Origin of the sequence: Ruminococcus sp. zg-924 (assembly GCF_024433635.1) — a bacterium.
Classification (GTDB): domain Bacteria; phylum Bacillota; class Clostridia; order Oscillospirales; family Acutalibacteraceae; genus UBA7067.
In genome coordinates this window covers 115,343-169,764 of the sequence record NZ_WNJZ01000002.1, presented here as the reverse complement: position 1 = coordinate 169,764, position 54,422 = coordinate 115,343, and the positions used below count along the sequence as shown (strand labels likewise).

The following is a 54,422-nucleotide window of genomic DNA, read 5'->3' as shown; positions in this document are numbered from 1 at the left end:
TTGCTTCTTGTGTTAATATATTCATGAGAAGTACTTCTTTCTTGGTTAATGTTTTGTAGCTAATCCATTATACCATATTTTGAAGTTACTTCTCTTTTTATTGGTTCATATCATTTTAACACATACAACAATGTAAATTCGTGATGTGTACTTAAAAGGAAACAGGAAGAAATCTTGTTAAAGATTCCCTCCTGTTTAATTATACGTAAATCATATCCTTTTTTACGAGTTCTGTTGCTTTGCTTCGGATGTTATTCATTCGAGCAACCCATTCCATTTGATTGTTAGCTTTGAGTTGTTCGGTTACACCCTCACGCTCTGCTATCTGTTCTACAATACAAAGAAACATATCCTCAGCCTGCTTGTAGAGTTCAGCAAGGTAGCTGTTTAGTTTACCGCTTGTTAGAAGGTTAGTGTATAATACTTTTTTATGTCGCTTGATATAACATAAATGGCAATGTTCCCACAAACCGATAGGCTTGTCTTCTTGTTTGGAAAGTTCAAGATTGGGCAAATAATAATCGCCTTGTAATGTAAAGCTGATGCATGTTGCTCATTGTAAATACGCTTTTCCATAATCAAGCCTCCTTGTAAATTACTTTGAAATTCTTTTGTTTTGCGTTAAGGATTTTGAGTAACACTTCATCAATCACATTGGTGTATTTGCCGTCTACAATAAGTTTGTTTCGCTTTTCATTGAGGCAGTTGATAATTATTCCTCGCTCATAACCATCAAGAGCTATGTAATACTTCTTTGACATATTTTTTACTCCTTCAACAAATCCTTAAACGGTGCCTCAGTTGATACGAAAGTATCGTATGTAAAGTTGGCTCCCAATCGAAATCCCATAATAAAGCTGTCAAGACTCGATTCTCCGTTGATAATACTCCAAGCATTAACGAAATCAAGAAACTTCTTTTTATTTTCATCCGTGAGTGCTTCGGTTAGAAATTCCTCATTGAGCATCAGAACTTCCATCTGCTTTTGAACTGTTTTGTTCTGCTTTGTGCTTCGTGCTTTGGGATCGATGTTATCGTAATAGAATTCTTCCATAATTTTTGACATAATCTTGTTTCCTCGTTTCTGTAATTTTATTTTACGCAGAAACCTTGAAATACACAAATGTGTGGATGAAAAATATGTGTGTTTCTGCTGGATATTTCAATACTTTTTAATCAAGTCCGTTATGAACACCTGCACCACAAAAAGCTCGATTTTATTGGGCTTTTTTCATTTTTATTTGTTTAAATTCTTGGCAGACGCATAACCTTTGGGTTGAGTTTTCTTGTATATTTACTACAAATTTGCTTCTGATAAATTATGAAATTATCATAACTCCAAAATCATCAAGGTCGTGCGTCTGCCAATCATTTTTACCCTTGCAATTTGAGATTATGCTCCACACCACTTTCTCCGTAAATCTCATAATGTTTTGTGAATTTGGCTTTGAGATTAATTTCTATCCTCAGTTTTTTATCGTTCTCGTATATTTTGATTTCATCAACCAGCAACCGTAAATTTGCGTCGCTTATTGCTCCGTCTTTGATAATTTCTTCTATCAGGTCAACCGTTTTCTTCAACTCCGACTTACGCTTTTTAATCGTTGTATTGTAGTCCTTGATAGACTCAATTTCTTCGTTTATCTTTTGAATATCTCTTTCGCAGGCTTCAAGCATTTCGGTATAGATTTCAGCGTGTTCTTTGTCCCTAATGCGTTCAAGGAGAATCTCTTTTTGGTCGCTCCTGCGCTGTTCAAGTTTACCTTCCAGCTTTTTCAGCTTGTTATTGACCGTGTTTTTCTTCTTCATCCATTTCTTAACATCGGTTTCAATGGACTTGTAATTTTCAATTGCAGAGTCCTTAACCGCAAGAATTTCCTTGTATATCAGCTCATCAAGATTTCTTTCGTTCACCCTATGCGGACTGCAATTCTCCTTGCCATATCGGTGATAGCCGTTGCAGACATATTCAATCCTATCAGGATGTTCACGCCATTTCCTCGTCTTGCATACAAAGCACGAGCCGCAGTCGCCGCATTTGAGAAGTCCTGCATATCTGTGACAGGGTTTGTTACTTCCTGCTCTTATATTTCTTTTAACTTTATCTGAGATTAAAAATTGTACCTGCTTCCACTTATCATCATCGATAATGGCAGGTACAATATTTTCATGTCTGTATTGTTCCTCTTCGGGAATATCCTTTCTGATGTGATTGATTTTATTGTTGTAGGTCTTGTGATTAACCACAGTGCCTATGTAAAATTCATTTTCCAGAATTCTCTTGACACCTTTGTCATCCCACAGGTACCTTCTACCTATTTCGGGTTTGTTGTAGCCGAGATTTTTACCGAATAGCTTTTTCTGATAGTAAGCAGGGGATTTCACACCTTCATCGTTCAAAATTTTCGCTATAGCATTGAAGCCGTAACCGCTTAGATACATATCAAAAATTTTACGGACAATTTCTGCGTGTTCCTCAACTATAACTATTTCATTTGTATTCTTGTCCTTAAAATATCCCATCGGTGGTGTCAGGACAAGACCGTCCTTTAGTTTTTGATTCATTCCTGCTCGCACCTTTTTAGAAATATCTCGTGCATACATATCATTGAACAAGCCTTTGAAGCCGATTATCAAATCGTCCGATTCGTTTCCTGTGTCAAGATTTTCAGTGACGGAAACTACATTGATTCCGTTTTCCCTTAGGTAGTCTATAAATATTGCTGTCTGAGTTTTGTGCCTGCCGAGCCGTGACATATCCTTTACAAGTATAGTTTCAAAGCTTTTCTTCTCAACCTCTTCATAGATTTTATTAATGCCTTCACGATTGAAGTGCATACCCGAAACATTATCATCATAGGACTCGCCTACGATTTCGTGATTGTTCGCTTTCGCATATTCGATTAATATATTCCTCTGATTTGTCAATGAGTTAAGCTCGGTATCTTCATCTTTTGACAGTCTGTAATATAGCCACACTTTCATTTTGATTCTCCTCTCCGTTTTATTATCTGAATGTTGCGGTCACACCACCTCGGTGCAACCACAACATATCACAACTCGTTCCTAATATCCAGCTATCAAGCTGACTTTTTATCAATAATATTTTCATCATCGGGCAACAGATTATTTTCCGAAATATAATCTTTGATTACGCTTTTCAGAAATGTATTGAATTGTTCGTCTGTTCCTGTGTAGTTGTAAAAAACAGATTCGATTATTACAGGTTCTGATTTTCTGCTCATAGTCCTCCTTTCTCCGACTACATTTGAATAGTAGGAATGTTATCAAGTTCTTCATCATAATTATTGTCCTCTTTTGATATTGCTTCTGCAAACACACCTATAGCAAGTCCAAGCAAAGTACCAATATCACTACCGTTTTGCTCGGCTTCAATCCGCTTTCTGCGTTCTTCTTCATCTTCTATTATCCGAGAAAGTGATTCAGCAAGAGAGTTGATACTGCCGAGGACAGTATTGTTATTGCTATCCATTTTAAGGTTGTCAACAGAGTTGACCTTTTCACTTGTGACGCTATTGCTGATTCGAGTTCCTGACCTTTTTGCAAGGTATTGTTCAAAAATTCTTCTTGATTCTTCCCAGCCTGTTGGATTGATTCGGTCATCTGCGTTTGCACCGACCTGATTTCTTTCAAAGTCTGTTCCGAAACTTTCTTTAGCTCCGCCTGACAATTCTTTGAGATTAACTCCATATTGTCTTTGTTGATTTCCAGAATTCTCTCCAGATACTCCACCATCTGGTCGTCCGTTGAGATTTTTGAAATCAGGTTGTACAGCTCCGGCTGAAAGGTTATAGCCGTTCTCAACAGATTGAGTTCTTCCTCTCTGACCTGTGACGGAATCGAAATCACTTTCGTTTCTCCCGATAGTAGCTCTATCGCCGTCAGTGAATTGCTGTTCCTCTGCTTGAGGTTGTCTAAAATATTGCTTTTGCCTGTATCTGAATTCATTTTCCATACTTCCTTTCAAATATTTTTCGTTGTGCAGTTTAATATCTCTGCATTTCATTTTGTTCGGGCATTGATAGGTGATGTATTTCCTATCGTCCGTCCAGATTACCGAGTAACCCATAATTAACATTGCCTTTATAAAATCTTCCTTGCTGCCGCTTATGTTCATAGCTTTGTCTATGTCGTTCATCAGTTTGAATTTCCAGCTCTGACCTTTTACTGCCGTGCGGTATTCTCTTGTTGAGATTTTTATGCCATCTTTACTGTAGGGTTCAAGAGTTGAAAGATTATATTGTCTGCAAATCTCATCACTCAAGGCTCGTAACGATTTGAGCGTGTTTGGATTCTGACGAAGCTTTTTACCGTTTTCAAAGCCGACCGAGTTGATTACAAAGTGAGAATGAATATGCTGTGCATCACAATGAGTTGCGACCAGAACTTCATATCCTTGCCAAGCTTTTTCGGCAAACTCTAATGCAACCTCATGAGCTTGTTGCGGAGTAATATTTTCTTCGGGCGAGAAGGACTGAACATATTGATAGAAATTCATACCGTCAGTCTTTTTATATAATTTCTTTGTTGCAAGAAATTCTGAAAAAGCATTTTTACCGTCGCAGTTAACTCCGCTGACAAGCCTTAGATTTGAAGTTTCATCGTAGACTTTTTTATCCTGACAGCAGTAATCAATAACACCTTTCATCGCACTTATTGATTGCTTCGACTCACGAATATATGTCACGGTAGCCATTACTTATCCCCCGACAGTTTTATGATTGCATCATAGGTTTTTCTTTGCATAGCGATTACTTCTGCAAAATTATACGAGCAAAAAGCACCGCTGTTTATCTTTCTTGCTATCTGATTCAGATTGTTACCAATCCTTTTCATTTCAATAAGCAATGGTTGCAAATCAACAACCTTGATTTCGGTTTGTAATGAAGATTTCAAAATGTAATCGGTCAATGTTAATTTGGATTTTTGGGCTTTTGATAATAACGCCGTTTTTTCAGATTGAGTTAATCTGATACTCAATGTCTGATTTCGTTTACGCTTTTCTATGTTTTTATACACCTCCGTATTAAAAGTGGGTTCGGGCTTCTGCCCGATTTTAAGCGTTCGGCGGACAGCCGGGCGCTCTGCTTGCCCCGGACAAGTCCGGGAAATGTAGCCCAAACCTTCGCTTCTAAAAATAAATTTTTAATTCTGCCGAAAATTCGCCCAGATTTTGTTTTTTACTTGCAGCCGGGTACTTTCTCGCCCTCGGCAGAAAAATCGTACAAATCGGCTCACGTTGCTTGACACGGCTCTTCAGGGTCGCAAGTGACGAAAGGAACGCAAGTTTTGGCACTATTAATATTTCCGTCACTTACGGCACTTGAGTCACTATTAGGAATATAGTGAACATTTACAAACCTTTTGCCGTTACTTCTGTATGAGCTAAAGAAAATATCATTATCCTCCAATTCGTAACGCCATTTATTCATCATCTGCTTTAACGCTTTTGCAGAGATTTCATTACGGCAGAAAGAATTAAATTCTTCTGCGAATTCGGTATTCGTACCTTTGAAGATTTTTAACTTTTTCATAAACTCAATAAGCTGAATCATCTCATCCGGCAAAAGTATTTCAGGACTTTCGACACTGTCTGAAACTAATTCCCATATATGATTGTCTTTTGAAAAGTTCAGTTCCAACTCTCTGTATTCAATATCCCTGCCCGTGCAAATCATTGTTGCGTTGTTCTGACTGCGCTTGCTCTTATCAAGAATAAATGTAGTATCAACCGCACCGCTGATTCCTGTCGTTCCTGAGATTTTATTCAGAGGATCATTGTCACCCTGCTTGCGCAGATGATGTACAAGCAGAAGAGAAATTTTTAGCTTGTCTGCTAATTTTTTCAGCTCCTCAATTTCCTGATAATCATTTGCGTAAGTAGTATCCTTATTTTTACTTCGTATCATTTGAAAAGTGTCAATCACAACAAGAACCGTATCTTTATGCTCTGCGACAAAACTTTCAATCTGTTCTGCAAGTCCGTCCGACATCGGACACGATGATGTTGCAAAGAAAACATTACAAGATACTTCGTCTGTAATTTCATTCAGTCTTTGTTGAATTCTGCTCAGGTTATCCTCAAGACAAAGATACAAGGTAGTTCCTTTCGCAGTCTTAAAATTCCACACCTCCTCTCCTTTGGCTATGCGAACACACCAATCAAGCACTAACCACGACTTACCTATTTTCGGAGCCCCGCAGAGCAGAGATACACCCTGCGGAAGCAACGAGTCAATGCAAAAGCTTATTGGCTTGATTCGCATATCCATTAATGTTTCACCGTCAATGACAGTTAGTTTTTTGTTGTTACGCACTATAACAACTCCTTCCGTAAAATATTGAAAGCTTTTTGCTCCCAATATATAAATGTCAGAAATTTTTAAAAATCCGTAAAAGTCCGTGACAGTATAATTTGCTTTCCTATGTACTTGTGATTTTATTGGCAAAGTGATATAATATAAACGGAGTTGATACTATGGACTTAAAAGAAAATGTATTAAATAAGCTGAATACAAGTAATCTTTTCAATGTCACATATAGGGAAGATAAGTTTGCACTCAGCGAAAAAGAATATCCTATCGGTTACACAAGTTTTCTTGTAATGGACACTGACAGTAGATTTATTGATGAAAGTATTTTTGAAGATTTAAGAGATTTCACAGAAGAATTATTAAACAAGGATTTTATCAGAACTGAATTTTTAGATTATTATGCAAAAATAATTTCAGCTATTGATGTTTTGAGTAAATATGAAATCTTTAAAATATTTGATATCAAGAAATGTAAAGAGGAAATCAATAAGCTTTTCACAGAAGAAAAAATCAAGTTTTATGAAGAATATGACCGATTCACAAAGAATGAATATAGAATAAAGATTTCAAAAAAATTAGACGAGTTAATCAAAGCATCTATTGATTTGGAAACGGCTTTCTCAATCGGATTTTATATTTCATCGGCTGTAAAGGAAGTCAAGTATTACTCATCGGTCGTGTTTCAGATTACAAATAAAATAGTAAAAAACAACGCACGAACAAAAACTGAACTCGCAGAAGCTTTCAACACTTTTATTAACGATCCGTATATGAATTTTATATTTGAAGTTAACAGACACCCTTTCGGCACAAGAGCCACAATAATCCCAGTGATAGAATCTGCAAACGGCACAAGTAAGATTTTTCGAAAGGTTTATTATAATAATCTCAAAGACTTTCTGATGACGGATTTATTTGAAGGCTATATTCACGGTCACTATCTTTGGAGATGCGATATTTGCAACAGATATTTCTTTATGACCACAGCACGTAATCAACTTTATTGCAGTACGGTAAATAAGAAGTACGGTGTGCCTTGTTCGTACATTGCAAAGCACCCGGAAGTCACAAAAAGAAAAATGAAAAAGCAGAGAAAATCCAACAGTCCATATTATGTTCTATGGAAGAATCGTTACGATTCTATCCGCAAAAATAAAAGCCTCAGCAAATACAGTACGAATGTATCTGCCAAGGCAAAGAAGCTTATTGATTATTATTTTAATTTAGCTAATGTTGATTTTGACTATGCTGAAAATCAATATAAAAAAGATATGGAACTTTCAAAAATATATGAGGAGGCTATGAAAGATTAAGGAAAATAAAATGTATCAGCTTGATTATGTTCCAATCAGGCTTGATAACTTGAATGATTATTTTATACGCTACAGAGAAACAAAAGACGAAAAATACTTTATTGAACTTCTTTATTATTATGAGCCTGTACTCAACAGAAACGCTCAACTGTTTATAAAGAAATACGGTTTGGATAGTAATAGAATTGACGACTTGAAACAAATCTTTTCATCTCTGCTGTGGAGCGAACTGCAAAGCTATGATTCGGATATACCTTTACTGCAACTCATAAAATACAAATTACTCAAGGCGTGGCACGAATATGTCCGTACTGTCTGCGGTAATATACATATTGATAATGATAATCTGTATCAGAATTTACGGAAAGTAGCATTGCTGTACTCACAACAACCGAAAAGCAAACCACTTGAAAAAGTGATTGCAGATATTGCAAAGGAACTAAATATTTCAGAAAATACAGTGCAGAACTGCATCATTACTTCGACTCGGTTTAAGCAGAACAGCAATCTTGATATTCAAAATCAAGATAATGAAAACTATTTCAATTCTTCAATCACTGATGTTGAAATTGATACACTATCCCCCGAAGATATATATTTCAAAAACGAACAGCGAAAAAAATTAAAAACAGCTTTGAGTAAACTCAAGCCACAAGATTTAAGACTGATTGAATTAGTATTTGGTATCTGCCCCGACTGTCTGAAAAGCAAGGAAAAAATGACAATACGCGAAGCATCATTAAGAGTCGGTCTGACAACCGAGGGTGCAGAAAAGAAGATAAAGAAAATTCTAAAACAATTAAAGGAAGAATTGCAAAAATAACAAGGATATGGTCTGAGTTTAAAACCATATCATTGCTTCGCTGTCAATTGAATATATTCGGAATATATTTAACATTTTTATTCTCAAAATAATTGCTATATTATTGTTTTGGTGATAGAATTTAGATAATAAACTAAGGTGGTAATAATATGACATACAGTGAAGTGCAGGCAATTGCAAAGAACACAATAGAATATATAAAAACTGTAATCAAACCAAATATGAATTTGCAAGAAGTTCGTAAAATATGCGAGGATAAAATGTTTGAATTGGGTGCAGATTCATTTTGGTATTGGAATATAGGCGCGTTCGTATTTAGCGGTAACGAAACCACGGTTTCTGTTTCGGGCAGAGATTACGTTACCTCTGATAAGGTGATTGCGGAAAACGATATCATCACGATTGATTTAAGCCCGCAGAACAATAATATCTGGGGTGATTATGCACGAACCATCATTATTGAAGACGGCAAAGCAGTGAGCGGTAATGAAAGTATACAAAATACCGAGTGGCACAACGGTCTGCTTATGGAAGAAGCTCTCCACAGCGAGCTGAAAGCCTTTGCGACACCCGACACATCATTTGAGGAACTTTACTATCATATTAATGAATTAATCAAAACCAAAGGTTACATAAATTTAGATTTTCTCGGTAATTTAGGTCATTCAATCGTTAAAAACAAAAACGAAAGAATTTATATTGAAAAAGAAAACACTAAAAAATTAAGAGAAGTAAAGTATTTTACATTTGAGCCTCACATATGCACTGAAGGCTCGATATATGGATTTAAGAAAGAAAATATTTATTATTTTAAGGATAGTAAGTTGGTTGAATTATAAGTCTATGATTTAGAAAAATAGATTTTTGATTCAGTATTAAAATTATAATGAAGGGCAGAGTAAAAATGTGTCTCCAATACAGAAAAGCAACGCTTGATGAAGCCGAGATAGTATACTGTATTGTTCAGCATACAATAGCAGAAATTTATCCCGATTACTACACAACGGCGGTTATTGGCTTTTTCAGTAGACTCCACAGTATTGATAATATAATCAAAGATATTGAGCAAAGCAGAATCAGCGTTTTGGAAAAGGACGGCGAGATTATCGGCACAGGCAGTCATACAGGTAATCACCTCACAAGAATCTATGTCCTGCCCGAATTCCAAGGTCAGGGCTTTGGCAGTTATATTATGAATGAGCTTGAAAAAGAGATTATCTCCGAAAATGATTACTGTGAGCTTGACGCGTCCTTGCCTGCCTGCATATTTTATGAAAATCGAGGTTTCAGAACTGTAAAGCACGTTAAGTATGATATTGGCAACGGTACTTTTATGATTTATGAAATTATGCGGAAGTATAAGGGGTAATTCATTATGGATATTTTAACGCTTTGTAATGAAATAAATCTGCAACCCGAAATTAAAATCCGTGTGCTTAATTTCGCCGACAACTTCAACTTTGACACAGTTGATAAACAGTTAAAAGATTTTCTGACCTATGAAAAAATGAGTGAAGCTCTAATTGAACTGCAAACTATTCTCAATCCTGATGAGGATAATATCAAAATACTGGCTTGTATGCTGGAAGCTTCGGTTGACATTTATGATATTTACAATGAAAAAGGAATAGGCGACGAGATATATTTTGCCACTATGAAATGTTACACACGCTTTATTGATGAAACCTACAAAATGACAGGCAGAGTTTATTTTGACAGATATTGGTGGACAACTCGGCAAGCAAGTTGTCACCTGTTCAGAATCGGGGCGCTTGAATATGAAATGAAGCATACTGATGAAAAAGTAGTTATCGGACTTCATATTCCCTCTGACGCTGATTTTTCTCCGTCTGCTATAGATAAATCATTGACGAGCGCAAAGAAATTTTTTTCGGAGCATTATCCTGAGTTAGCAGATTGCGAATACCGCTGTCACTCTTGGCTTTTTGACAGTCAGCTTAAAGGTATGCTAAGTGAAAATTCTAATATCATAAGTTTCCAAAACAGATTTGAAATTTTCGATGAAGGAGAGGCCGATACTGGGTTTATTGAATGGCTATATAACACAAAATCAACCGATTACCACTCCTTGCCTGAAAACACATCTCTGCAAAGAAATATGAAAAATCATATCCTTTCAGGCGGAGCTATCCGAAACGCTTATGGCAGATTAAAACAATGACGAGGTAAAAATGGATTACACCATAAGAGAAATGAGAACAGATGAATATCACCTGCTTAATGATTTTTTGTATCAGGCAATTTATCAGCCTGACAAAACAAACTTAGCACCGAAATCAATTATCAATAAGCCTGAACTTCAGGTTTACATAAAGGACTTTGGAAAACAAAAGGACGATTATTGCTTTTGTGCTGAGGCTAACGGCAAGATTGTTGGTGCAGTATGGGTGCGTAATATCAACGGCTACGGCAGTATTGACAATGTTACAGTTGAATTTGCCATCTCGGTTTTTGACAAATATCAAAAAATGGGGATAGGCACTGCACTGATGAACAGAATGCTTGAACATTTGAAAGAACTGGATTATCCAAAAGCCTCTCTTGCCGTTCAAAAGAAAAACTATGCTGTCCGAATGTACCAAAAGGTCGGTTTTGATATCATTGACGAAAACCGGCAGGAGTATATTATGATACATAGGTTAGGTAATGAAAATGACAAATAAAGATATATTAGAAATCGCATTACAGCAGTCGGCATATGACTGCAACTGCGAAACAGAAGATTTTTTAGCTGAACACAACATTGTGTCGATATCCAGAGTAAACCCAAAAGCAAGGAAATACATACCTTTGCCTTTGGAGTGCGACCTCGTTTCATACGGCAATAATATAGTTGCTCAAACAAGCGAAAGAACGAAAGCTGTTGTTACAAAATATATTAACAAATACCTTGAGTACCGTTGCTTTGAAACACCGAATATCAATGTGCTGAATGAACTGCTTGCACCATTCGATTTAAAGGTCTGCTTTATGGCGGAGTATTTCCTGCCTGATGTCACCAAACTGAAAGAGCTTGATTGCGGATATGAGCTACGTGTTTTGAAGAAACAGGATTTTGCAGATTTGTATTTGGATCAGTGGAACAATTGTCTGACATTTGACGATAGAGAAAGAGATGTTCTGGCGGTTGGTGCATATGATGACAACAAACTTATAGGGCTTGTAGGCTGTTCCGCCGATTGCGAAACGATGTATCAAATTGGTGTTGATGTACTCCCCGAATACAGACGAAAAGGCGTTGCTTCTGCCTTGACAAGCAAATTACCCCTTGAAATCTTAAAGCTCGGCAAGGTGCCTTTCTATTGCGCCGCTTGGTCTAACATCAAATCGGTACGCAATGCAATCAAAAGCGGCTTTCGCCCTGCGTGGGTGGAATTAACTGCCAGAAATACGGAACTTGTTAATAAAATGATAAAATAAACAAACAAGGAACAATTATTATGATTACATATTTAAATTCATTGACAGTTGAAGAGTATCTTAATTTGCGAGATGTTGTAGGTTGGTGTAAGTTAAGTTTTGAGCAGTCAAAAAGAGGGCTTGAACATTCAAACTATATCACGGTTGCACGTGACAATGAGAAAGCAATTGGTATGGCGAGAGTATTATTTGACTTTGGTTATACAGCATATATTACAGATGTGATTGTTCACCCTGATTATCAAGGAAAAGGAATCGGAACTCAACTTGTAAATAACATTCTTGATTTTCTGAAAGAAAACTCAGATGAAAATGAATTTATGTCCTATGTTCTGATAGCCAACAAAGGAAAAGAAGATTTTTACAAAAAGTTTGGATTTGTTACCCGTCCTACAGATAGCTTAGGAGCAGGTATGACGTTGAGGTTAAACGGATAGGAGTAAATGTTATGCGATACGGCTCAATTTATTTAGTAGTTAAGGATTTTAATAAATCTCTTAATTTTTATGAAAAGCTCCTTGATATGAAGGTAAGTGCAAGAAACGGAGAACGCTTTGCAGTTTTCAATAACGACGGCTTGAATATTTGCCTTTTTAACGGCTATTATGATGCCGAACATCCCGAACAAAAGGAAACAAAGGGCGAATCATATCCGATATATGATGATTCGGTAGCTATCGTAAACAGCGAAAATAACAGAAAAGTATTTATCAATTTAGGTGTTCGTGATTTACAGAAAGAATATAATAGGATTGTTAGTTTAGGTATTGCGACCGAATTAACGCCTATAAGGTATCTCAATGTGTTTTCCCCTTATTGGTATTTTACGTTTATGGATCCCGATGGAAATCCTATTGAGATAACAGGAGGGTATGGAGAGGATTGATTGAATGGAAAATATAAAAGAAGTTTATGATTTTTACAATAACGGCGCAGAAATTGATCGTCTTGAACATGGCTTGGGTATAGTAGAGTTTTATCGTTCAAAGGAGATTATTTCAAAGTACATAACCGAGAAAAGTACAATTTACGATATAGGCGGAGGTATCGGTAAATACTCCGAGTGGCTCGCGGAACTTGGTCACGATGTTACACTAATCGAGCTTGCGCCTACGGCTGTTGCATACGCAAAGGATAATATGACAACGCCTTACATTGCAGAAGTCGGCGATGCAAGAGAAATAAACAAGCCTGCTGAAAGCGCAGATGTTGTTTTGCTTATGGGACCGCTGTATCATTTACAGAACAGAAATGACCGTGAAAAGGCACTGAATGAAGCATACCGTGTGCTGAAAAAAGGCGGTTTGCTGATTACGGCAGGCATATCAAAATTCAGCTCTACTACTTGGGCACTCTCTGTTTACGGCAACGGCTGTGACTTTATCGATGATGATATTTATATAAATATGCTTAAACACGAGCTTTCAACAGGTGAACACAACCGACCAAAGGAATATCCTTTTATTATCGCAAATGCTTATTTTCATACGATTGACGAATTAAGAAATGAAGTCAGAAAAAGCGGATTTGATGTTGTTGATAATCACGCCGTCGAAGGTTGCATATGGATAACACCAAAGCTCGATGAGAAATGGAAGGATACAGATAGTAGAAATAGACTGCTAGATATTATCCACACAACCGAACACGAAGAAACTCTAATGGGCTTAAGCCCGCATTTCTTGGTAATTGGAAGAAAATAGATGATTTTATAATAAGTATTTAAGGACGAGTGACTATAAAATGAGTAATCTGGGAATGTCAAAACATGATATAACAGCGTTCAATGAATCAGATGCTATTAATTTGCTTTCTAAAACCTTGGAATCAAATCATACTATAAAAACCTTCTTTAGCGCAAATGACAAAACTCCAAATCACGATGGTTTTTTTGAGCTTGTAGATGAAGAACATACACCAAAAAAGCAATTCATTGTTCAAATTAAAAAAGTTGAAAACCTAACTCCAAATAAGCAAGGCGAAAACAAAGGAAAGTATGTATATAATCTAAAAACAAACTTTTTATATTACGTCAAAGAGAAAGTAACGGAAAGTCCAGCTATTTATTTTGTTGTAGATATTTCTGCGAACAGAATTTTCTGGATTTATCTTTCAGACGAATTCCTTATGGATTTAAATTTTGAAGGACACGAAACTGTTTCATACCCTTTTGGGGACGAGAATATTTTAAATGATATAAATCAGTTCACAGCTGAATTAAACCGGATTTCAGCTAAAAGGAATGCGCTCTTTTGTTACAAAAGTCGAGAAGAAATAATTGAACTACAGGATGCTTTGGATTATATAAATCATTTATTTGACTATGATTTTTGCAACATAAAGAAATCTATGTTTCCTAAGTTATGGAGATTTGGAATAAAATCATCCGATTCACCAATCTCCATTGGGACAAAAGAAAAGATGGGCAATCCTGTGAATTCTTCAATACTTGCTTTGTATCCGCAGATAAAAGGTGTTGCAGATACTGGGATTCAAGAATATAGCCTTGATAATACAAATATATTTAATCACATTTCTCTTGGTGGCAAAATTAATCCAATGAAATATGCTAAGGAATCTGTTCACAAGGCATTAAAATGCTTTTTTGAAGAAGGAATACCTAATATGTACCTGCCGGATATTGTATTACAAGAGAAAATATGTCCTTTTATAGAAAGAACAAATAAATATTTTTTAGACGAGGTTATAGAAACAATTACAACTGAAGAGATTGATTTGAGGTATAAATTAATCTTAATGTATATTGACACCATTCTAACTTCTGAGAGTTTATCAAAGTCAGAACTTAAATTCAAATCAATCCTAATTAATCAATTCTTACACACAAGGCATTCCATTGACATATCATCCATTCTTTCTTATGGGGATATAAATACATTTAAGAAATTCTATCAAAGTGAAAAGAATAAGCCATTCTCAATACACAGGTTTATTTCAAAAATCTTAGATAAAAACAGTATCGAAACAATAGATTTAATAGACGAGATAAAAAAGCGCAATATAAAAGAAATTGCTCCTGTTTGGAAATACGAATGGTACACACTTCGCCAAATGGAAAAAGATCAATTCCTTTCTTGCATAAATAAGATCACATCAGAATGGTTAACTAATCTGCCTGACTTATATAGTGAAACTTACGAAAAGCTTATAGAAACTTCAAAATACAGATTTAATAATAAAATTGTATATAAACACTCTTGTCCGGATTTTGTATTTGGAATGAATAGATTTTCAACTCTCATTCACAAATATGATAATAAACCTTTTTCAATTCAATATGACGAAAAAATAAGAAATGAGTTTACTGTAGAATTAAAGCAAGATGGTTTATCTCATATTATTGATGGTTACACGTTAGATAGTTTTATTGATCATAAATTACTTTATTTTGAATCTTTGAACTGCTTAATATATAAAGGCATTTGTGAAAAGTTGGAGTTTGAACCAAAAGATCTTAACATAGGTTCAAAATCTCTTTCAAGCGGTCTAAGTTTGTTCTAAAGTTCAATATTATAAACAGTCTCTTTATAATGGATAATCGGGTGAAGGTGTTTTTATATCTTCACTAAGTATATTTATTATAGCTTATGGATTTGTAAAAAATATGGTATTATTATAGTAAAAAATAAGAACCAGTATTGCAGACTTTGTCTACAGTCTGAGCAGATGTACTATTTTCGGTGCATCTGCTTTGTTATTATATGAATGTAAAGATAAGCTTTACATTATTTCAAAAATTAATTAAAACAAAAAAGGAGAGTGAATTTATGGAAACAAGGGGTTTTCACATTGAACCAAAACCATACAAAATTTCGTCAATATTAAATGATGTACTTCAAAACAATGGAATCTATAATAATCCTAAAAAGTATCTGCCTATCAAATCGGGTTTTGATGAATTGGATAAAATCACAAAGGGATTTCACCGCTCAGATTTGATACTTTTGGGAGCGAGACCCGGTATGGGCAAGACAAGCTTTGCTTTGAATATTGCCGCAAATGTTGCGGCTGACAATAATACTGTTGTTTTCTTTTCACTTGAAAACACAAAAGAAACCATTGCATCCCACCTGCTCTCTTCTCAAACACTTATCCCAATGAGAAACTTCCGCGCAGGTAAATTCTCAGAAGAAGAACGCATGAAAATTCTTATTGCGAATAATACGCTTTCAGAATATAATCTCTATATTTATGATACTCCGAGTATGACAGTTTCGGAAATGGAAATGGTGTTGCGAAACATATATAATAATATTGACCTTATTGTTATTGACTATCTTCAGCTTATTCAACGTGATGAAACAATTGAAAACCGTTCACTGCAAACGACTGAAATTATAACAAATCTCAAATGTCTTGCCCAAGATTTAAATGTACCGATTATTCTTCTGTCACAGCTTCCAAGATCTGTCGAAAATCGAGAGAACCGCAGGCCACAGCTTCCCGACCTGGATAACATCGGTAGTGTAGGACAAGATTCTAATGTTGTGCTATTCCTTTACAGAGATGATTATTATTCGGAAAATCATTCTAATATAAGTCCATGTGAGTGTATTGTAGCGAAAAACCGTCACGGAGAAAGAGAAACAGCCAATTTGTATTGGCTGGCAAAGTATCAGAGGTTTACATCCCAATAATACAACAGACGCATTGATAGGTTGTTAAAACTTAAACAATGCGTCTGTTATTTTACACTCCCTCACTCGTGTACCGAAAAAAGCCCACGAGATTTGATATACTCATATTGCAAAGGAAATCTGATGATTTCAAATTTAATGCAAGGGAGAAATGAATATGTCAAAATTAATTACAATCATAGTGGGAGTGCTCGTGTTTATACTGGGACTGAATCTGGAAAACGAATTGATTATGATAATCGGCGCTTCTATCGTGTCAGCAGGCATTTTATTTGTGTTTAGTGCAATGGCAGGCTATGGAAAATCGCATAAAGAAAAGGAAGAAATCGAAAAGGAAATATTCGATCAGTTCTGCGAGGGTATGTCAAGACGTTCAAGATATGATATGAACAAGATTATAATGAACGACCAAATCAACAAGGATATTCAAAATGACATAGCTGAGGGTATCAACCGTTCAACAAGGAGAAAATAAAATATTTTGCTGTCAAATTTAATTATGTATTGTAAATTTTATATGTAAATGATAAAATTATTGCGAAGGTGATTATATGTATGCTGCACAGCCTAAAAAGCTCATAATTATGAATATACTCGATATTTTAAAGCGATATACCGACGAGGACCACAGGCTAAGCCAAAAGGAAATCGTTGAAATTCTTGATAAAGAATACAATATGAAAACAGACCGCAAGGCTGTTAAGCGCAATCTTATGAACCTTGTTGAGTTTGGATATGATATTGAGTACAGCGAATCCGTTAGAATGATTAAGGATAAAGAAGGTGAGCTTGTAGAAAGCTACACACTTTCTAACTTCTATCTCAATCGTGACTTTACAAGCGGAGAATTGAGGCTTCTTATCGACAGTCTGCTGTTTTCAAAGCATATCCCCTATTCTCAATGCAAGGAGCTTATTGAAAAGCTTGAGGGATTGTCGAATATCTACTTTACATCAAAGGTTAAGCACATACGCAATCTTCCCGAAAATCAGCCTTCAAACAGCCAGCTGTTTTACATAATTGAAACGCTCGACGAGGCAATCAGCAAAGGTTTGCAGGTGCAATTCACCTATAATAATTATGATATTGACAAAAAGCTCCACCCGCGCAAAAACAGCGAAGGCAAGGTGCGCGAATACATAATCAATCCATATCAGATTGTTGCAACGAACGGCAGATATTATCTTGTGTGCAACTACGATAAATATGACAATGCGGCGCATTACAGGATAGACAGAATTACAGATATTAAATTGCTCGACACGCCTGCAAAGCCAAAGTCAAAAGTCAAAGGACTTGAACACGGACTCGACTTACCAAAGCATATGGCAGAGCATATTTATATGTTTTCGGGCGAGAGCGTAACGGTTAAATTCATAGCAAAGCGTTACATAGTAAGTGAAATAATCGATTGGTTCGGCAAGGACGTAAAATTTTCCGACGCAACAGACGACGAGGTAACCGTTACAGTAAAAGTAAACGAAACTGCTATGCAGTTGTGGGCATTGCAGTACGCAAAGCATATCAAGGTCATCTCACCGCAAAGCCTTGTGGATAAGATAAAAAATGACATTGCTATTGCAATGAAAAGTTATGAGGAGTAGATTATGAACAAATTAAAATTTCCTAATGATTATCGTTGTATAGGTATATTTGAAAGGAATACTCAAAACATCATAACCAAGAACATAAATAAACAGCTAAAAGAAATGTACTCAAATTGGCATAATACAATAATAAATAAAGCAGATAAAAGAAATCTTACTTTTGATGAACATAACGGTATACATTATCTGACATGTTTTGATTCATATATAAACAGCAATGTCAAATTAATGATAATTGGTAAAGAAGCTAATGACAAAGATTATAAGCTAGAAAACTATATAGAAGACTTTGAAAATGATTATCAGCATGACATTAATTATTCTTATGAATATGCAATTTCACATCCAAAAGAAACCTATGCTAAAGACAGAAAAAACACTTGTTATTTAAAAACCAGAAAATTAGTTAGTAATTTTGATAATAATTTAAAATCTTGCAGTGAGGATTTAGAAAAAGCAATATTATCTGTTTTGGTTAATAATCTTAACAAAACATCTATAAACGGAAAACTTACTCCTTATAATGATAATGAATTTCTATATCAGGAATTCAAATACAACCAGCTTACACATTCTGTTTATGTCCACGAACTTAATATACTTAAACCAACTCACATTATTTTCTTAAGCGGCAAAGGTTATGATAAACATATAATACGAGATTTTGGAAAGGATTTTTATGAGGAATTAAGAGATAAGATTCAGTCTGTGAATACAAATAATAAACCAATATCAACAACCCTTAAATTAAATAATGATTCAATTGAAAAACTATTAGGCATAGAAAATTATTTTACTAATATTAATGATGAATTAAAAATCATATATGCAATACACCCCTCTGCTCATATGACAGTTCTTACTCGTAATAAATATGAGGAATCATTAAAAGAGTTCATAAAAGATCGGAACTAATAATAATATATTATTCCTTGTTGGAGATAAACTGATTGATAAAGATGTGTTTCAAAAGAATTAAAGCAACACAGAAAACATTTTCCAATCAATAGTTGATACACTTTCAAAATAAAAGAGCAAAAACGCAAAAAATATAAAGTGATAAATTATAATTTAGGAGTATTAAAATATGGAGCTTAATGAAAAAAATTGTGATGAATTAGATAATTTGGAAGAAAAATGGTATGTCTGTTTGCAGGAATTGGATGAACGAAACTTTGATTTTAACAAATTTAAACTGGTTGCTAAAGAGACTTACCACTGGTTAGAAAGATTTTTTTATGAGGACTCTTTACCAATAGAGATAGTTTCTTTGTTATTGTGCATCAATAGTTTTTCGCAAGGACCAATTTTCAGCAAAGAGAGCGAAGCAGCCTGCAGAGTAGCTGACACATTTTGTGATGTAAAGTATTATTGCGGCATCTCAGGTGTCGATTATGAAATTAACCCTTTTGGAGAAAGATATTTTAAAGTACCGGGCGCAAAAGACTATCATACTATTAACACAGACACATTTGATTTAACAGAATTGATGAATGATTTACCCCATAACCAATAATCGACAAACCTATTTTAAACACTGTAAATATTTTCAAAAGGTCAAAACAGCCACAGATTTCGGTCTGTGGCTGTTGCTTTATTTGTATAAACAATTATCAATATTCTTTATCACGCACTACTTACTTTGAGTGTCTGCAAAGCATATTATCTATCCTTTCGTCAATGATAATAGCACTTTTATTCTGCTACAAATTCTATGTTGTAACTCTTTGCGTATTCTTCAGCAAAAGAGCCTGATTTCCCGTGGATTATAGTATTTTGGGGAATCGCATATATTCCAATACTTGTTACGCTATCAGGGATTGTTATGCTTTTAAGTGAACCGCATCCCCAAAAAGCAGTATCTCCAATACTTGTCACGCTATCGGAGATGGTTATACTTTTTAATGATTTGCAAAACGAAAAAGCACCATCTGTAATACTTGTTACGCTATCTGGGATTGTTACATTACCAGAGCAATATTTTCCATCATTTAGTATATTATTTATTATAACAAGAGGATTTTCAAGTTGCTTGTTTTTTAACCATGGTGTATCAGAAAAAGCAGACTCACCAATATTTGTTACACTGTTGGGGATTGTTATGCTTTGTAATGATTTGCACTTTAAAAAAGCATAATTTCCAATACTTGTAATTGAATAAGCGAAGACAATTAAATAATTGATTTATGTTCTGAAAGAATCAATCCCAAAAAGGATTGGTTCTTTTTTGTTTTCAGCCAATTTTTCAAACACAGGAAACTAAAAAAATAAAAAACAATGAACAGGCAAACAGGCATTTAATTGAAATTTCTTTAAAGGAATGTATGAAAATGGACGAATATTATTTCTTACCAAAAGAATTACTCACTCCCGAATACTCAGGTTACTCGCTTCAAACAAAATTATTGTTTTCAATAATCATTACCGAAGCTGAAACTGTAAAATCAATCACGGATATATCAAAGCTTATCAACGATATTGGAATGAGAAAGCTCTCAGCAATTTATCAAAATGCCCATCGTGAACTTAGTGAAAGTGAGGGCGCATAATATGTTTGAATATTTCTCCTCAGTTGGTATTGAAAAATTTACATTTTATCGTCTGCCAAAGGCTCTTTTTACAAATTCTGTTTTTAAAGATTTGTCTTGTGAAAGCAAAATCCTCTACGGATTATTGCTTGACAGAGCAAGCGTATCAAAAAAGAATCGTTGGATAGACGAGAATAATCGTGTTTATGTCCATATGCAGCAGGTTGAAGTACAGGAGATGCTTTCAATTGGAAAAGGAAAAGCTGTAACAATTTTCAAAGAACTTGAGAGCATCGGTCTTATCATCCGTAAGAAGCTTGGGCAAGGAAATCCTACACGAATTTATGTGATGAATTTTTCAAGTGTTGTACCCGATGAAGTTGACCACGATTTGATTGACGATAATTTTGAGACTTCCACCCAAAATAGTGAAACGGAAGTCTTGACTTCCGAAAATCGGAAGTCTGAAACTTCTGACGATTTTGAGACTTCTCCTCAAAATGGTGAAATGGAAGTCTTGACTTCCGAAAATCGGAAGTCTGAAATTCCTGACAATTCTGAGACTTTCACTCAAAACAGTGAAACGGAAGTCTTGACTTCCAAAAATCGGAAGTCTGCACTTCCGAAAAGCGAAAGTCACGCTTCTTATTATAAGAGTAAGACTAATATGAGTAAGAATAATCTTTCATTCTATCCTTCTGCTGATGATACAAAACGGAAGTCTGACTTACGATTGCAGAAATCAGCTCAAAACGGAATGAAAGAAAGACAGGACGAGTACAACTCCAAGCTTCTTGAAAGCGAAGAAGCAATCAAAGAACAAATCAATTATGCCTATTTGCAGAAACGTGGAATCAGTGTAAACACGCTTGACCTAATAGTTGACATACTGGCAAATGCTTATATACGCACCGATGGTGATGTCACAATTAACGGAAACACTGTGCCCATCTCAATTATCAAGCGTGAATATAAAAAATTAACCCCGGAGCATATTGAGTACGTTCTCGACTGCATAGATGAGCAGTCAAAGTCTAACAGTATCAGAAATTTACGCTGCTATTTGCAGTCAACACTTTATAATGCTCCTCATAATATCGACTTGCATTATGATACTATGGTTAATTTTGATATTAACAACAAATAATGTACTTCTGCCCCACTGGGGCAAAAGTTTAAGTTAAGGAGGCAAAGTTGAATTGGTAATTATTACACAGGACAGGGATGTTATTAATTTTAACTCTCTGAAAAGAATAACGCCCTTTGAGGGTACTATTAACGGGTTGACTGTCTATGCCGTCTTAGGATTCGATACATTAGGCACTGACGACGAAAAGATTGACGATATTGACGGTATCAGCTCTGTTCAGCTCGGCATTTACAACACAGAAGATGAGTGTGTAGATGTGTTTGAAAAACTTGTAGCTGCTATTAGAGCGGACAACAAGGTATTTGTTATGCCTGAACCAAGCTATGAAGAAGGCTGATGTGTTATGGGCGATACAACAGCGAAAAAAACTTTAAGCTTCGTTGTCGAAGCGTCCAATATGACAACGGAGTTGCTGAAAAGCGTACTCAGAGCATATCTTGCAGGAGACACAAAATATAAGGGCAAAACAAGTTTTAGAAAGCTGTCTTCTCAAGGAAAATTAGATTCGATTGAAATTACTGAAAATAACATCAAAGATTTCTTATCAACTGCACGAAAGTATGATATTGACTATGCGCTTAAGCGTGATAAGTCAACTAACCCGCCTACATACTATGTGTTTTTTACTGCCGGCAGTTCTGATACTTTCAAGCAAGCGTTTAAAGAATATGCAGTCGCTGCAAGCAAAAAGTTTTCAGATAAATCTGTTTCTCAGGTTATTAACAGAGAGCAGATTAAGCAGAATGCGAAAACAATAAGCGCAAAACAAAATCTGAACGACAGGACGAAGCATCGTTCAAAGTCACATATTACTCGTTAGTGTTATGAATACAGACAAATTCAAAAAGGCGGTTAAAAATATCTCAAGGGATATTTTGATGAATTTCAAAGAACTCAAATCGAATTCAAAACAACTGATTTTGTTTTCCATTCCGCTGATTCTTCTTTTTTGGTTTGGCGATAAGCTGAGTTATTCGTTCAGGATAATTGATACGCCTGATATTTCGGAGAAAATAATACCGGGATTCTCTGTTTTTGCAAAAGAAATCGCAAATCCGATTCCAAGCTTTCATCCTACTGATTTGCTGTGGGGTTTGGTGCTTGCCGGAGTTGTTTCTCTGGTTATGCTATACAAGAAAAAAACTGCGAAAAAATTCCGTCACGGTCAGGAATACGGTCAAGCTCGTTGGGGTACTCGCAAGGATATTCTTCCATACCTTGACTCTGAGCATTTTGAAAATAACATTTTGTTATCCGAATCAGAGCGTCTCACCCTCGGAAAACCGAGTCACCCGAAATACGCACGAAACAAAAATGTACTCATCGAGGGCAGCTCCGGCAGTGGTAAGACACGGTTCTATGTAAAACCAAATCTTATGCAAATGCATAGCAGCTATGTTGTTACAGACCCAAAAGGCACTGTTCTTGTAGAGTGCGGTGCAATGCTTCAGCGAGGAAAACCCGTTGAAAGTGCCAACGGTCGAGTAAGCTATCAGCCGTACAAAATTCTTGTTTTCAACACAATCGACTTCAATAAATCAATGCATTATAACCCGTTTGCGTATATCCGTCCGGAAACCCGTGAGCAGGATATTCTCAAATTTGTTGAAGTGCTTATTCAAAACACTACATCACAGCAGCATCAAAGTGGAGATGATTTTTGGGTTAAGGCTGAAAAGCTTCTTTACACCTCCTACATAGCTTTGATTATATGTACTTGTCCTCCGGAAGAGTGGAATTTTGAAACACTTCTTGAATTTGTGAACGCATCAGAATGCCGTGAGGATGACGAAACATTCAAAAATGCTGTTGATTGGGCGTTTTTCTATCTTGAAAAATGGCTTGACGAAAACTGGGACGAGAATGAGGATTTCACGGAAGAGAATCTGAATTACAAAGACTTAAAATACTTTCAGCCTACAAAAGAGCAGATGAGCTTAGGGCGCTTCGCTATCAGACAATACAAGGCGTACAAGCTTGCTGCCGGAAAGACTGCAAAGTCAATACTCATTTCCTGCTCAACACGTCTCGGACCGTTTGCTATCGATAAGGTGTTGGAGCTTACAAGCTACGATGAACTGCACCTTGATACAATCGGTGATGAATTAACGGCATTGTTTGTCATCATCTCAGATACAGACACAACCTTTAATTTTCTTGTTGCGATTATGTATTCACAGCTTTTCAATCTGCTCTGCACAAAGGCAGATAATAATCCTGACGGTAGCGGTAAGCTCAAGCATCACGTTAGCTTGCTTTTAGATGAGTTTGCAAACATCGGGCAAATTCCGAATTTTGATAAGCTGATTGCTACAATTCGTTCCCGTGAAATTTCAGCTAACATAATTCTGCAAACAAAATCGCAACTCAAAGCTAATTACAAGGATAATGCCGAAACAATAGAGGGCAACTGTGATACAAAGATATTTCTTGGTGGAAGTGAAAAAACAACGCTTAAAGATATATCTGAATCGCTCGGTAAGGAAACTATTGATATGTTCACTGAGTCCCGTACTCGGGGTATGCAGGAATCTTACGGTCAGAATTATCAAAAGCTTGGTAAAGAGCTTAAATCGCAGGATGAGCTTCAGGTTATGGACAATTCACAGTGCATAGTGCAAATTAGAGGTTTGCGACCGTTTTTGTCTAAGAAATTTGACATAACAAAGCATAAGCAGTACCAACAACTGCTCGACTATGACAAAGAGAATTTTTTTGATATTGAAAAATATGTCTCAAGCAGAAAAAACCACAAGGCGGAAATTAAAGGAAACACCACAGTAGAAACATACAAATATTAAGAATTGAGGAGATAAAAATGATAACTAAGATTACAAAAACTAATCCCGATAAAAAGCAGCAGCATGCATCAACTGTTCGTGCTAAAAAGGTAATTGCTGTAGTTTTTTCGGCGTTGACAATGGTCGCAATGGGTATTACTTCTGTATTTGCCGCAGATATTGACCCGAGTGGATTTATTAAAACATCAATGACAGTACTTAAAGCCGTTATCTGTCTCATCGGCGCTGGATTGGGAGTTTGGGGCGTTGTCAATCTCATTGAGGGCTACGGCAGTGATAACGCGGGCGCAAAATCACAGGGAATGAAGCAAGCCTGTGCAGGAATCGGACTTATAGTTCTTGCATTTTTGATAATTCCTGTACTGGAAGGTATGTTTACCCAAGCAATCGCTTAAAAAATCTACTTAAATAAAGAAAAATCATTTTAATACCGGTGATTTTATTAAGAAAGAGGGTGTTTAAACGTGGGTATAATCGAAGACGCAGTAGCTGCTATTGAAAATTGGTTCAAAGGTATCTTAGCCGGTGGAATTGAGGGTTCTCTTAAAACGACTAACGATATGCTGTCAAATAGCCTTAACGGTTCAGACGGTTCGGGAATGAATCCCTTGTTCGGTCAGTTTCTTGAATCTCCGGAGAAGTTTACAGGCTCAGCAAACGGTTCAGGGACTCCTGTGTGGAACATAATACACACATTGTCGGATAATGTTATAGTGCCGATAGCCGGTTTTGTTCTCTGCGTGGTCGTGCTTTATGAATTGATACAGATGGTCATCAGCGGAAATAATTTTCGTGATTTTGACACCTCAATATTTTTCCGGTGGACTATTAAAACATTTTGTGGAATTCTGCTGATAGCAAATGTGTTTGATATAACAACTGCGATATTCAGTTTTGGAACAAGTGCCGTAACAAACGGCTTGAATTCATTGTTCCCATCTGGGTCAAAGTTCATTGATGATAATCTGCTTAACAGCAGTAGTTTTCACGATGTTTTAATGCAACAAGACATTGGCACACTAATTGTAACCCTGATTATATCTTTCGTTATCATTATCGTTACATTCATATTGCTTGGAGCGATAATAGTTGTTCTTGCCTCAAGAATTATAGAGGTATTTATGTATTTGTCAGTTGCACCGTTACCGTTTGCAACACTTATGAATAACGATATCGGGCAAATCGGTAAAAACTGGCTCAGAAATGTTCTTGCATTGGCATTTCAAGGCTTCTTTATTGTCGTTGCCTTAGCAATCTTTAAAGTTCTGTTTGCAAATGCATTAGCAACGATGATGAGTGGTAATGGCGGAGATGTGATTTTGACAATGGCTATACTTCTCGGCTTTATTGTTGCGTTTATTTTTACAATGTTCAGGACAAGTGCAATTTCAAAGTCTGTATTTGCTGCACATTAATTTTTAAAACTCACTTGTGTCCCACTGGGGCACAAGTGGCAATAAATGGGTGATAAAAATTGAATAACATACACTACGTTAAGATTCCGCAGGATATACGAGCAATAAAGCAAAAATTTATGTTTGGTCTTACCAAACGACAGCTTTTATGCTTTGGGTTAGGTATTCTGTTAGGTTTTCCTGTGTTCTTTCTGCTTAAGTTTACAATCGGAGACCTTGCAATATCAATCATTGGAATGGGTCTTGTTGCAATGCCGTTTATACTATGTGCATTCCCCTACAAGGGCGGTACTTTTGACGAGTATTTTAAAAATATGTTCCACTTTTTGCGAAGTCCTAAAAAAAGAATATATCAATCCGAGGATATGTTCTGTGCAATTGAACGCCAAATTGAATACAACAGGCTATATAAACTTGTAGACCCGGAAAATAATCGGAATCTTATTGATTGGCTAAATATAGTCAAAAATAATTTTGCAAATTTCAGAAAGAAGGTGAAACGAAATGGAAACAAGAAATAGCTCCTCTTCTTCAAAATCAGCAAAGGTAACAACTCCAAGTACGCTAAACAAAGAGGAACGAAACCAACTGCGCCGCAGGATGAAAGAGCTGCGAAAGCGTAATACAGATAATCGCTCTGCTACTCAGTCGGTAATACCGTATGTCAATATTTTTAAAGACGGCACTTGCCAATTACCCGATAACCGTTTTTCTCAAACTATTGAATTTTACGATTGCAATTACAGGCTTGCGAATTTTGATGATAAAAACAGCATTTTTACTGCGTGGTGCAATCTTCATAATTATTTTGACGATTCCCTATCATTTCAGTTTACATATGAAAACCAGAATACAGATAAGAGGGCATTGATTGCTGAGCTGAAAATTCCCGAAAAAAAAGATAAGGTCAACGATGTAAGAAAAGAATATTCCGATATGCTCTGTCAAAGATTGACTGAATCAACAGGCGGAAAAAGCGTAAAGAAATATCTTACATTTACAACCGATGCCTCAAATTTGAAAATGGCACGAATAAAACTGAATGCCGTTGCTGATGAAATTATCAAGCTCTTTTCTGATTTTCGTGTCTTTTCAGTAAAGCTTGACGGAAAAGAACGCCTTGAGACCCTTTACCGTTCATTAAATCCATTTGACCCTGATCCTTTTATTTTTGACTGGTCAGGAACAAAATACGGACTAACCACAAAAGATTTTATTGCACCTGCGTCAATGGCTTTTACAAAAAATGATTTTAACATCAATAATGCGTATGGAAGCGTTGCAACGCTTAATCTGCTTGCAGGCGAGATGAGCGATAAAATTGTTTCAGAGTTTTTTGAGCAAAAAAATGACAGCAGTAGCGACAATCTTGTATCAATGAACATAAGTGTTGAGCCATATGACCAAATTAAGGCACTCAAGCTCATTCGCTCAAAGCTGACAGACGTTGACAAGATGAAGATTGATGAGCAGAAGAAAGCCAGTATATCAGGTTATGACCCTGATATACTGCCTCCGCAGATTAAGACTTATCTTGAAGAGCTTAACGAGCTGCTGACCGACCTGAACAGCAAAAATGAGCGACTTTTCAAAGTTGCGATTACGATAAGAACATATTCTAAAAGCAAAAAGTCTCTCAAATTGCAACTTGAAAAGCTTAAGAGAATCAGTCAGAAAAACAACTGTAAGTTGATGTCGCTTGATTATCAGCAAGAAGAGGCATTTGCCTCAAGCTTGCCGTTGGGAATTAACAAGCTGAATATTGTCCGTGAGCTGCCAACATCCGCACTCGCCGTCTTTGTACCTTTTGAAACACAAGAGTTGTTTATGCCGAAAGGTTGTTATTACGGTGTAAACGCTGTAACAAACAATATGCTTATGGGCGACCGTACAAAGCTTAAGAACCCAAACGGCTTATATCTCGGCGTTCCCGGCGGCGGTAAGTCTTTTGCGGTTAAGCGTGAAATTTTGGATGTTTATCTCCGTCTGCTTGATTACATCATTATAACTGACCCAGAGGGCGAATATTATCCGCTTATTGAGCATCTCGGCGGTCAGGTTGTCAAAATTTCTAACAGCAGCCGTCAGTATATTAACCCGATGGATATATCCCTTATTGACAACGACGAGGACGACAACCGTATATCAACTAAGTCAGACTTCCTTATTTCTCTGTGTGAGATTATCGTTGGCGGCAAGTATGGGTTATCATCGGAAGAAAGGTCGTGCATTGACCGTGCGACGCGAAATGTGTATAACAGATTTTTTGCCAATAACCCGAATGCAGCAAATATGCCGATTTTACAAGACTTGCTCACTGAGATGCGCAAGCCAGAGCTTACAGAAATACTAATGAGAGTTGCAAACTCTCTTGAAATGTATGTGAGCGGTTCGCAGAACCTTTTTAACCACAGAACGAATATTGATGTCGATAACAGGCTTCTGTGCTATGACATTAAGAATTTAGGCTCTCAGCTCAAGAAGGTTGCAATGCTTATCATACAAGACCAAGTATGGAACAGAGTCTCTCAAAACAGAGACGATGACTTCAAGACGAGATACTATATTGATGAATTTCATCTGCTTCTGCGTGATGAGCAAACAGCAAAATACTCAGTGGAAATTTGGAAACGTTTCCGTAAATGGGGTGGTATTCCAACGGGAATCACACAGAATGTCAAAGACCTGCTTTCTTCTCCTGAAATTGAGAATATTCTTGATAACTCAGATTTCATTTATATGCTAAGTCAGGCTTCCGGCGACAGAGAGATTCTTGCCGAAAAGCTCAATCTTTCCGATGCTCAGAGCGAGTATGTAAAGAATGTTCCGGCAGGCAACGGATTAATCATTTTCGGCAATACAATATTGCCGTTTAAAGATGAGTTCCCGGAGAACACTCTGACCTTCCAGCTCCTCAATACTGACCCCGACAAGAAGAAAAAGAAAGAAAAAGCCGAAGAGAAGCTTAATGCCGGTTAGGAAGTGTGTAAGCTATGAGCATTGAATACAAGGACAGAGGAGCGCTTCACAAGCTCTTCAGTTCCGCAAAGCTTAAAAAACACAGTTCAAAACCCTTGTTCAAAATAGCCGCTAAACCGTTTTTAGCACTTGAAACAACAGCTTTGTTTTCAAAAGACCTGATAACCAACCATTTTGTCGGCAAAGAAACACACGTAAAGTTTGAACGCAAGAAAAGCTCATCAGGCAAATTTCACACAACGGTCAAGTTTGTCAGATCGGACAAGCCTGTTTACCGTGAACCCGGACTGCTTCACCGTGCAAGAGATTTCCGGAGAAGATTTGAAGGTGCTCCATCCTTTTCGATTGAAAAAAAGCTGAGTAATATGCAACCGAAAACCGTAAAGGGAAAGGTAATTCATTCGGCTTCAAAATTTACTGTTCGTTCAGCGAAAATGCCGCTAAAGTTCGCAGGAAAAGCCTTGCTCTCAGCTGAAACAGCCGCATATACGGCTTCATCGGCAGGCTTGCGCAAGCTCACGAATAATACAAGAGCTGAGTTTAATCAGGCGGATACCGGTAAGGCTGTCTTATCTGCTGCTACTGCTGTCAGGACATTCAGTAGAGCGAGAAAAGCAATTGTCAGAAAGCGACTGAGAAAAGTTTCTCAGAAAATCAAAAAACAAACTTATGCGGCAGAAAAGGCTAAAACAAAAAAGGAAAAAACTACTTTTAAAAAAGAAAAACAGCTTGTTAAAGCAGAAAAGAAGAAAAACAAGGCTAAAATTAAGACGATTAAGCAAAAGAAAAACTTCAATGTCAACCGTGTTGCAGTACTTCAAGGCAGGACTGCTTTTGAAAAAGAGAAGCTTAAGCTCGAAAAAAAGAAATATAAAAATCAAAAAGCTTTTAAACGGCACGCACTAAAGCAAAAGCATCTTGATATGGCTGTTCCGTTGTCATTAACTGCGACTGCGTTTCTTGGAGGTCAGCTACTTGGTAAATTCAGTCAATATGTCGTTTCTGCTGACCCTGACAATGACTTTGTTAAGGCTATTGATAAAAGTGCAAGGGCAATTAACAGCACCCGTAGGCAAGCTTCTAATGTTTCAAAACGGGCACGTCATAAAAACGCAGAAAAACGCCAAAGCAAACTAAACAAAAAGCATAACAAGCTTCAGAATAAGAGCAGCAAGCTTCAGAAGAATAAGAGAAAGAAGGTTAAGCGTAAACAAAAGATATCAAAGGCTAAAAATAAGTCTACTAAGGCAGTTTCAAATGCACTAATGAAATTTGGCAAATTTGCGGTTAAACTGGTTTTTTCAATGCTTGCGCCAATTCTGTTTGTTCTTATGCTTTTTTCACTTGCTATGATGCTATTTGGTGGAGGCAGCTCTAACAGCACATATATCTTAGGCACATATAACTGCCGTGATTATGACATTGCTTGTGCTGTAGAGCATTACACCTCGCTTGCCAACAATATGAATAATAATGTCATTAAGACACAAAATTCCTCAAAGTGGAAAACGGGACTAAGAGGTCTTGGTGTGAGTCAATCTACATTAAACACATACGAAGACACGCCTGACGATTTTATTTTCGGGCAATCTGATGTTTTTCCAAGTGTACCTGTATATGATTTTGAAGCGGATAAATTAATAGCCTTTATGTGTGCGTATACCTATCCGTTCACTGATGACAATGCAGGTGCAGGTTCAACCGATAACGGTGACATTGTTCCTTGGACATATAACAGTTCAGAGCACGATGGTATTATAAATGAGCTTTTTGAGCTTGAATACGAGTTCAAGCACAGATATATCAACACATCACATTGGGTTAATTTACCAAACTTTGAAAGCTCGGGTTATCTTTATGCGGACTCAACAGGGATTACAACAGCTTCAAATGGCGTAAAATATGGGTTTGTTACCTTTACTGATTTAGTACCGGCAGAGTTAAAAAGCTTTGCTGTTGGAAATACAGTATATTTTGAGCTGCAATATGGCGAGGTCATAAATCGTAATAGGAGCTTTGGAAAAACAGGCTACTATATGCAAAATCTAAATTATGAGTATACAGCTCCAAACGGAAGTGTTCTTAATAGCTTCTATTCAATATTTCACGACCCGAATACAGGTGAAAATTTCTTTGGATATATGGGACCAAACAATGTACCTCAACGAAAAACACAACTTTATATCGGAAGCTATGAGTTTAATTACGCAATTGCTCCGAGAGATACAAAAATTTGGACAGGCGACCAGACTACCGGAAATAAGCAACTTGTCAGGTACTATCGTGCTGAGGAATATATCAAGGAATGTAAACTCTACACTACCGTACGCAGAAAAAGGACTATTGACCAAGCGATAGAGTATATGCTCAGGCACAAGGACGGTGACAATCGGGCAGCCGTTAGCAGTAGAATACAGTTTTATAACACGTTGATGGCATTAGATAAAGAACCTGATGAAAGAACCTATGGCAACCATATGATGTTTTTATCTCCGCTTACAACTGATTTTGCACAACTACAAAGCCAAGGAAAGGTTTTTAACAGTCACGGCTATGATGTGCAAGGATGGGCACTGAAACATTGTGGTATTAACGGTATTCACAACGGTATAGATTTTGAGGCGGCATCCGGTTCAGAGGTCAAGGCAATTATTTCCGGCAAGGTTGAAAGCATAGACACTTCTAAGCATTTGCTTGTATTGCAATCAACAAGCGACCTTGATTATTGGTACGAGGATAAAAGCCACGCAACAAAAGTTTATTACGAAAATATAAATCCATCTGTATCAGTCGGAGACGAGGTGAAAGCCGGAGATATAATCGGTGTTGTTGACAGTTATAAGCATTGTTTTGACAACCAAGATAACACTGCTGCAAGCAAAAACTATTTACACGTTGGCGTAGAAATACAGTATGACTGGTGGGTATGGGAAACCGTTGACCCACAATTTCTGTTCTATCGAAGTGATGCGGATGTGGTTGCCAAATCAGAGTAAAAAGGAAGGAGCGAATATGGCTGCAAATAATAATGCTAAAATTGATAGCTTAAAACGAAAAATTAAAGCAATTGACGAGAAGATGAAATCGTTGTTGGTACAAAAAAAAGATTGTGAACGACAGCTTAAGGAGATTGAACAGGAAGAATTTATGTCAATTATAAACGAAAACGGATACACAATCTCTACACTGAGGGACGATTTAAAGCTCGCAAAGCTACTTAAAGAAAATGACATTACTCAAGATGATGTTCTTGAGCTTGTAGGAGGCATAAAAAATGAGTCAAATAATCAACCGTAAATCTATTATTTCTGTAATTATATTTTTACTGATTATTCTTACGTCAGTATTTTCAATTTCTTTTTCCGCTTCGGCAGTTGAAGAAGCAACACAAAAGTCCACCACAGTGACAACTTCTTCCGGTAGCTCTGACGAGAGTGATAAAACCGATAAAACCGATGAGGAATCCTCGGAGAATACCGAAAGCAATCCTGACTATTCATTCTCAAAAAACACACTCGGCAACTCTGAGCTAATTGCAAATGAAGAAGTGCTGCTTGAAAACGGATATTATCAATTTATTGCTGTAACTACACGTGATAAAGATGTATTTTATGTCATTATTGATAAGACTAAGACCGAGGATAATGTGTATTTTCTTAACGAGGTGGATACATACGATATAAACAAGCTGCTCAGCGATGATAACGGTAACAGTAATAGCGAAAAAGAAACTGAAACAGCTCCGACCGAGCCTGCAACAAAGCAGGAGTCAACTCAACAGAGTGACTCTCAGTTTATGCTTATTGTCATTGTCGGCGTAGCTGCTCTCGGCGTTATTGTATTTGTACTTTTTAAGATTAAAAAGAAAAAAGTACCGAATAATACTCAGGACGATGATTATGACGATGATTTTGAGGACGAGGAAATAAACGAGGATGAAGAAATCGAGAGTGAGGAAAAACAATGAAACTTGTGATTGCTGAAAAGCCATCAGTTGCTAATACTATTGCTACTGTACTCGGATTAAAGAACGAGGAAGATAGGTATATCATATGTAACAATGGTTATATTGTATCGTGGTGCATAGGACACCTTGTTGGCTTGGCTATGCCTGAAGCTTACGGCAGTCAATACGCCGAAAAGCCTTGGACATTTGACAATCTGCCGATTATTCCTGATGTTTGGAAGCTTGTCGCAAACAGCTCTACAAAAGCGCAGTTTATCAAGCTGAAAGAGCTGATGAACAGAGTTGATGTTTCAGAAATAATCTGTGCAACAGATGCAGGACGAGAAGGTGAGTGTATCTTCCGCTATGTTTACAACTTGATTGGATGCTCAAAGCCGGTAAAACGGCTTTGGACATCCTCTCTTGAGGAAAGTGCAATAAAACGTGGTTTTAACGAATTGAAAGCGGACCGAGAGTTTGACAATCTGTTTGCAGCAGGCTTTGCAAGAGCAAGGGCGGATTGGCTTGTTGGAATGAACGCAACAAGACTTTTCTCGGTAAGATACAGTACACCCCTATCAATAGGCAGAGTGCAAACACCAACTTTGTCAATGATTGTTGACAGAAATAATAAGGTTACAAATTTCATAAAAGAGAAATATTACACGGTAGAGCTTGATTGCGGAAACGGACTGATTGTGTCTTCTGTGGAGAAATTTGAACTTGAGCGTAAATCTCTTGCCGAAATGCTTAAAGATATCACAAATGGACAGCAGGCATTAATAACCTTAGTAGAACGAAAGGCAAAAACTGTTAATCCTCCGAAGCTTTATGACTTGACCACCTTGCAGCGAGATGCAAACCGTATATACGGATTTACAGCTCAGCAGACGTTAGACTATACTCAGGCTTTATATGAAAAAAAGCTTTGCACATATCCACGAACCGACAGTCAATATATAACTGATGATATGTATTCAACTGCTGAAAGAATGGTTGATGCTGTTTTCCGTGTATTTCAAGAGTTTGCCGTGGATACGTTATCACCGAACGTGCAACGCTGCGTGAACAACTCAAAAGTATCAGACCATCACGCATTACTTACAACGGCAGAAATTGAGAACTACAATTTAAGCACCTTGCCTGATTCAGAACTGAAAATACTACGCTTAATAGCTTTAAGGTTGATTTGCGCAACTTCTGCTCCTCACATATACGAATCAACAGTTGTTGAGTTGAATTCAACAGTAGAAAAATGTAAATCGTTTGCGTTTCAGGCAACAGGCAAACGGATTATTGATAATGGATGGAAAAAGTTTGAAGCGTGTATAAAATCTAAAAACAGCGACAAAGAATCCGAATCTAAGGAGCTTCCGCAAGTGACCGAGGGGCAGATTATAAATAATGTCGTATCCTCTATCTCTGAACATTTCACCTCTCCTCCAAAGCAATATACTGATGATACATTACTATCTGCTATGGAAACAGCCGGAAACGGTGAGTACGATGAAAACAGCGATGTTGAAAAAAAGGGATTGGGCACACCTGCAACACGTGCGGCAATACTTGAAAACCTTGTGACCCGTGGGTATATTGTCCGTGAAAATAAAAAGCTAATACCTACGAATAAAGGAATAAAACTCATATCGTGTGTTCCTTATGAGGTTAAATCTCCTAAAATGACGGCTGATTGGGAAATGCAGCTTCAAAACATTGAAAAAGGAATTGGGACTGACTCTGATTTTATCAATGCTATTATTTCCTTCATCGGTGAGCTTATGCAAAAATACGCTTTTGCGGATAATAGTAAAACCTTTGCACGTGAATGGACAAGCGTTGGTATTTGTCCTAAATGCGGAAAAAGAGTCTTGGATTATCCAATATCTTATTCTTGTGAAAGCGGTAAAAACGGCTGTGGTTTTGTAATTTGGAAAACTATATCCGGCAAGAGCATTTCGGCAGTGCAAGCTAAAAAGCTTCTTGAAAACAGTAGAACAGACATTCTCAGAGGCTTTAAGTCCAAAAACGGAAAGAGCTTTGATGCTGCACTGAAGCTTACCGATTCATATTCACTTGAGTTTGTTTTCCCTAAGCGGCGATAATTATGCAAAGGGAAAGAGTTATAGAAAACCCTGATAATGCCGATGACGAGTTGAATGGTCTTTTGCCCGAAATAGCGAAACTGCTCAATGTATCGGTATCAATTCTTGAGCGTTATCCGTCCGACCTGCGCCGGCTAATTTGTCAGATATACATCGACAGCTACGATTCTGACGATGACAGCAAGCGTTCTGCACTCTGTCAGGTTATTTCACTAAATGTCGAGCAGTTGAACGCTCAGACTATGCGTATGCAGCAGGATAATGTTAATCAAGTCGCACAACAGCAGAATGACCAAACCTTAGAGAGGAAATATATCCTTACCCGAAGAACAATAATGAACAACGCAAAGATTATTTCCTCGGGACGGAGAAATTGTCAGGAGCAGGAACAAGGTCAGGATATTATAAAAGAAACGAGCAACTAATTGACTGGAGGAATTATAATGAATGAGTTACTTAAAAAACTTGGAGACTATTTTATCGAAAACCAAAGAGTAGCCGACACTGCTGAAATTCAGGAAGTCTTTGGAATTCAAAGCCGAGGAACTGTCTTGCAGGCTATAAAACAGCTCCACACGGTCGGATTGTTAGACGATAAGAATAATGTTGTACTTGATAGCGTAGAGTTTGCAGGAGCAATGGCTGAACATAACAAGAATTTTCCTGACATCACAATAAGCCGTGAGCTTATAAACGAGGAAAATGATAAGGCAGTTAAAACAAGAGTACCGGGAACATATGGCGAAAAAGTTCGCTATATGTGGTTGTCTAAGGATAATATCACTGAGATAAATGACGGTAAAACACTTCTCTCCTTTGTCGACCTTAACAGAGATTACAAGCTCTACGGCACACAAAACGAGGTAGTGCAAACAATTAGCGGTAGCGAATTATATAGCCATTACAGCGAAGTTAGCGATAAGGTTCGCAGTCGTTTGAATACTCAGAATAAACAAAACGGTTTTGTTTTAGGTGAGCTGGGTGATAATAAATCATTTAACACAAACAGAGATGTATCGCCAATGGCTAAAGCTGTTGTTTTTGAATTAACAGATACGCTTGCAAAGCTTGAGGATGAGCATTCTGTACCGCAGGAAGAACGCCTTACAGATTGGTTTGCAGACTATAGTATGAACATTCCAAGGGGCGGTATCAATTCTGAAACGGTAAATAAACTTCAAAATAGAATTGCAGAGCTTTCTTCACGAGAAAAGCTTCAGGAAACATTGCAGCAAGAAAACGTCGTTAATAAAAAGACAGCTGAATCGCCGCTTCGGAATGAAACTCTGCAACCGGAGCAACGCCCGGAAACTGTTGATTTACCCGTAAAAACTGCCGTCCTTGCCGGACTATATGACCGTGCCACAAGCAATCTCATTTCGTTGCAGGACAAAAACACAAAGCTTGCAATGAAAAACGATGCTGCGGCAGAAAAACTCAACCGCACACGCAGCTTTATTAAAAGATGCGACAGCCTTATTTCAAGTTCTGTTCTTCCTGCTCCGGTAAACGCATTTCTGAAAATCATCAGCGAGCAACAGCACGAAAAAGCGGCATCTCTTGAAAATAAAATTTCTTCTCGTAATCTGAAAATGCAGAAAAATGACCTTAAGATACAAAAATACGAGCAAAAAATTGATACCTACAAAAAGCTTGACACTTTTTTGCAGAATATGAAGTCACCGGACGGCAGACGAGAAAACTTTATCCTCGGATTAAGCGAATTTAAGGATATTTCCATTAAACGCACAACCGAGAAGATTGTTACTGTCAATGAGAAGATTGCCACTGCGCAGGACACTCTGAACACGACAAGATTTATTCAGGAGAAAATGAAACTTCAGAATAAGCTTGCCGCATTGAATATCAAAAAGGAAAAGTTTGAAGCAAAGCTTGATAAGCTCAACCAATTTGATGAGAAGCTTAACTACGTAAAGAGCGCATCAGAGCAGACTGCCGAAAATATCGTATCTAAAAGCTATGACGGCATCGTTAATTCCATTGCCGAAAACCCTGCTGAATTTGCGAAAAATCCCGAAGATAAGGTTGTTGATGTGTGCGGAGAAACTATTGACAGTTCTATTGCTGAACAGAATCACAAACAGGAAAAGCTAACTCCACAGCATTCGCATCAGCCACAAAGAAATAATAACGAGGTAAAAAAAGAAAAGGCTGCATTTCCAATGAGCCGCAATCAGCTTAAAAAGAACGCACAGACTATCGCACATAACAAGCCCGAACAGCAGCAAAACAAGAACCGCTCTCACGGACAGGAGCTTTAAAGGAGGTTATACAATGAACGAAAAATCAGCTGGAATTCGTGTTCTTATTGAAAACGCAAACAAGAGACTTAGTGCTTGGTTTGATTTTCCAATAACACCTCAGGAATTAAACGATAAAATTGGTGTACCTGTGGAGAAATTTAACGATTGTCATCCCTCGTATAAGGTAAATGCTGTTGAATTACCGGATAACATCACTTTTGATGAGTTAAATAAGCTTGTTAAAGGTTCGTCTTCTCTAGCGGTTGAAATTGTTAATAGCGTAACTGATAAAAAGGATATGCAATATGTCCCTGTTGATGTTAAGAAGTTAGCAGAACATACCGGCTATGCTCCAAATCTAGGCTGCTATAAGATTAACAAGGCATTTATCACTATTGATACAATTGATGAAATGAACCGGGCGTTTGCACCGGAAGACACAACAAAAGCCAAATCAGACATCCGTGTACAAATCAAAAATTGGTGTCTTGAAGAGGAAACCGGGCAAGAACACAGCGATTGGTTTACTTTCCCTATATCACCTCAAGAATTAAATAAAAAAATAGGGGTGCCATTGGAAGAGTTTGAAAACTATTATCCTATGTATGAAGTAGTCGGTGTTGAGCTTCCTGATAATATAACTATTAAACAGTTAAATCAGCTCGTAAAAGCTCAAAATGCTTTAAGTGTAGAAATAACAAACACAACCAACGGCAAAAAACATTCATTTGCTGTTCCAGTTGATATTGATGCTCTGAAATGGGAGATTGGAAATGCTCCTATTGATGGTTACAAGATAACGAGTGCTCAAATTTTAATTGATAGTATAAAAGAGATGAATCAAGCGTTCTCACCAGCTAAGGTAGTTAAAGTAAATGAGGTAAGTAATAAAAGCGGTAATCAGTATCAGAAGCTGAAAAAAGGATTTGTTTTATCACGCAAGGATATTAAAAAGAACGCACAGACTATCGCACATAACAAGCCCGAACAGCAGCAAAACAAGAACCGTTCTAAAAACAATCAGGTACTATAAGGAGAGAATATAAGTTAAAGAATTAAAGAACGTTATAAAACTATATTTGGCAGAGGTGATACATATGTTTTTTTGCGAATGTAAAGGCTGCAAAAATGAGAAAACGTGTCCGTATAAAAACAAATACGAGCGACTACCTCAAGAATATTTTCCAAAAGCCAAAAGCCTGTGCCTGTTACTCAGAACTGAATTAAAAGGCAGCGTTCAAAATAAATGAAATCATAATCAACTTCTGCCCCATTGGGGCAAATAAAAATTTCCGGATGAAAGGTAGTTTTGAAAACGGCTATAAAGTTACCGGAACAAGTGATAAGAAGTACAAGGAGAGTCCAAATGCGTTGCAAAAAAATAAATATCCGTAAAAAAATAAAGTATCTTGACCATTATCTTATACCGCAAAAAGGTAACTACTTTAAGAGTGATTCACCTATGTTTTCAGAAATAAAACATCAAGTTTTTAATATCCGCTGTTTCACTGATTATGAGTTGGATGAGATTAAATCCCCTCTCGCTGATTTGGTTCCATTGGGTGTTGAAGCCGCCCGCCTATCCATACTGGAGCTTATAGAAACAACAGATATAAGTTCTGCTGACAGTGAAGCTGCATATCTTTTTGATAAAAATACAAAGAAACGGTATTTTGTTGCAAACGGTGGAACAGCCATTGAGCAATTTACATATAAGTCATATAAAAGAAATTTTAAGACGTTTGCAAACAGCTTCTATTTTATAACAGCTTTAGCAATAAATAGTTCCTACAGAATTTCAGACTTTGCAAGGTATAAAGGTGACAAGAGTAAAGCGATTTTCTTACATTCTCCACTTGATTGGACGGTTGCTTTATATAATTCATTATGCTATCATAAAAAGTGTTTCGTGAGAAATTATCACAGGGATTTCGAGGGTTGGGATAAATTTCTTCTCTTATGTTGCTGTGTTAGTGAAATACTCGAAAAAATGATAGAGGAGATTGAAACGTATGAACTTTAATATGTACGAGCTGCTAACGGCAAAGGATAGAAAAAGGAGACTTGATAATGTGCTTAAATATTTAAGCAATTCAGTCCTGCCAAGTGAGAATAATCGAATCAAGTATAATACTATTTTCTACTTCGTGAAGCTTTATGCGAATAAAATCAACTTTCATCTCAATGAAGATACGATAAATGATAAGTTTAAAGACGGTGCAGAACCTAACCCACTCGGAGATTTTTATAGTGATTTTAAAATTAAAGCTGACGTCAAAGAGAAATTCAAGGTTTCTCTTGCTTGTGATCCCGTCATTGCAGATGTTTGGAATAAAGATAGACTTGTTGAAAGTCTGGATGAGATTGGTTCGCCGGAAGCTCCTTGGGTTCAGCACAAAACTAACCATATGTTCCGACTGTTTTTACCTATGGGAATAACAGAAGTTTTTAACGGAAATCATTCGGCTAATAGTGGTATTATCAAAGGCGATGGCGAGATTGTTTTCGATACAAGAGAGGAACAGAGCGCATTAAATGGCGAAATATATGATATGTCACATCTGTATAAGGATTATTACTATGACAGCTATTACTTCCGCTCAAAAGCTGACAAAAACTTTCGGATGAAAGGTAGTTTTGAAAGCGGCTGTATATTTGAAATTGGCCGCCTTATACATAAAAACAACATTTCTTTTATTAGTCTATTGAAGTTTCGTGATGAAGCCGTAGAAAATTATTACCAATTATGACGTAATTGTGTCGGTATTATTAACATATTGTAAAATAACACTATAATTTTATAAGTGACTTGATACTTGTTTTATAATAGTCTAATATAATAATAGAACGATGTGAGTGCATCGGGACGGGAATAAAAAACATAATATAAAGGAGTGTCAGGCTATGAAAAAAACATTAGTAATCATTTGTGCAGCATTAATCCTCTCGACGGCTACGGCTATGCTTTCCGGGTGCGGTGGTGGTACATCAAGCACCAAGCAGGTTGAGCAGACAACCGAAGAAGCTGCGGCTTCAGACCTTAAGGTTGATAAGGATGGCAACGTAACGGACAAGAACGGCAAGAAGCTCACAGTTAAGGACGGCAAGGTAACTGTTGAGGTTGACGGCAAGAAAGTCACCGTCGGCAAAGAAACAATCAAGAAAGTACAAGAGATTGCAAAGAACACCTCAAAGCAGGAAACGACCTCTAAGCCAAGCACCAACGGTGGTAACACATCAAGCGAACCCACAACCTCTAAGCCAAGCACAAACAACACATCAAAGCCGAGCAACAACAACACATCAAGCGAACCCACAAACTCAAAACCAAGTACCAATAACAATACATCAAGTCAGCCGACAACTCCAAAGCCGACAAAACCGGAAAAGGTATGGCACGAGGCGGAGTATGAATATATCAACCATCCGGCAGAAACAAAACAGGTATGGGTCGTCGATAAAGAGGCTTACACATATGAAGAGCCTGTGTATGAATCAAAAGCAAGAGCGATTTGTAATGACTGCGGAGCGGATGTTACAGATGATCTTAGTCACTGTGGGGAGGAATTACTTAATGGAGGAAAAGGTAGTTACAGTGTAAGATATATTCAAATTCAAACTGGCACTAAAACAGTAACTGTTCCCGAAGAAGGTCATTACGAAACTAAGGTGGTCAAGGAAGCTTGGACAGAAAAGAAGCTTGTTAGAAAAGCAGGATATTATTGATAAGTAAAAACTAAATAAGTAAATCAAGACAGAGTTTAAACGCTCTGTCTTTTTTTATGCCCAAATTACAAAACCACAGCAAAATGCACAAAAAGCACAATGAAAGTTTGTAAAAAAATTCTGTGAAAAAAGGTTACGTTTTTGCGATTTTTACGGGTTATAAGTAGAGGGATATTTTTCAAAGAAAGAAATGATGAGAATGTTCAATAACTTCAACTATTATCACAGCCGAGAGCCGCCGTATCTTATTTGTCTGCAAATCTAAACTTCACTAAACTTCAAGGAAAGGAGAAAATTAATGAATAAAGCAAAGAAAATTTTTAAGCAGAGCGTGGCTATACTCCTTGTTATTATTCTTCTGTTGGTCGGCTTGCCTGTTGCCGCTTATGCGGCAGCAAAATCCGATGTACCTGCTTATATGTTAAAGAACAATGCTTTAGATTGCTTGGCGTATACGGGCTTTGATGTTCAAGCATTAATAAATGATGGAACAATTTACAACATATATCCAAGCAGTGTTCCCAAGAAATATTTGTCAGGTATCGGATATGACCATTACGGCAGACTTACAGGAAAAGAAACAATAAGTAAATCAGGTACAGCAACAGGTAAAGCACCTGATATTGCAAAATTTAGGTCAAATGGATTGGTTTGTGCTTCTTTTGTAGCATATTATTGGCTGAACTATTTACCTAATATCAAGGGTGTAGATACAAGCTTGATTGCAAACGCTATAAAAGAACGAGGTACAAATCCTCAAGCTGTGTCGACTTGGCGTGAAAGCTTAGAGAAACTCGCAAAAGAGGGTAAAGTTGAAAAAGTTGGAACGAGCAAAAATAATGTTGAATTATCAAAGTTAGTTCCCGGTGATATTGTCACATTTAAGGATGATGGCATACCGTATGCTCACATTGCTATCTACGCAGGTACATACAAGAATAAGCTCGGTGACCAACAATTCCTGATTCACGTTGGCGGTAGTAGAGGACCGGAAATTACTTCTGTTGAATTTATATACAACTATTGCGGTGATGGTACGAAGTCAGGCTCATATCCTAACGGTTATTACCACATTCCAGTTGAACAGATTAAGCTTGAGCTTAACAAGGTTTCAGCAAAGCCAAGTCTGACTGATGGCAACAGCAATTACAGCCTTGAAGGTGCTGAATACGGCATATATACCGATAAAGCTTGTACTAAGAAAATCGGCTCTATCACAACAACAGCATCTGGTTGGGGCAGATATAACAATGGTGCTAAGGTTGATAAAAAGCAGTATTATGCAAAAGAGATAAAACCAAGTCAAGGATATAAGCTTGACCCAACGGTTTATGAATTCCGTGACACGGGAAATAAAGCCACAGGTGATAAGGTTACTCCGATATATAAGCTTTACGATCCGAATACAAAGAAGTTCCAAGTTAAGGAAGAACCGCAGGAAATTCTACTGCGAATCGGTAAGGTGTCTGCAAATCCTGATTTAACTGATGGCAATGGCTGCTATGACCTGATGGGTGCGGTTTATGGTGTTTACACTGATGCCAAAGGTGAAAAACCTCTTGTTATTAACGGGGAAAATGTCACGATTACGATTAATCGCAAAGATTCGACGGGAGTGTATCTTGGTGAATACTATCCTGCTCCGTTGGGGACGTATTACTGTAAGGAATTAGTAGAGCCAAAGGGTTATACAAGAGACGAAAACATATATCCGCTCGAGGCAACTGGAAATGTGTATCTTGGCTATCCGATATACCGTTCACATGTACGTGAGAATTTTGGGGACGGCAGGAATGAGTGGCAGATTTATGAAGTCCCCGACAATGATCCGGTGTTTATAGCTTTGCAAAAAATAAGCTCACGCTCAGGCGAAACCGGACAACGGCTCGCAGGAGCAGAGTATGCAATAGAGTATTATGCTGGATTCTACACTGGGGAAGAACTTGCCAATAAGCAGTGGACAAGACGGTGGTTAATTGCTACAGACACAAAAGGATTTGCGAACTTAGATGAAGATCATTTAGTTCAAGGAGTTGAGCAGAGTGAATTCTACAAAGAAGAAGATGTAATAACTCTCCCTCTAGGAACAATAAAAATCTACGAAACAAAGGCTCCTAAAGGATTTTTGATTAATCCGACACCTTATGTTACGCAGATAACCGGCGAAGGCGGTCAAGGCACATCTCAATTCAATTACCCTGAATTTGAAGAGCCTGAACCGTATCTTGATACAACGGCATTAGGAAACAGCACGAAATCCCACAATGAGCTTGTGAGCAAATCAAGTGTCATAACAGATACAGTGCTGTACAGTGGTCTTTATGTGGATGAGGAATATACCATTGAGGGTCAGCTCGTTAGCAAGTCCTCAGGCAAGGTTATAACCACAGCGAGCAAAACATTTAAGGCAGGCTCCGGCGGAGAGGGAAGTATAACTCTAACATACACATTTGACAGCACAGCTTATGCAAACAAGAGCGTTGTTGCTTTTGCTTTTCTGAAAGACAGCACAGGGAAGTTATTGTATAGTCACAATGATTTAAACGATGCAGATCAAACTGTGAGCTACAAAGACAACGCTAATATCAATCTCATCACAAAAGCAGAGGATGTGTATTTCGACTCGAATAACTGCTTTGTTGATATTAGCGACCCTGATGGTTCGTTGGCGGCAATAAAAGATGCTGTAACTTATTCAGGGCTTACGCCGGGCGGCAAATACGAACTCCATACGCAGGTAATGTATGTAAAAGACGGACAAGCGACTGCTGTTGAGGTTCGTTTCTTTGATAGTAATCCTCCAACAACTGAGTTTACAACAAAATTCACAGCTGCCTCCAGCGGTTCGGAAACAGTAACAACAAATACTTGTTATTTCAATATTCCGTATGATGAAACCGTGAGTGAGTACAAGTACGTTGTTTTTCAGCGTGTAACGAAGGAAAATAATGTACCAATAACAGATGGTGACGGCAAGGTTGTTGAAGGCTCAATACATCAGAATATTAATGATGTTAATCAGACAATAACATACCGTGTTGCTACAACAGATACAAATGCATACGTTTACGGTACAACCGATAAACGTAAAAAAGCATATATTACCGAAACACTAATTGCAGATGACATTACTTTTACTGGTCTTGTCCCCGGCAGAGAATATACAGTTTATCCTGATGTTGTAGAGAAAACATCAAAAACAGCATTAACAAATATTATTGTTTCAAGATACAGTGCAGCTGGTGGTCTTGAAAAGCTGACTGACGGCACAATCACATTTACAGCTACCTCAGCCACGCAAAAATTAACGTTAGTGTTTGACCTCAGTGCTTATGCTGACACATTAGGTGGAAAGGATATTGTTATTTGTGAGGAGGTTGAAGCAGCAGATATTAACAAAGATTTTTTTGTTATTTCAAGTCATTATGACTTAAACGATTTAGATCAAACTGTGAGCTTTATTGAGCCTTCTGTTAAAACAACTGCAAAAGCTTTGTCAACAAATAGTCAGTATGCTTATGCTGTAAAGGATTTACAGATTGACGATACTGTTAATATTACAGGTTTATTCAAAGGCGAAACATACAAGCTGATAGGATATGTTGTTGATAAGGAAACAGGCAAGAATATTTCACAAACAGTTACAAAAGTATTTACAGCGAGTGCTGAAGCTCAGAGCATTGACGTATCATTTAACTTCGATGCAACAAAATATGTGGGTAAGGACGTTGTAGTTTATGAAAGCTTGCTGTATAAAGGCAATCAGCTTGTTAAACACGCTGACTTAAGTGATGCAGCTCAGACTGTAACATTACTTGCTCCAACAGTAAAAACAACTGCAAGTGGAGATAAAACTCCAACAAACGATGCAACAATTAAAGATACAGTAAGCCTGACGGGATTGATTGTAGGAAAAACCTACACGGTTGATGGACAGCTTGTTGAAAAAACAACAAGCCGTGCAATTGAGTTTGTAAGTGCAACGTCAGCCGGAGCAGATAAGGTTGTGCTTTCGGATGATTTAAAGTCGGTAAGTGTGACATTTACTGCGACAGCGCAGAGTCAGACAATCGTTATCAGCTATAAATTCAACAGCAGACCTTATGCAGGCAAAGAAGTTGTAGTGTTTGAAACGCTCAGATATGGCAGTGATGTTATCGCTGAGCATAATGATTTGAACGATACTGCTCAGACGATTAAGTATAAGGATGAGGGTGAGCTTTTCCTCCGAAAATACGATACTTATACTGACAAGAATTTGCAGAGAGCAGTATTTAACTTATACAAGGTTGACCGCAACGGTGCCGAAACGTTGATGGAAAACTGCTTTACGGCACCTAACAATTCCCGGTGCGGCGATTACTATTATTCAACATCTGGCGGTGTAACAGACCTTACAACGTATTATTACATTCCGGGTATATCACTGTCAGCTGAATTGTTAGGTACTCTTTCTATTAAACAGCTTCCAAGTGGCTCATATGTTCTCAAGGAAAAAACAGCTCCGTCGGGTTATATCATTACGGAAAGCAGTATAAGCGTTGAGATTAAATCAGGTGAAGTTACAAAACTTGAAGTTGGCAACACTCCTGCACTTATACCTCTATCGCTTGTTAAAACGGGTGAAAAGTCACAATTCCTTGCTAATGCAGGATTTACGCTGTATACGGATCTAAATTGCACAACGAAGGCAAAGGACTTTTACGGAGCCACAATTGACGAGGTTATAACTGATGGCTCAGGTGTGATTGAGTTTGAACGTATAAAGTACAACCTCACAAAAGAGACGAGTTATTATCTAAAAGAAACAACAACACCTGAAAACTTTGCTCCGCTTGACTACATCATCAGAGTTAACATAGATACTAATGGTAATGTTACTTATTTCAAAGTAACCGACGATACTGAGCTTCCTTTGACAGATACGATTATGCGCCCTGTTGCCGACGGCGGAATTGAAATGCCGAGAGTTATAAATAAAGCTCTTGGAAGTATCACAATCTACAAGAAGTCGGTAACTAATAAAACACCGCTTAAGGGAGTTGTAATGAAATTATCGGATTCTGACGGCAATACTTTACGTTTCAGCAAGAACACAAACGGTGAATATGTGCTTGATGAAAACGGTCAGGCAGATATTGTCACCGACAAAACCGGCAAAGCAGTTATGAGCGGCTTGCTCTACGGAACATATTATGTGTCCGAAATAAAGACCTTAAGCAACTACTATCTGCTTGCAGAAGATGTTGGGATAAAGCTTGATAGAGAATCAGTCAGTCAGGAAATATATAACACTCCAAAGGCGAACTTTCCGAACGCAGGCGGCTTTAAAAAAATGTTATGGCTTCTCATCGGCGGCGCAGTAGCCGTTTTGGGCTCAGTTTTACTTATTATAACAATAAAAAAAGAAACGAAAGGACGCATCTAAAATGGCAAAAATAAAAAAATACTCTAAAAACTTCTTATCACTTTTTATTGTAATACTTACGCTTATCTCAATGTGCTGCATCGGCGGCTTTAGTGCAGGTGCAGTAAATCCATATCATATTGATACCACAAAAACAGGTTCCATTGAATTTTGGAAATACGAAATGGAGGATGATGCTATCAATAACGCCACCACACCGGGTGACGGCGAAATCAAAGGATTGCCTTCAGGTGCAACACCGCTTGAGGGCGTTGAGTTTACTATTTATCAGATTTACACGAAAGCACAGCTCGCCGACTTCTTCAAGGAGGACGGCAAGGAGCTTCCAAAGCCGACAGAAGCAGAAGCTATGGTTGCAAGTGTTCCTGCAAACAGAGTTCAGAAAAACACAACTGACAGCAACGGATATATTAAGTTTGAAAATCTTGAGCTTGGTATCTACTATGTCAAAGAAACCTTCTCACCGTCACAGGTAAGACAGCAGACTGCTCCGTTTGTTATTGCTGTTCCGAGTACAAATGCCGCAGGAACAGACTGGCTCTACGATTTGACAGTACAGCCTAAGAACCAGACTAAGTACACAACCATTACACTTCACAAGACAGCAATTTCAACCGACACATCAAAGAACGGCACAGACCTTGCAGGCTTTACATTCTCTCTTGAGGAGAAAATCACGACAATCAACAGCGAAACAGGCGTTACAACAGACACTTGGACACCCGTTGCTACAACAGGAAGCGTTGGCACAACAGGCGGCACAGCTCCGACAGGTGCTACTTGGACAACAGGTGCAAACGGCAAATTCACAATCGACCATCTCGCAACAAAGAGAACATATCGTTTCAAGGAAGTATCGGCAACAGACAAGCAGTATATCGTTGACAGCACAGTTTACTATGAATTCACAGTAAACGCTGACGGTACTGTTACATACAATTCCGAAAACTTCAAGAATACCGAGCCTGCGGCTGATAACACGCTTGAGGTTACAAACGAAACGCCGGAAGTACATAAGTCCGTATCTACAGACAAAGTAAACTGGATGCAGGATGTAACACAGGATATCAACAAAACAGTCTATTGGAAGGTATCAGCTGACATTCCCGAAATCGTATCAAAGCTCAAGACTTATAAGATTATAGACACACTCAGCAAGGGTCTTACATACAACGACCTTGAGGTTTATGTTGAAGCTGACGGCGAGGCAATCTCAAAGAATGATTACACTGTAACAGTTAATCGTGAACCGGCAGGCGAAACAGTAATTACTGTAGATGTTACAAACAAGACCACTCTTGCAGGACACAAGGTTTGCGATGTTATCCTGACAACAACTCTCAACGAAGATGCAGTTATCGGCGGCGACAACCCGAATGAAGCGAAATTAGTATACACAAACGATGTTGACACCGACAGCACATTTGATAAGGACACTGAAACACCTGAGGCTCACACAGGCGGTTACACTTGGTACAAGAAAAGCTCAGATATGAACGCTCCGCTTGCAAATGCAAAATTCAAGGTTTATCGTTCTGAAGCTGATGCTATTAGCAACACAAATGCAATTGAGTTTTTGAAGGGTACAGACGGCAAATATTATATGACCAAAGACGGTGAAGGAGATGCTGTTGTAGTCTCAAATGAGGACGGTTATGTAACAGTGCAGGGTCTGATGTACGGTACAAATGGCGATAAGTCATCGGAAGGCTCAACAGATTATTGGGTTGTAGAAACCGAAGCACCGGTAGGCTACAATCTGCTGCAAGCTCCGTTCAAAATCACTGTAACTGCAACATCACATAACTATGCTCAGAACGCAAATGTAGATGTTATTAATACACCTAAGGCGAGCTTCCCGTTAACAGGTTCACAGGCTGCTATGCTCTTTGGCGTTGGCGGAGCTGCTGTAATAGGCATTGGTGCAATCGTGTTCTTAAAGAGAAGAAAGAGCGATAGCAAATGCGAAGAAAAATAATCGGTGCTGCAATCGTTGCAGTCGGATTATTGATTTGCTGTGTTCCCCTCCTGCTGAGTAACTGCACTCAGCAGGAATTCAGCACAGTTATATCAAGCTATGATAATGATGTGTCCAACAGAACGGACACATCATTAAAAGAAGATATTGATGCAGCCGAAAAGTATAATAAAAAGCTTGTTAATGGTGTAGATGAAGCTGATGAAAACGGCAGTAATTATTACGACTTGCTTTCCTATGGCTCTGACGGAGCTATCGGATATATCAGTGTCCCAAAAGTCGGCATCAATCTGCCGATATATCACGGTACATCTGATGCCGTGCTTGCAATTGGAGCAGGTCATATGGAAAACACCTCGCTACCCATCGGTGGCAAAAGTACACACAGTGTAATTGTCGGGCATACGGGGTTATCGTATGCGATGTTTGATGGTTTGCATAATCTTATCGCCGGCGATGAATTTTACATCACTGTACAGAATAAAAAACTTACATATCGTGTTATTGATACTCGTAAGGTATTGCCGAATGATACAGACTATACCGAGATTGTACCCGGTAAGGATTTGGTAACCCTTGTTACCTGTTATCCAAACGGAGTGAATTCACACAGGCTGCTTGTACAAGGAGAACGAGTAAATTAAGCAAAATAATAGGGCAATCCATATTTAGTGGCTTGCCCTTTTTTGAAATGAGGTGAAAAGGAATGCTTGATAAGAAAGACAATTATTTAGAAAATGCAGAGATGTCTGTTGAGGACAATTACAACTGCATTGACGGAATCATAAACAATACAACTCCGAAAGATGAATATTCGGAAAAAATCAGTAAATATCTTGAGTCTATAAAAAAAGACGAGGAAAAGAAGAAAGAGCTATCCAAATATCCTCTGTCGGCAAAAACAATCAAGAATAACGCAGTTATTATTTCAAATTCATCATCAAGACAACCAAATCGTAGTGAACAGGAAAAATCATTATAGCAGTCGAATATAAGGAGGATTTTTGAATGATTAAATATTATGGCAATCAAATTTGGAACAACTGCACCCGCAATAGCGAAAAGCTAATAATTTATATAGCAGCTTCGCAACTTTCTGAAATCACATCTAATCTTGATTCAGCAGGCTTGAATTACTACGCATATAAACGTGATGAGGATACCACTGCAAAGCTCGCAATAAACAAAGATGATTTAGAACACTATATAAAGCTTGACAGTCAAGAACGATATACAGAGGCTCCTCGTTTTGATAGAGAGATTAAAACTATTATCGGAAACACAGCCTATCGCAATATAAAGCGTAAAAAGTACGTGAGTTATAAGACCGATTTTGCACTTAAACTTGCTGAAAAATTCACTTTAAATAATATACCGTTTTCCGGTAGGATTGCACGTAACCGTGAAAAAGAATCTACAACAACTCTAACATTCGAACAGAATTATGCTGCTCAGGCAGAACGCTGTGTAGAAGAACTCAAAAAGCAACGTGAAGTCCTTAATTCATTGGAGTCTACCTCTGAAAGCATTGAAAACAACATTCTTAACGCCGTCGCACAAAAACTCAATTATATTTTATCTGACGCATCTTTAAAAAGTCCCGAACAGCTCAAAGCTATTGAGCCTGCCGTGGAAATATTTATGCAAAAATATGATGATGATACTTTTGTGGAAGTATTCGCAAATATATTTGCTGATACAGCGTCATTGACTATGCCTCAACTCAACGAAATTGCTCTCAAATTTGCTGAAGAATATAAAGATGTCAGTGGGTTAGAATTGCTTTTTGTTACATCTGTGATTCCAGGTATGAAAGACAAGTTTGCTAAAGAAGCAAAGCTTCTTGAGCTTACCGATAATCAAGGTTACAGTCAAGAGCAGATTTTTGAAATCAAAAAAATGATTGACAACAATATCAGTGAAAGCATAATTAATCTGATTGATTACACATTCACTCCTGAACAAATCAGCAAAATTGGTGCTGCAAAGAATTATTCAGATATTATATCTGTTGTTGCCGAAGCAAAACATACATCTGCACGTAATATCAGCAACTATATCAGATACGGTACATATATTAGAGAAACGCCGACTGAGAACACTATTACTACACTAAATAAGTTGCAAAACCTTGTTACTGTACACAAAAACAAATTAATGAATATAACAAATGAGAGAAATACTATTGTTATAAATGCTTTTGCGGGTCCCGGTGCAGGAAAAACAACATCCTGTCTTGAAATAGCTGAAAAGCTAAAAAAACAAGGATATGTAACTGAATATGTTCAGGAATATGCTAAAGAGCTTGTCTGGGATAATCAACTTGAATTGCTTGATGGCAGCATAGAAAGACAGTTTGATATACTTCAGGAACAGCTTAACCGTGTTGACAGATTATACGGAAAAGTTGATTTTATCGTAACCGACTCACCTGTGCTGCTAAACGCAACGTATTTACAGGAACACAATTCTGAGTACATTCGTGCAGTACAAGAAATTTACAGTCACTTTGACAATTTCAATTATTTTGTAGAACGTGATGTCACTACTTTTGAGAATGAAGGTAGAATACATAATCTTGAACAGAGCTTGCAAATTGACCAAGAATTGAAAGACACGCTAAGCTCTCTTAACCTTGGATACAGTATTTACAATCACTCTACAATTGATAATATCGTAAATGATGTTATCGAATATAAAACAGGAAAGTCGGATAATTCTATTGAAATCAAAGAAAAACCTTTTGTTGAAGAAGTTGCTGAAGAGCAGCCTGCAATGGTTGATGACAATGCTTATAAAAACGAACAGCTTTACGAGGAATCAGCTTCAAAAAACACCGTTGAAGCTTCTCTATCAGAGAAGTATGATGGTGTTGCTATAACCGTTGCTGATTATCTGAATCAGCGAGAATTAAAAGAAACGGTTAGGCCGACCATCACTCAAGATGATATTGATGAACAGAAAATTCTTAATGACTTCAAAGCACAAAACCCAATTATCACATTTTATGAAAGCTTAACTGAACAAAACTTATCCGATGCAAACGAAAACTCAAATACAGCCTTACAAACCGAGCAGAAAGCTGACGATATCGCTTTTTCTGACAAAACCTTTGCAGAAAAAGCCTTGCAAGAAAATGAAATCGAATCTGCACCCAGTTCTATAAGCAATCTGTTTCAGCTGGCGGAGCAAAGTCCGGATAAGCCGCAGGAGAAAATTTCAAGCATTGATGAATATACACCTAACAGCTATAACGATGATACAAATTTTGTTATTACAGACGACAATACGGTATCGGGTGCAAAAACCAAATTCCGTAATAACATTAATGCTATAAAAACTCTTAAGGCTTTGGAGATGAACGGTAAAGCCGCCACAAACGCAGATAAAAAAGCATTATCGCTATACACCGGGTGGGGCGGTCTTGCACCGGCATTCAGTGAAAATCACACTTGGAAAAATGAAGCGCAGGAGCTTAGAGATTTGCTCAATGCCGATGAATATGTGTCCGCCAGAGCCTCTTCTCTTGATGCGTTTTATACCGACAATACAATCATAGACGGCATCTATCAGGCGCTGAGAAAATTTGGCTTTACCGGCGGCGATGTTCTTGAGCCTGCAATGGGTATCGGAAATTTCTTTGGACGGCTGCCTGCTGATATTTCTCGTTCATCTAATCTGTACGGTGTTGAAAAGGATAGTCTTTCGGGAAGAATTGCAAGTAAGCTTTATCCTGATGCGAACATTACTATTGACGGATTTGAAAACACACAGTTTCAGAATGGCAGCTTTGATATTGCAGTCGGCAATATTCCTTTTGGTGATTTTTCTATAAATGATAAGGAGTACAATTCACAGCACCTAAAAATTCACGATTACTTCTTCTTGAAAACTCTTGATAAAGTCAGACCCGGCGGTATTGTGGCGTTTGTGACCTCAAAAGGTACATTGGACAAGAAGGACACTTCTTTCAGAAAATCACTCGCTGAAAGAGCTGACCTTCTCGGTGCTGTCCGATTGCCGAACAATGCGTTTAAGTCTGCCGGAACGGAAGTTACATCAGATATTATATTCCTGCAAAAACGGACTGTACCGCCGGAGAAGTTACCTGAATGGGTGCAGCTCAGCGAAACATCAGACGGACTTTCCGTGAATCAATATTTTGCATCTCACCCTGATATGGTGTTGGGCAAGATAGTGCAAGGAAACAAAATGTACGGCAGAAACGATGATACTATGTGTATTCCGTTTGATGATGCTGATTTGTCAAGGCTGCTCCCAGAGGCAATTAATAAAATCAGCGGCAGATATACACCTGATTTTGACAAGCCTTCACCGCTTCAAGATGTAAAAAATCAAGATGTTGTTTTGCCTGAGAATATACGTCAGGAAAGCTATTTCCTACATAACGGCGAGTTGTACTTTTGGGGAGTTGCCGGACGTGACATTGAGATAACTCACGTCAGAGAGCTGTGGGCGAATTATTCCACTAAAAATGCGTATAAGAAATACAACAATAAAAATATTGAACGAACAAAGACTTTTGTTGAACTGCGAGAGATTGTTCGTGAACTTCTTGAGGTTCAAAAGCTTCCCGAAGATTATAGTCAGAAAATATCAGAGTTGCAAAAAGCCTTGAACGAAAAGTACGATGCTTTCTACTCTAAATTTGGTTTACTGCACGGTCAGCAAAATCGGCTACTTTTATCAAGGGACAGTGCATATCCGTTACTTCTTTCGCTTGAAGCAGAGGTTGACAAAGGCAAGCTTGTGCGAAAATCAGATATTTTCACCGAGCGTACAATTTCTCCTCCGGTGGCAATAGAACACGTCGATACCGCTCTTGAGGCGCTTAATGTATCGATTGTCAATCTTGGAGAGATTGACCTTGATTATATGTCTGAGCTGTGTGATATTCCTAAAAGAGTTATCGTTGAGCAGCTCAGAGGTCAAATTTATCCTGTCCCAGAGCTGTCAACCGATGACAATATCGTGTATCAGACTGCATCGGAATATCTGTCCGGTGATATATATAAAAAGCTTGATGCCGCAAAAGCCGCAGCTGAAGCAAATCCGTTGTTTGAAGACAATATTCCTGCTCTTAAAGATGCCATTCCAACAACGCTAAAATCAGGAGATATTGATGTTAACATCGGCGCTACCTGGATTGAGCCAAAATACTATCAGCAATTCATCTATGAGATGTTCGAAACACCGGATGAATACCGAGCAGATATAAAGCCTCGTTTTCGTTGGCAAAGAGCCGGTAAAAAGATTGAAGTTGAGTATTCCAAATACAGTAACAAATGGCAGATTACAAATAAATCACTTGACAAATCTGTTACTGTGACAAAGCAGCTTGGTACACAATTTAAATCTGCGTACTCAATATTTGAGAGTGTTCTTAATCTAAATGACCCTCGTGTGTATAAGGACGCAGTTGATAAAAACGGCAAGATTATTTTTGATAAAAGCGGAAATCCGGTACGGGTTCTTGATGTTGAGAGAACTAAGCTGCTTCAGCAGAAAGCGAATATCATTAAGCGAAAGTTTAAGGATTGGATATTCAAAGACCCCCAGAGGCGTTCTGAATTAGTTGCAAAATACAACAGAGAGTTCAACTGCATTAAGCCGAGAGAATTTGACGGCTCACATCTGACATTCCCGGGAATGAACTCATCAATAGAGCTGCGCTCACATCAGAAGAACGCCATTGCTCACGCAATATTCGGCGGTAATACGCTGTTTGCTCACAGTGTTGGCGCAGGAAAGACCTTTGAGATGATAGCAACTGCGATGGAGTGTAAGCGTTTAGGCTTCTGTCATAAATCGCTGTTTGCCGTTCCAAATCATCTCACCGAGCAAATCGGCGCAGACTTTTTAAAATTATATCCCGGTGCTAATATACTGGTTGCTACAGCTAAGGAT

Annotated in this window: 49 protein-coding genes (1 of these 49 cut by a window edge); 40 read left to right on the top strand and 9 right to left on the bottom strand. The window is 37.7% G+C overall.

What is annotated here, in order from left to right; all coding sequences use genetic code 11:
• Positions 1–199 precede the first annotated feature (199 nt).
• The 8 genes from GMA13_RS01945 to GMA13_RS01910 form a co-directional block, all read right to left on the bottom strand.
• A complete protein-coding gene (locus GMA13_RS01945; protein ID WP_255882515.1) occupies positions 200–514 on the bottom strand; it encodes a TnpV protein in 315 nt (104 codons plus the stop codon).
• A 64-nt stretch (positions 515–578) separates the two neighbouring features.
• Positions 579–761, bottom strand: coding sequence for a hypothetical protein (locus GMA13_RS01940; RefSeq protein WP_255882514.1), 183 nt, complete (start codon positions 759–761; stop codon positions 579–581).
• A gap of 5 nt (positions 762–766) precedes the next feature.
• Positions 767–1,066: a DUF6809 family protein gene (locus GMA13_RS01935; RefSeq protein WP_255882513.1), complete on the bottom strand. Its 300-nt coding sequence runs from the start codon at positions 1,064–1,066 to the stop codon at positions 767–769.
• Between the two features lie 308 nt (positions 1,067–1,374).
• Complete coding sequence (locus GMA13_RS01930) at positions 1,375–2,985, bottom strand: recombinase family protein (RefSeq protein WP_255882512.1); 1,611 nt, start codon at positions 2,983–2,985, stop codon at positions 1,375–1,377.
• Between the two features lie 95 nt (positions 2,986–3,080).
• Positions 3,081–3,245: a hypothetical protein gene (locus tag GMA13_RS01925; RefSeq protein WP_255882511.1), complete on the bottom strand. Its 165-nt coding sequence runs from the start codon at positions 3,243–3,245 to the stop codon at positions 3,081–3,083.
• 17 nt (positions 3,246–3,262) lie between these two features.
• The gene (locus tag GMA13_RS01920; protein WP_255882510.1) at positions 3,263–4,717 is read right to left on the bottom strand and encodes a relaxase/mobilization nuclease domain-containing protein; all 1,455 of its coding nucleotides are present in this window, start codon (positions 4,715–4,717) and stop codon (positions 3,263–3,265) included.
• Complete coding sequence (gene mobC, locus GMA13_RS01915; RefSeq protein WP_255882509.1) at positions 4,717–5,142, bottom strand: plasmid mobilization relaxosome protein MobC; 426 nt, start codon at positions 5,140–5,142, stop codon at positions 4,717–4,719. Before mobC ends, GMA13_RS01920 begins: the two co-directional genes overlap by 1 nt.
• A 113-nt stretch (positions 5,143–5,255) precedes the next feature.
• Positions 5,256–6,338, bottom strand: coding sequence for an AAA family ATPase (locus GMA13_RS01910; protein ID WP_255882508.1), 1,083 nt, complete (start codon positions 6,336–6,338; stop codon positions 5,256–5,258).
• Positions 6,339–6,499: 161 nt separating this feature from the next.
• On the opposite strand from GMA13_RS01910, the gene GMA13_RS01905 reads away from it, so the two are divergent.
• From GMA13_RS01905 to GMA13_RS01830, 16 genes are all read left to right on the top strand, one after another.
• A complete protein-coding gene (locus tag GMA13_RS01905; RefSeq protein ID WP_255882507.1) occupies positions 6,500–7,648 on the top strand; it encodes a DUF6076 domain-containing protein in 1,149 nt (382 codons plus the stop codon).
• Positions 7,649–7,697: 49 nt separating this feature from the next.
• Positions 7,698–8,471 carry a hypothetical protein gene (locus tag GMA13_RS01900; protein ID WP_255910302.1) on the top strand — a complete coding sequence of 258 codons (774 nt, stop codon included), beginning with the start codon at positions 7,698–7,700 and terminating at the stop codon, positions 8,469–8,471.
• Positions 8,472–8,620: 149 nt separating this feature from the next.
• Positions 8,621–9,310 (top strand): M24 family metallopeptidase, encoded by a 690-nt coding sequence (locus tag GMA13_RS01895; protein ID WP_255882505.1) that lies wholly within the window; start codon positions 8,621–8,623, stop codon positions 9,308–9,310.
• A gap of 65 nt (positions 9,311–9,375) precedes the next feature.
• Entirely contained in the window at positions 9,376–9,840 is a 465-nt protein-coding gene (locus GMA13_RS01890) for a GNAT family N-acetyltransferase (RefSeq protein ID WP_255882504.1), read from the top strand.
• A gap of 6 nt (positions 9,841–9,846) precedes the next feature.
• Positions 9,847–10,653, top strand: a complete 807-nt coding sequence (locus tag GMA13_RS01885; protein WP_255882503.1) for an acyltransferase domain-containing protein — start codon at positions 9,847–9,849, stop codon at positions 10,651–10,653.
• A 10-nt stretch (positions 10,654–10,663) separates the two neighbouring features.
• Complete coding sequence (locus tag GMA13_RS01880) at positions 10,664–11,155, top strand: GNAT family N-acetyltransferase (RefSeq protein ID WP_255882501.1); 492 nt, start codon at positions 10,664–10,666, stop codon at positions 11,153–11,155.
• On the top strand, positions 11,145–11,912 hold the full coding sequence (locus GMA13_RS01875; protein ID WP_255882500.1) for a GNAT family N-acetyltransferase: 768 nt from the start codon (positions 11,145–11,147) through the stop codon (positions 11,910–11,912). The genes GMA13_RS01880 and GMA13_RS01875 overlap by 11 nt, the downstream gene beginning before the upstream one ends.
• A gap of 20 nt (positions 11,913–11,932) precedes the next feature.
• The gene (locus tag GMA13_RS01870; protein ID WP_255882499.1) at positions 11,933–12,349 is read left to right on the top strand and encodes a GNAT family N-acetyltransferase; all 417 of its coding nucleotides are present in this window, start codon (positions 11,933–11,935) and stop codon (positions 12,347–12,349) included.
• 11 nt (positions 12,350–12,360) lie between these two features.
• A complete protein-coding gene (locus GMA13_RS01865) occupies positions 12,361–12,798 on the top strand; it encodes a VOC family protein (RefSeq protein ID WP_255882498.1) in 438 nt (145 codons plus the stop codon).
• Between the two features lie 4 nt (positions 12,799–12,802).
• Positions 12,803–13,615 (top strand): bifunctional 2-polyprenyl-6-hydroxyphenol methylase/3-demethylubiquinol 3-O-methyltransferase UbiG, encoded by an 813-nt coding sequence (locus GMA13_RS01860; protein ID WP_255882497.1) that lies wholly within the window; start codon positions 12,803–12,805, stop codon positions 13,613–13,615.
• A 40-nt stretch (positions 13,616–13,655) separates the two neighbouring features.
• Complete coding sequence (locus tag GMA13_RS01855; protein ID WP_255882496.1) at positions 13,656–15,434, top strand: hypothetical protein; 1,779 nt, start codon at positions 13,656–13,658, stop codon at positions 15,432–15,434.
• A 266-nt stretch (positions 15,435–15,700) separates the two neighbouring features.
• Positions 15,701–16,570 (top strand): DnaB-like helicase C-terminal domain-containing protein, encoded by an 870-nt coding sequence (locus tag GMA13_RS01850; RefSeq protein WP_255882495.1) that lies wholly within the window; start codon positions 15,701–15,703, stop codon positions 16,568–16,570.
• Between the two features lie 157 nt (positions 16,571–16,727).
• Positions 16,728–17,045: a hypothetical protein gene (locus tag GMA13_RS01845; RefSeq protein ID WP_255882493.1), complete on the top strand. Its 318-nt coding sequence runs from the start codon at positions 16,728–16,730 to the stop codon at positions 17,043–17,045.
• A 76-nt stretch (positions 17,046–17,121) separates the two neighbouring features.
• A complete protein-coding gene (locus GMA13_RS01840; RefSeq protein ID WP_255882492.1) occupies positions 17,122–18,174 on the top strand; it encodes a YafY family protein in 1,053 nt (350 codons plus the stop codon).
• A 3-nt stretch (positions 18,175–18,177) separates the two neighbouring features.
• Positions 18,178–19,092: a hypothetical protein gene (locus GMA13_RS01835; RefSeq protein ID WP_255882491.1), complete on the top strand. Its 915-nt coding sequence runs from the start codon at positions 18,178–18,180 to the stop codon at positions 19,090–19,092.
• A gap of 172 nt (positions 19,093–19,264) precedes the next feature.
• On the top strand, positions 19,265–19,693 hold the full coding sequence (locus tag GMA13_RS01830; RefSeq protein ID WP_255882490.1) for a hypothetical protein: 429 nt from the start codon (positions 19,265–19,267) through the stop codon (positions 19,691–19,693).
• A 179-nt stretch (positions 19,694–19,872) separates the two neighbouring features.
• On the opposite strand, the gene GMA13_RS10600 is transcribed toward GMA13_RS01830, so the two are convergent.
• A complete protein-coding gene (locus GMA13_RS10600) occupies positions 19,873–20,322 on the bottom strand; it encodes a leucine-rich repeat domain-containing protein (RefSeq protein WP_370687039.1) in 450 nt (149 codons plus the stop codon).
• A 185-nt stretch (positions 20,323–20,507) separates the two neighbouring features.
• Between GMA13_RS10600 and GMA13_RS01820 the strand changes: the two genes are divergently transcribed.
• From GMA13_RS01820 to GMA13_RS01705, 24 genes are all read left to right on the top strand, one after another.
• Positions 20,508–20,726 carry a hypothetical protein gene (locus GMA13_RS01820; protein ID WP_255882488.1) on the top strand — a complete coding sequence of 73 codons (219 nt, stop codon included), beginning with the start codon at positions 20,508–20,510 and terminating at the stop codon, positions 20,724–20,726.
• Position 20,727: 1 nt separating this feature from the next.
• Positions 20,728–21,852 carry a replication initiator protein A gene (locus GMA13_RS01815; protein ID WP_255882487.1) on the top strand — a complete coding sequence of 375 codons (1,125 nt, stop codon included), beginning with the start codon at positions 20,728–20,730 and terminating at the stop codon, positions 21,850–21,852.
• A gap of 52 nt (positions 21,853–21,904) precedes the next feature.
• Positions 21,905–22,192, top strand: coding sequence for a hypothetical protein (locus GMA13_RS01810; RefSeq protein ID WP_255882486.1), 288 nt, complete (start codon positions 21,905–21,907; stop codon positions 22,190–22,192).
• A 6-nt stretch (positions 22,193–22,198) separates the two neighbouring features.
• Positions 22,199–22,675, top strand: a complete 477-nt coding sequence (locus GMA13_RS01805) for a PcfB family protein (RefSeq protein WP_255882485.1) — start codon at positions 22,199–22,201, stop codon at positions 22,673–22,675.
• Between the two features lie 58 nt (positions 22,676–22,733).
• Positions 22,734–24,656, top strand: a complete 1,923-nt coding sequence (locus tag GMA13_RS01800; protein ID WP_255882484.1) for a VirD4-like conjugal transfer protein, CD1115 family — start codon at positions 22,734–22,736, stop codon at positions 24,654–24,656.
• 128 nt (positions 24,657–24,784) lie between these two features.
• A complete protein-coding gene (locus tag GMA13_RS01795; RefSeq protein WP_255882517.1) occupies positions 24,785–25,051 on the top strand; it encodes a Maff2 family mobile element protein in 267 nt (88 codons plus the stop codon).
• 69 nt (positions 25,052–25,120) lie between these two features.
• Positions 25,121–26,071: a VirB6/TrbL-like conjugal transfer protein, CD1112 family gene (locus GMA13_RS01790; RefSeq protein ID WP_255882483.1), complete on the top strand. Its 951-nt coding sequence runs from the start codon at positions 25,121–25,123 to the stop codon at positions 26,069–26,071.
• Between the two features lie 59 nt (positions 26,072–26,130).
• The gene (locus GMA13_RS01785; protein WP_255882482.1) at positions 26,131–26,592 is read left to right on the top strand and encodes a PrgI family protein; all 462 of its coding nucleotides are present in this window, start codon (positions 26,131–26,133) and stop codon (positions 26,590–26,592) included.
• Positions 26,576–29,050, top strand: coding sequence for a VirB4-like conjugal transfer ATPase, CD1110 family (locus GMA13_RS01780; protein ID WP_255882481.1), 2,475 nt, complete (start codon positions 26,576–26,578; stop codon positions 29,048–29,050). The genes GMA13_RS01785 and GMA13_RS01780 overlap by 17 nt, the downstream gene beginning before the upstream one ends.
• A 14-nt stretch (positions 29,051–29,064) precedes the next feature.
• The gene (locus GMA13_RS01775) at positions 29,065–32,046 is read left to right on the top strand and encodes a M23 family metallopeptidase (RefSeq protein WP_255882480.1); all 2,982 of its coding nucleotides are present in this window, start codon (positions 29,065–29,067) and stop codon (positions 32,044–32,046) included.
• 16 nt (positions 32,047–32,062) lie between these two features.
• Positions 32,063–32,347, top strand: a complete 285-nt coding sequence (locus GMA13_RS01770; protein ID WP_255882479.1) for a hypothetical protein — start codon at positions 32,063–32,065, stop codon at positions 32,345–32,347.
• Positions 32,325–33,017 (top strand): CD1107 family mobile element protein, encoded by a 693-nt coding sequence (locus tag GMA13_RS01765; protein ID WP_255882478.1) that lies wholly within the window; start codon positions 32,325–32,327, stop codon positions 33,015–33,017. Before GMA13_RS01770 ends, GMA13_RS01765 begins: the two co-directional genes overlap by 23 nt.
• Positions 33,014–35,098, top strand: coding sequence for a type IA DNA topoisomerase (locus GMA13_RS01760; RefSeq protein WP_255882476.1), 2,085 nt, complete (start codon positions 33,014–33,016; stop codon positions 35,096–35,098). Before GMA13_RS01765 ends, GMA13_RS01760 begins: the two co-directional genes overlap by 4 nt.
• Before the next feature lie 2 nt (positions 35,099–35,100).
• Positions 35,101–35,523, top strand: coding sequence for a hypothetical protein (locus tag GMA13_RS01755; RefSeq protein WP_255882475.1), 423 nt, complete (start codon positions 35,101–35,103; stop codon positions 35,521–35,523).
• 18 nt (positions 35,524–35,541) lie between these two features.
• The gene (locus GMA13_RS01750; RefSeq protein ID WP_255882474.1) at positions 35,542–37,380 is read left to right on the top strand and encodes a hypothetical protein; all 1,839 of its coding nucleotides are present in this window, start codon (positions 35,542–35,544) and stop codon (positions 37,378–37,380) included.
• A 13-nt stretch (positions 37,381–37,393) separates the two neighbouring features.
• Complete coding sequence (locus GMA13_RS01745; RefSeq protein WP_255882473.1) at positions 37,394–38,395, top strand: hypothetical protein; 1,002 nt, start codon at positions 37,394–37,396, stop codon at positions 38,393–38,395.
• Positions 38,396–38,728: 333 nt separating this feature from the next.
• On the top strand, positions 38,729–39,385 hold the full coding sequence (locus tag GMA13_RS01740) for a hypothetical protein (RefSeq protein WP_255882472.1): 657 nt from the start codon (positions 38,729–38,731) through the stop codon (positions 39,383–39,385).
• Entirely contained in the window at positions 39,375–40,112 is a 738-nt protein-coding gene (locus GMA13_RS01735) for a DUF6710 family protein (RefSeq protein WP_255882471.1), read from the top strand. Before GMA13_RS01740 ends, GMA13_RS01735 begins: the two co-directional genes overlap by 11 nt.
• Before the next feature lie 154 nt (positions 40,113–40,266).
• The gene (locus tag GMA13_RS01730) at positions 40,267–41,088 is read left to right on the top strand and encodes a hypothetical protein (RefSeq protein ID WP_255882470.1); all 822 of its coding nucleotides are present in this window, start codon (positions 40,267–40,269) and stop codon (positions 41,086–41,088) included.
• Positions 41,089–41,386: 298 nt separating this feature from the next.
• On the top strand, positions 41,387–46,516 hold the full coding sequence (locus GMA13_RS01725) for a VaFE repeat-containing surface-anchored protein (protein ID WP_255882469.1): 5,130 nt from the start codon (positions 41,387–41,389) through the stop codon (positions 46,514–46,516).
• A gap of 1 nt (position 46,517) precedes the next feature.
• Positions 46,518–48,494, top strand: coding sequence for a SpaH/EbpB family LPXTG-anchored major pilin (locus tag GMA13_RS01720; protein WP_255882468.1), 1,977 nt, complete (start codon positions 46,518–46,520; stop codon positions 48,492–48,494).
• On the top strand, positions 48,479–49,138 hold the full coding sequence (locus GMA13_RS01715) for a class C sortase (RefSeq protein WP_255882467.1): 660 nt from the start codon (positions 48,479–48,481) through the stop codon (positions 49,136–49,138). Before GMA13_RS01720 ends, GMA13_RS01715 begins: the two co-directional genes overlap by 16 nt.
• Before the next feature lie 62 nt (positions 49,139–49,200).
• Complete coding sequence (locus GMA13_RS01710) at positions 49,201–49,476, top strand: DUF4316 domain-containing protein (RefSeq protein ID WP_255882466.1); 276 nt, start codon at positions 49,201–49,203, stop codon at positions 49,474–49,476.
• Positions 49,477–49,502: 26 nt separating this feature from the next.
• Positions 49,503–54,422: the 5' portion of an AAA family ATPase gene (locus GMA13_RS01705; protein ID WP_255882465.1), read on the top strand. Its footprint extends 2,373 nt past the window's final position; the window shows 4,920 of its 7,293 coding nt (coding positions 1–4,920); its start codon is at positions 49,503–49,505; the stop codon falls past the right edge of the window.

Excerpts from the sequence above, each read along its gene's own strand:
- GMA13_RS01755 (WP_255882475.1), top strand. The coding sequence starts at position 35,101 with ATGCAAAGGGAAAGAGTTATAGAAAACCCTGATAATGCCGATGACGAG.
- GMA13_RS01870 (WP_255882499.1), top strand. The coding sequence starts at position 11,933 with ATGATTACATATTTAAATTCATTGACAGTTGAAGAGTATCTTAATTTG.
- GMA13_RS01850 (WP_255882495.1), top strand. The coding sequence starts at position 15,701 with ATGGAAACAAGGGGTTTTCACATTGAACCAAAACCATACAAAATTTCG.
- GMA13_RS01770 (WP_255882479.1), top strand. The coding sequence starts at position 32,063 with ATGGCTGCAAATAATAATGCTAAAATTGATAGCTTAAAACGAAAAATT.
- GMA13_RS01760 (WP_255882476.1), top strand. The coding sequence starts at position 33,014 with ATGAAACTTGTGATTGCTGAAAAGCCATCAGTTGCTAATACTATTGCT.
- GMA13_RS01725 (WP_255882469.1), top strand. The coding sequence starts at position 41,387 with ATGAATAAAGCAAAGAAAATTTTTAAGCAGAGCGTGGCTATACTCCTT.
- GMA13_RS01720 (WP_255882468.1), top strand. The coding sequence starts at position 46,518 with ATGGCAAAAATAAAAAAATACTCTAAAAACTTCTTATCACTTTTTATT.
- GMA13_RS01905 (WP_255882507.1), top strand. The coding sequence starts at position 6,500 with ATGGACTTAAAAGAAAATGTATTAAATAAGCTGAATACAAGTAATCTT.
- GMA13_RS01860 (WP_255882497.1), top strand. The coding sequence starts at position 12,803 with ATGGAAAATATAAAAGAAGTTTATGATTTTTACAATAACGGCGCAGAA.
- GMA13_RS01940 (WP_255882514.1), bottom strand. The coding sequence starts at position 761 with ATGTCAAAGAAGTATTACATAGCTCTTGATGGTTATGAGCGAGGAATA.
- GMA13_RS01740 (WP_255882472.1), top strand. The coding sequence starts at position 38,729 with ATGCGTTGCAAAAAAATAAATATCCGTAAAAAAATAAAGTATCTTGAC.
- GMA13_RS01890 (WP_255882504.1), top strand. The coding sequence starts at position 9,376 with ATGTGTCTCCAATACAGAAAAGCAACGCTTGATGAAGCCGAGATAGTA.
- GMA13_RS01895 (WP_255882505.1), top strand. The coding sequence starts at position 8,621 with ATGACATACAGTGAAGTGCAGGCAATTGCAAAGAACACAATAGAATAT.
- GMA13_RS01935 (WP_255882513.1), bottom strand. The coding sequence starts at position 1,066 with ATGTCAAAAATTATGGAAGAATTCTATTACGATAACATCGATCCCAAA.
- GMA13_RS01815 (WP_255882487.1), top strand. The coding sequence starts at position 20,728 with ATGTTTGAATATTTCTCCTCAGTTGGTATTGAAAAATTTACATTTTAT.
- GMA13_RS01840 (WP_255882492.1), top strand. The coding sequence starts at position 17,122 with ATGTATGCTGCACAGCCTAAAAAGCTCATAATTATGAATATACTCGAT.
- GMA13_RS01750 (WP_255882474.1), top strand. The coding sequence starts at position 35,542 with ATGAATGAGTTACTTAAAAAACTTGGAGACTATTTTATCGAAAACCAA.
- GMA13_RS01925 (WP_255882511.1), bottom strand. The coding sequence starts at position 3,245 with ATGAGCAGAAAATCAGAACCTGTAATAATCGAATCTGTTTTTTACAAC.
- GMA13_RS01745 (WP_255882473.1), top strand. The coding sequence starts at position 37,394 with ATGAACGAAAAATCAGCTGGAATTCGTGTTCTTATTGAAAACGCAAAC.
- GMA13_RS01780 (WP_255882481.1), top strand. The coding sequence starts at position 26,576 with ATGGAAACAAGAAATAGCTCCTCTTCTTCAAAATCAGCAAAGGTAACA.
- GMA13_RS01765 (WP_255882478.1), top strand. The coding sequence starts at position 32,325 with ATGAGTCAAATAATCAACCGTAAATCTATTATTTCTGTAATTATATTT.
- GMA13_RS01805 (WP_255882485.1), top strand. The coding sequence starts at position 22,199 with ATGGGCGATACAACAGCGAAAAAAACTTTAAGCTTCGTTGTCGAAGCG.
- GMA13_RS01875 (WP_255882500.1), top strand. The coding sequence starts at position 11,145 with ATGACAAATAAAGATATATTAGAAATCGCATTACAGCAGTCGGCATAT.
- GMA13_RS01715 (WP_255882467.1), top strand. The coding sequence starts at position 48,479 with ATGCGAAGAAAAATAATCGGTGCTGCAATCGTTGCAGTCGGATTATTG.
- GMA13_RS01835 (WP_255882491.1), top strand. The coding sequence starts at position 18,178 with ATGAACAAATTAAAATTTCCTAATGATTATCGTTGTATAGGTATATTT.
- GMA13_RS01710 (WP_255882466.1), top strand. The coding sequence starts at position 49,201 with ATGCTTGATAAGAAAGACAATTATTTAGAAAATGCAGAGATGTCTGTT.
- GMA13_RS01920 (WP_255882510.1), bottom strand. The coding sequence starts at position 4,717 with ATGGCTACCGTGACATATATTCGTGAGTCGAAGCAATCAATAAGTGCG.
- GMA13_RS01795 (WP_255882517.1), top strand. The coding sequence starts at position 24,785 with ATGGGTATTACTTCTGTATTTGCCGCAGATATTGACCCGAGTGGATTT.
- GMA13_RS01830 (WP_255882490.1), top strand. The coding sequence starts at position 19,265 with ATGGAGCTTAATGAAAAAAATTGTGATGAATTAGATAATTTGGAAGAA.
- GMA13_RS01885 (WP_255882503.1), top strand. The coding sequence starts at position 9,847 with ATGGATATTTTAACGCTTTGTAATGAAATAAATCTGCAACCCGAAATT.
- GMA13_RS01800 (WP_255882484.1), top strand. The coding sequence starts at position 22,734 with ATGAATTTCAAAGAACTCAAATCGAATTCAAAACAACTGATTTTGTTT.
- GMA13_RS01880 (WP_255882501.1), top strand. The coding sequence starts at position 10,664 with ATGGATTACACCATAAGAGAAATGAGAACAGATGAATATCACCTGCTT.
- GMA13_RS01855 (WP_255882496.1), top strand. The coding sequence starts at position 13,656 with ATGAGTAATCTGGGAATGTCAAAACATGATATAACAGCGTTCAATGAA.
- GMA13_RS01865 (WP_255882498.1), top strand. The coding sequence starts at position 12,361 with ATGCGATACGGCTCAATTTATTTAGTAGTTAAGGATTTTAATAAATCT.
- GMA13_RS01775 (WP_255882480.1), top strand. The coding sequence starts at position 29,065 with ATGAGCATTGAATACAAGGACAGAGGAGCGCTTCACAAGCTCTTCAGT.
- GMA13_RS01735 (WP_255882471.1), top strand. The coding sequence starts at position 39,375 with ATGAACTTTAATATGTACGAGCTGCTAACGGCAAAGGATAGAAAAAGG.
- GMA13_RS01930 (WP_255882512.1), bottom strand. The coding sequence starts at position 2,985 with ATGAAAGTGTGGCTATATTACAGACTGTCAAAAGATGAAGATACCGAG.
- GMA13_RS01730 (WP_255882470.1), top strand. The coding sequence starts at position 40,267 with ATGAAAAAAACATTAGTAATCATTTGTGCAGCATTAATCCTCTCGACG.
- GMA13_RS01820 (WP_255882488.1), top strand. The coding sequence starts at position 20,508 with ATGGACGAATATTATTTCTTACCAAAAGAATTACTCACTCCCGAATAC.
- GMA13_RS01845 (WP_255882493.1), top strand. The coding sequence starts at position 16,728 with ATGTCAAAATTAATTACAATCATAGTGGGAGTGCTCGTGTTTATACTG.